Here is a 56,591-nt window from a genome sequence, read left to right as displayed (position 1 = left end):
GCTCGCGCTGGCCGTGGCCCTCGCGCTCCAGCACCACCTGGCCGCCCGGCCCGCGCCCGTCGCCCCGCCCAAGCACCTCACGTCGGCGGAACCGAGCCCGTTCCGGCCCCGTCCCGCGGGAGCCGGGCACACCACCGCGCCGCCGATCGTGGTGGACGTCGCTGGCAAGGTGCGCGACCCCGGAGTGCACAGCCTGCCCGCCGGGTCCCGGGTCGAGGACGCGCTGCGGGCCGCCGGCGGGGTCCGGCCGGGCGCGGACACCGGCGCCCTCAACCGGGCCCGCTTCCTGGTCGACGGCGAACAGCTCCTCGTGGGCGTCGACCCGCCGCCCGGAGCCGCGCCACCGCTACCGGGCCAGGCCGCGGCCGGTGCGGCCCCCGCCGCGGGAGCCGGCGGCCCCACGGTGCCCGTGTCGCTGAACACCGCGACCGTGGAACAGCTCGACACCCTGCCCGGTGTGGGACCCGTACTGGCCCAGCACATCGTCCAGCACCGCACGAGCAACGGCGGCTTCCGCTCGGTGGAGGAACTTCGAGAGGTCAACGGCATCGGGGACCGCCGGTTCGCCGAGCTGCGGGACCTGGTGCGGCCATGACCGGGCAGCTCCCCGACCGAGCCCCGGCCCACGCGGCCGTTCCCGCCCGTGCCCCTGCCCACGCGGCCGCCGGGGTCCGGGGCGCCTCCCACCCGCGGCAGGAGGGCCCGGTGGATCTCCGGCTGGCCGGACCGGCGGTGGCCGCCTGGGGAACGGCCGCGGTGACCCTGCCCGCGCCGTCCTGGGTGAGCGGCGGGGTCGCGGTGACCGGTCTGGCCGCCGCGCTGCTCCTGCTCGGCGGCGCCGGGGGCGGGCCCCGGCCGCCGGCCACCCGGGCCGGGCCGCGGGCCGCGGCCGCCGCGGCGCTGCTCTGTGCCGCCGCGGCGGCAGCCTCCGCGGGACTGCACGGCGCCCAGCTCCGCAGCGGCCCCGTGCCCTCCCTCGCCGCCCGCGAGGCGGTGGTGACGGCCGAGGTGCGGCTCACCTCCGACCCCCGGCTCGCCCGCCCCCGGGTGACCGGCAACCGGCCGATACGGCCCACCGTCCTGGTCGACGCGGAGATCCGCCGCCTCGACGGACCGTCCGGACCGGCCGCGCTGCGCACCCCGGTGCTGCTGCTGGCCGACCCCGGGGACGCCCGCGCCCGCTGGCTCGCCCTGCTGCCCTCCACGCGGCTCTCCGTCACCGGCCGCCTGGCGTCCGCCCGTTCCGGCGGGGACCGGTTCGCGGCGGTGCTCTCGGCGCGCGGCGGCGGCGCCCCACGCGTGGTCGCCGGCCCCACCGGGGCCCAGCTGACCGCGGGGCGGCTGCGGGCCGGGCTGCGGGAGGCCACCGACGGCCTGGAACCTGACGCCAGGGCCCTGCTGCCGGGCCTGGTGGTCGGCGACACCTCACGGATCACACCCGAGCTCGACCATGCCTTCCAGGAAACCGACCTCGCCCACATCCTCGCCGTCAGCGGTTCCAACCTGACCATCCTGCTGGCCCTGCTGCTCGGGCCGCCCGGCCTCGCCCAGCGCGCCGAGCGGCGCGGCCTCGCGCCCCGCCTGGGCCTCACCCTGCGGACCACCGCGGTCCTCGGCGGCGCGCTCACCCTCGGCTTCGTGCTCGTCTGCCGCCCCGACCCCAGCGTTCTGCGGGCCGCCGCCTGCGGCGCGGTGGTCCTGCTCGCCCTCGCCACCGGGCGTCGGCGGGCCATGGTGCCGGCGCTGGCCGCGGCGGTACTGCTGCTGGTGCTGTACGACCCGTGGCTCGCCCGCAGCCTCGGCTTCCTGCTCTCCGTCCTGGCCACCGGCTCGCTGCTGCTGCTCGCCCCCCGCTGGAGCGAGGCACTGCGCCGCCGCCGGGTGCCGCCCAGGCTGGCCGAGGCCCTGGCGGCGGCGGCCGCGGCCCAGGCGGTGTGCGCGCCGGTGGTCGTGGTGTTCTCCGGGCGGGTCAGCCTGGTCGCCGTCCCCTGCAACCTGCTCACCGAGTTCGCCGTAGCCCCCGCCACCGTCCTCGGCTTCGCCACCCTGCTCACCGCGCCGGTCGCGATACCGGTGGCGAAGGCGCTGGCGTGGATCGCGGCGTGGCCCGCCGGATGGGTCGTCGACGTGGCGCGGGCCGGGGCCGGGCTGCCTGGCGCGGGGGTCGACTGGCCCGACGGGTGGGGCGGGGCCGCGCTGCTGGCCGCCGTCACCGTGGCGGCGCTGCCCGTCCTGCGGCGGCTGCCCCGGCGCCCGCTGCTCTGCGCCGGGTGCGGGCTGCTGCTGGCCGTCGCGGTGCTGCGGCCGCCGCAGCTGACCCGCCTGGTCACCGGCTGGCCGCCGCCGCACTGGCGGATGGTGGTCTGCGACGTCGGGCAGGGCGACGCGCTGGTGCTCAACGCCGGACCCGGCACGGCGGTGGTGGTCGACGCCGGGCCCGAGCCCCGGCCGGTGGACCGGTGCCTGGCCGCGCTCGGCGTGCGGCGGATCCCCCTGGTCCTGCTCACCCACTTCCACGCCGACCACGTGGCCGGGCTGCCCGGCGTGCTGCGGGGCCGCTCGGTGGCGGAGATCGCCGCCACCGAGCACGCGGAACCCGTCGACCAGGCGGAGTTCGTCCACCGGACCGCGGCGGCGGCGCGGGTCCCCGTCACCTCCGCGGTCGCGGGACAGGAGAGGCGGGTGGGGGACGGTCTGCGGTGGCGGGTGGTGTGGCCCGAGGCCGGCGGCGGAGGCGTGGCGCCCAACCCCAACGACGCCAGCGTCACCCTGCTGGTGCGGACGGCCGGTCTGCGGCTGCTGCTGCTCGGGGACCTGGAACCCCCGGCCCAGCGGGCGCTCGCCGCCTCACCCCTCCTCGCGGAGCGGGGCGGCGTGGACGTCCTCAAGGTCGCCCACCACGGATCGGCCCACCAGGACCCGGAATTGACGCGCCGTCTGGCTCCGCGGCTGGCGCTCATCAGCTGCGGCCGCGACAACCCGTACGGCCATCCCGCCCCGTCCACCGTGGCGGCGCTGGAGGCGGGCGGAGCGCGGGTGCTGCGCACCGACCGGGACGGGGCGCTGGCCGTCACCGGCCGGAGCGGCGCGCTGCGGGTCGCCGCGTCCGGACCGACGTGACCGGCAGTCCCATGGCCGGCAACGCCATGGCCGGCAACCTCGGGTAACACAAAGTGGCTCTTCTACGCAACCTTCACGCCACGAACATTTTTGCTCAGAAGGCATCGATAGTGATCGAATGTTTCTGTCACGCGGAAATAACGAACAGGGGTGTCACCGATCATGATCGGTCGTTGGTTGAGCAGCCGGAGGACTACGACGGCGGACGCCGGACCGCTGGCGGGGCTGCGGATACCCGCCCGGGCCGGCGTGGTGGCCGGCCGGGTGCTCGACCTGGTGGACGACGTCGTCCCGCACGTGGAGTTCACCCTGACCGACGCGCACGGCCGCAAGGCGGTGCGCGGCGGCACCGACCCGTTCGGCAGCTTCGTCGCCACGGTGCCGCCCGGCGAGTACACGGTCGCGGTGTCCGCCGAGGGGTTCCTGCCCCACCGTTCGTCGGTCCTCGTGGTGGAGGGGGAGCTGGCCTCCCTGGGCGACATCCGGCTGCAGCTGGCGCCGCCGCCGGAACTTCCGGGGCCCGGTGACTGGGAGATCGACCCGAGCCACACCACCATCGGCTTCACCGCCCGCCACATCGGGCTGGCGCGGGTCCACGGCCGGTTCGACAACTTCGCGGGCGCCCTGCGGATAGGCGGGCGCATGGAGGAGTCGGCCATGCACGTGGTGATCGACGCGACCTCCATCAACACCAACGTCCGGATGCGCGACGACCACCTGCGCTCCGCCGACTTCCTGGACGTCGCCAACTACCCCACGCTGGAGTTCTACGGCGACCGCTTCGTGCACCAGGGCGGTGGCCGCTGGAACGTGGTCGGCGCGCTCTCGCTGCACGGGGTCACCCGCACCGTCACCCTGGAGACCGAGTACCTGGGCGTCGGCACCGGCCTGGAGGGGGAGACCCGCGCCGCCTGCCGGGCCACCACCGAGCTGCACCGCGACGACTTCACGGTCAGCTGGCAGGCCATGGTCGCCCGCGGGATCGCGGTGGTCGGCCCCAGCATCCGGATCGACCTGGACGTACAGATCGTCCCCAAGGCTGAGGGCTGAGCTCTGAGGGCCGAGCGCTGAGGGCTGAGGGCGGGGGCGGCACGGGGGGCCGGTGGGGCGTGTCGCAAAATGTCGGCGTGAACGATGTGAGACATGTGCTGGTGCTGCCCGACCGCGAGGCCGCGGAGGAGGCGGCCGAGGTGCTCGGCGAGCGGTTCGGCGTCGACGAGGAACCGCGGATCGTGCGGGACGCGCTCGCCGGCGAGGACGACGCCGAGGACGCCCAGTGGCTGGTCGTGCTGGCCGACGAGGACGAGGAGCTGGACCCCGCCGCCCTGGACGCGTTCGCCGCCGAGTGGGACGGCTGGCGCGAGGAGCCCTGACCGGACCCCGGCCGGGCTGTCGGCGGCGCGTGGGATGCTGGAGCCGATGGCCAGGAAAACAGCTCACGACGATCTCCTCGCGCCGGTCACCCTGGCCGTGGGCCAGGAGGACCTGCTCCTCGACCGCGCCGTGCGGGAGGTCGTCGCGGCGGCCCGCGCCGCCGACGCGGACACCGACGTCCGCGACCTCACGCCGGACCAGCTCCAGCCCGGCACCCTCGCCGAGCTGACCAGTCCCTCGCTCTTCGCCGAGCGGAAGGTCGTGGTCGTCCGCAACGCGCAGGACCTCTCCGCCGACACCGTCAAGGACGTCAAGGCGTACCTCGGCTCGCCCGCGGAGGAGATCACCCTGGTGCTGGTCCACGCGGGCGGTGCCAAGGGCAAGGGGCTGCTGGACGCGGCCCGCAAGGCGGGGGCCCGCGAGGTCGCCTGCCCGAAGATGACCAAGCCGGGCGACCGGCTGGCCTTCGTCCGCGGCGAGTTCCGTGCCGCCGGGCGGTCCGTCACCCCCGAGGCCTGCCAGGCGCTGGTCGACGCCCTCGGCAGCGACCTCAGGGAGCTGGCCTCCGCAGCCTCCCAGCTGGTCGCCGACATCGACGGCACGATCGACGAGGAGGTCGTGGGCCGGTACTACACCGGCCGCGCCGAGGCCTCCAGCTTCACCGTCGCCGACCGGGCCGTCGAGGGCAAGGCCGCCGAGGCGCTCGAGGCGCTGAGGTGGTCGCTGTCCACGGGCGTCGCGCCGGTGCTGATCACCAGCGCGCTGGCCCAGGGGGTGCGGGGCATCGGCAAGCTGCTCTCCGCGCGCGGCGGCCGCCCGGCCGACCTGGCGCGCGAGCTGGGTATGCCGCCGTGGAAGGTGGACGTCGTCAAGCGGCAGGCCCGGACCTGGTCCCAGGACGCGGTGTCCGTGGCGCTGCGGGCCGTCGCCGACGCGGACGCGGCCGTGAAGGGAGCGGGGGACGACCCCGCCTACGCCCTCGAGAAGGCGGTACACGTCATCGCCCGCGCCGCCCGCCCCCAGGCCCCCCGCCCGTAACCGGTAGCCACCGGAGCATCGGCAGCCTCCGAAGCCTCGGCTGCCCCTGGAGCAACTGAACGGCGGCGGGGCCGCAGCGGGGCGTTCCGAACGTCCCCTCTGCGACCCCGCCGCCGTGGTGCGGGCGGGTCAGGCCTCGCGGGCGCCCTCGTACATCTCCTCGATGAGGTGGGCGTACTCCCGCTCGACCACCGGCCGCTTCAGCTTCAGGCTCGGGGTGATCTCGCCGTGCTCCACGTCCAGGTCGCGCGGCAGGAGCCGGAACTTCTTGATCGTCTGCCACCGCTGCAGGCCCGCGTTGAGCCGCTGCACGTAGCCGTCGACCATGGCCACCGTCTCCGCGTGGGCGACGACCTCCGCGTAGGACCTGCCGGCCAGCCCGTTCTCCGCGGCCCAGCCCATCAGGGCGGCCTCCTCCAGGGCGATCAGCGCCGTGCAGTAGTTGCGGTCGGCGCCGTGCACCAGGATGTTGGAGACGTACGGGCAGATCGCCTTGAACTGGCCCTCGACCTCGGCCGGGGCGACGTACTTGCCGCCGGAGGTCTTGATCAGGTCCTTCTTGCGGTCGGTGATCCGCAGGTACCCGTCGGTGGAGAGCTCGCCGATGTCGCCGGTGTGGAACCAGCCGTCCTCCTCCAGGACCTCGGCGGTCTTGTCCGGCAGGTTGTGGTAGCCCTGCATGATGCCGGGGCCGCGCAGCAGGATCTCGCCGTCGTCGGCGATCCGGACCTCGGTGCCGGGCAGCGGCTTGCCGACGGTGCCGGTGCGGTAGGCCTCGCCCGGGTTCACGAACGACGCGGCCGAGGACTCGGTGAGGCCGTAGCCCTCGAGGACGTGCACGCCGGCGCCGGCGAAGAAGTACCCGATCTCCGGGGCCAGGGCCGCCGAGCCGGAGACGCAGGCGCGCAGGTTGCCGCCGAAGGCCTCGCGGATCTTCTTGTAGACCAGCAGGTCGGCGACCTCGTGCTTGAGCGAGAGCACGAACGGCGCGGTGGCGTTGCCGGTGCGGCGGTAGTTCTCCTGGCTGACCTTGGCGTACTCGCGGGCCACCTCGGCCGCCCAGCGGAAGATCTTGTACTTGGCCCCGCCGCCCGCCCGGGCCTTGGCGGCCACACCGTTGTAGACCTTCTCGAAGATGCGCGGGACCGCCGCCATGTACGTCGGCCGCACCACCGGCAGGTTCTCGATGATCCGGTCCACGCGCCCGTCGACCGCGGTGACGTGACCCGTCTCGACCTGGCTGGAGAGCAGCACCTTGCCGAAGACGTGCGCCAGCGGCAGCCACAGGTACTGCACGTCGTCCGTGGTGACCAGGCCGGTCGCGGCGATCGCCTTCGCCATGTAGGCCCAGTTGTCGTGCGGCAGGCGCACGCCCTTGGGGCGGCCGGTGGTGCCGGAGGTGTAGATCAGGGTGGCGAGCTGGTCCTTGGTGATCGCGGAGATCCGCTCCTTGATCGCCTCGGGGGACTTCTCCAGCAGCGCGGCGCCGCGGCGCTCGAGGTCCTCCAGCGTCAGGACCGTGTCGTCGGTCTCCACGCCCTGGGCGTCGACCACCACGATGTGGGTGAGCGAGGGCAGCTCCGCCTTCTTCTCCAGCGCCTTGGCGACCTGCGAGGCGTCCTCGGCGATCAGCACCTTGCTGTCCGAGTCGGAGAGGATGAACGCCGACTCCTCGGCGTTGGTCGACGGGTAGACCGTGGTGGTGGCCGCGCCCGCGCAGAGGATGCCGAGGTCCGCCAGGATCCACTCCACACGGGTGGCCGAGGCCAGCGCCACCCGCTCCTCCGGGGCCACGCCCAGGTCGATCAGGCCGGCCGCGATGCCGAAGACACGGTCCGCGGCCTGCTTCCAGGTGAGCGACCGCCACTCGTCGGGGCCCTGCCCGGCGGGCGACGGCACCGGGTAGCGGTACGCCTCCGCCTCCGGCGTGGCCTCCACGCGCTCCAGGAAGAGGTTCGCCACACTCGGCGGACGGTTATCGATCTGGGTCTGTACGTCGCTCACGACATCCTCCGGGGCCCGCGGCAGTGCGTGCGGCCGGCTCGGCCACTACTGACGGCTGCTGGTGCGGCTGGCTGGTTTGCGGCTGGCTTGGTGGTCGGGCTGGCTGGTATCGCGCCCGCAAGGGCCTCGCGTGTCCCTGCTTTCAACGTATTAACTCGCGAGTAACTGACGAGCAGGCATCAGGGTAAGGGCCGACCCGGCGGTATGTAAGAGGCTACGGGCAGGCATTTGCGCAGTTCTTCCGGCTGGGGGACGCCGAAGGGGCCCGCCGTGATCACACGACGGGCCCCTCCGGTGACGCCGGGCCGGCGCATCGGCCGGTTCCGGCCTACTTCTTGCCCTTGCCCGAGGACGCGCTGTCGTCGCTGGACAGCACCGCGATGAAGGCCTCCTGGGGGACCTCCACGGACCCCACCATCTTCATCCGCTTCTTGCCCTCCTTCTGCTTCTCCAGCAGCTTCCGCTTACGCGAGATGTCACCGCCGTAGCACTTGGCGAGGACGTCCTTGCGGATGGCGCGGATCGTCTCGCGGGCGATCACCCGGGAGCCGACGGCGGCCTGGATCGGCACCTCGAACGCCTGCCGCGGGATCAGCTCGCGCAGCTTGGCGACCAGCCGCACGCCGTACGCGTACGCGGCGTCCTTGTGGGTGATCGCCGAGAAGGCGTCGACCTTGTCGCCGTGCAGCAGGATGTCCACCTTGACCAGGCTGGACGTCTGCTCGCCGGTGGGCTCGTAGTCCAGCGAGGCGTAGCCGCGGGTCTTGGACTTCAGCTGGTCGAAGAAGTCGAAGACGATCTCCGCGAGGGGCAGCGTGTAGCGGATCTCGACGCGGTCCTCGGAGAGGTAGTCCATGCCGAGCAGCGTGCCGCGACGGGTCTGGCACAGCTCCATGATCGCGCCGATGAACTCCGACGGCGCGAGGATCGTGGCCCGCACGACCGGCTCGTACACGTCGTTGATCTTGCCCTCGGGGAACTCGCTCGGGTTGGTGACGACGTGCTCGCCGCCGTCCTCCATGACCACCCGGTAGACCACGTTCGGGGCGGTGGCGATCAGGTCGAGGCCGAACTCCCGCTCCAGGCGCTCCCGGATCACGTCCAGGTGCAGCAGGCCCAGGAAGCCCACGCGGAAGCCGAAGCCCAGGGCCGCGGACGTCTCCGGCTCGTAGACCAGGGCCGCGTCGTTGAGCTGCAGCTTGTCCAGCGCGTCGCGCAGCAGCGGGTAGTCCGAGCCGTCCAGCGGGTACAGGCCCGAGAACACCATCGGCTTCGGGTCCTTGTAGCCGCCCAGCGCCTCGGTGGCGCCCTTGTTCAGGGTCGTGACGGTGTCACCGACCTTGGACTGGCGGACGTCCTTCACGCCGGTGATCAGGTAGCCCACCTCGCCGACGCCGAGGCCGTCGGCCGGCAGCATCTCGGGCGAGTTGGTGCCGATCTCCAGCAGTTCGTGGGTGGCGCCCGTCGACATCATCCGGATGCGCTCGCGCTTGTTGAGCTGGCCGTCGATGACACGGACGTAGGTGACCACGCCGCGGTAGGAGTCGTAGACCGAGTCGAAGATCATCGCGCGGGCCGGGGCGTCCTTGACGCCGACCGGTGCGGGGATCCGCTCCACGACCCGGTCCAGCAGGTCCTCGACGCCCATGCCGGTCTTGGCCGAGACCTTCAGCACGTCCGAGGGGTCGCAGCCGATCAGGTTGGCGAGCTCCTCGGAGAACTTCTCGGGCTGCGCGGCCGGCAGGTCGATCTTGTTCAGCACGGGGATGATCGCGAGGTCGTTCTCCATCGCCAGGTAGAGGTTGGCGAGGGTCTGGGCCTCGATGCCCTGGGCGGCGTCGACGAGCAGGATGGTGCCCTCGCAGGCCGCCAGGGACCGGGACACCTCGTAGGTGAAGTCGACGTGCCCGGGGGTGTCGATCATGTTCAGGATGTGCGTCGTGCCCTGCTGGTCCCCGGTGTTCGGGGCCCACGGCAGACGCACCGCCTGGGACTTGATCGTGATGCCGCGCTCACGCTCGATGTCCATGCGGTCGAGGTACTGGGCGCGCATCTGCCGCTGCTCGACGACGCCGGTGAGCTGGAGCATCCGGTCGGCGAGCGTGGACTTGCCGTGGTCGATGTGCGCGATGATGCAGAAGTTGCGGATCAGAGCCGGGTCGGTACGGCTCGGCTCGGGCACATTGTTAGGGGTCGCGGGCACGCAGGGTCCTGTCTCTTGAGGCGCCTTATGCCTCGGGTCGGATCTGTACGCAGCCTCCATCGTCCCACGGTCCGGCCCCTGTGACGGGTTTGGGCCGCTCCACGGGCGACTGCTAGCCTGGGTCGCTGTGTCTCCATGCCCTGTGCCCGGGCTCGTCCCGGGTCCGGTGCGGGGAGGCTCACCCAAGAAAATCACACGGCCCCCGGGGTCCGCCCCGTGTGCCAAGAACCTGAAAAGGCTCCTTCGTGGCGAACATCAAGTCCCAGATCAAGCGGAACAAGACCAACGAGAAGGCCCGGCTGCGCAACAAGGCCGTCAAGTCCTCTCTGAAGACCGCGATCCGCAAGGCCCGCGAGGCCGCCGCCGCGGGTGACGTCGAGAAGGCGACCGAGTACCAGCGCGCCGCTGCGCGTCAGCTGGACAAGGCCGTCTCCAAGGGCGTCATCCACAAGAACCAGGCCGCCAACAAGAAGTCGGCGCTTGCTTCCAAGGTCGCCGGCCTCCAGGGCTGAATCGCCTCGGTCCGTTTGTGATCTGAACGACTGAACGACCGCCGGCAGGACCCAGAGCGGGCCCTCTCTCATCCGCTCCCGGCCGGCACCCAGGGTCCGTACGCGGCCTGCGTTCGCCACGCGGGTACGGACCCGGCACCCTTTTCAGCGCCCCGGCCCCCGAGCCGCCTTCCCCAGGCGGTCCGGAGGCCGGGGCGTTCGGTCTTCCCGGGACCCGGTCCGGTCCGCCCGGGCCCCCGGCTCGGTCTTCCCGGGACGCCGTGGCGGTGGGGGACAATGGACCCCATGCCTTCCGCTCTTCCCGACGGCGAACCCGTCCCCTCCGACGGCTCGCTGCCGGCCTCCGCCCTCGAGGGCGCCGCCGCGCGCCCCCTCGGGTTCTACCTGCACGTCCCGTACTGCGCGACCCGCTGCGGGTACTGCGACTTCAACACCTACACCGCCACCGAGCTGCGCGGCAGCGGCGGCGTGCTGGCCTCCCGCGACAACTACGCGGACACCCTCGCCGAGGAGGTCCGCCTGGCCCGCAAGGTGCTCGGCGACGACCCCCGCCCGGTGCGCACCGTCTTCGTCGGCGGCGGCACGCCCACGCTGCTGGCCGCCGGCGACCTGGTGCGGATGCTGGACGCGGTCCGCCAGGAGTTCGGCCTCGCCGAGGACGCGGAGGTCACCACCGAGGCCAACCCGGAGTCCGTCGGCCCGGAGTACCTGGCCGAGCTGCGCGCCGGCGGCTACAACCGGATGTCCTTCGGCATGCAGTCCGCCCGGCCCCACGTGCTGCGGATCCTGGACCGCACCCACACCCCCGGCCGCCCCGAGGAGTGCGTCGCCGAGGCCCGCGCGGCCGGCTTCGACCACGTCAACCTCGACCTGATCTACGGCACCCCGGGCGAGACGGACGACGACTGGCGCGCCTCGCTGGAGGCCGCGCTCGGCGCCGGGCCCGACCACGTCTCGGCGTACGCGCTGATCGTCGAGGAGGGCACCGGGCTGGCCCGCCGCATCAAGCGCGGCGAGGTCCCCATGACCGACGACGACGTGCACGCCGACCGGTACCTGATCGCCGAGGAGATGCTGTCGGCGGCCGGGTTCGACTGGTACGAGGTCTCCAACTGGGCGACCTCCGACGCGGCCCGCTGCCTGCACAACGAGCTGTACTGGCGCGGCGCCGACTGGTGGGGCGCCGGACCCGGCGCGCACAGCCACGTCGGGGGCGTGCGGTGGTGGAACGTGAAGCACCCCGGTGCCTACGCGGCGGCGCTCGCCGAGGGGCGCTCGCCGGGGGCGGGGCGCGAACTGCTCTCCGCCGAGGACCGGCGCGTCGAGCGGATCCTGCTGGAGCTGCGGCTGGTGGACGGCGTCCCGCTGGACCTCCTGCGCCCGGCCGGCCGCGCCGCCGCCGACCGCGCCCTCGCGGACGGCCTGCTGCGCGAGGAGTCCTACGCCGCCGGCCGCGCCGCGCTGACCCTCCGGGGTCGCCTCCTGGCCGACGCGGTGGTGCGGGACCTGGTGGACTGAGCGGCCTCGCCACGGACGGGCCGCGTGCCCGGCGGGGTCAGGCCCCGGCCGGGGCCGTGACGAAGTCGATGAGTTCCTCGACGCGGCCCAGGAGCTCCGGTTCGAGGTCCTTCCAGTCGTGGACGCGGGAGAGGATGTGGCGCCAGGCGGCGCCGGTGTTCTCGGGCCAGCCGAGGGCGCGGCAGACACCGGTCTTCCAGTCCTGGCCGCGCGGGACCACGGGCCAGGCGTCGATGCCCAGGGCGGACGGCTTCACCGCCTCCCAGATGTCGATGTACGGGTGGCCGACGACCAGCGCGTGCTCGCTGGTGACCGCCTCCGCGATGCGCCACTCCTTGGAGCCGGGCACCAGGTGGTCCACCAGCACGCCCAGACGCGCGTCGGGGCCCGGGGCGAACTCGGCGACCACGGCGGGCAGGTCGTCCACGCCCTCCAGGTACTCCACGACCACGCCCTCGATCCGCAGGTCGTCGCCCCACACCTTCTCGACCAGTTCGGCGTCGTGCCGGCCCTCGACGTAGATCCGGCCCGCGCGGGCCACGCGGGCCCGGGCGCCGGGGACGGCCACCGAGCCCGAGGCGGTGCGCGAGGGGCGGCGCGGGGCGCCCGCCGCGGCGCGGACCAGGGTCACCGGGCGGCCCTCCAGGAGGAAGGCGGCCGGGGCCAGCGGGAAGACGCGGTGCTTGCCGTGCCGGTCCTCCAGGGTCACCGTGCCGGCCTCGCAGCCGACGACGGCGCCGCAGAACCCGGTGGCCGGGTCCTCCACGACCAGACCGGGTTCGGCCGGCACCTCGGGCACCGGCTTCGGCTTCTTCCACGGCGGCGTGAGGTCGGCGGAGTACTGGCGCATTCGGCCGACGATAGGAGAAATCCCGACCGGTGGGTACACGACACGCCCTCGCGCCGCCTCACCAGGCCGTGCCGTTTCAGCAGGCCGTCGCCTCACCAGGCCGTGCCGCCTCAGCAGGCCGTTGCCTCACCAGGCCGTGCCGAACCTCCGGGACAGTTCCTCGCGCTGCCGCCGCACGAACGCGGCGTCCACCACGGCCCCGTGCCCCGGCACGTACAGCGCGTCCTCGCCGCCCAGCTCCAGCAGCCGGGTGAGCGCCGCCGCCCAGCGTGAGGGCACCGCGTCCGGGCCGGCCTGCGGGGCGCCGGACTCCTCGACCAGGTCGCCGCAGAACACCACCGGCCGCGGTCCGGGCACCAGCACCGCGAGGTCGTAGGCGGTGTGCCCCGGCCCCACGTTGGCCAGCAGCGGCCGGACGCCGCCGCCCAGGTCCAGCACGTGGTCGTCGTGCACCTCGTGCCCCGGCGCGGTCAGCAGCTCCAGCGCGCCGTCCGCCGCCTCCGCGGTCAGCCCGTTGGCCACCGCGTCGGACCGCAGCGCGTCCCGCCCGTCGTCCGAGGTGAGCGGCGCGCCCGCGCCCACCGCCGCGAACACCTCCGCCCCGGCGAAGACGCAGGTGCCCAGCACGTGGTCGAAGTGCGGGTGGGTGAGCGCCACATGGGTCACCCGCCGCCCGGTGCCCCGCCCGGCGCCCTCCGGACCGGGGGCCGGCTGTCCCGCCCGCAGCAGCTCCTCGGCCTCCTGGCGGATCCGGGTGCCTTCCGCCACACTCGAACCGGCGTCCACCAGCAACGCCCCCTCGGCACCCGCCACCAGACCCACCGTGCAGTCCCACACCGGCAGCCGCAGCCGCCCCACTCCGGGGGCCAGCGGCTCCCAGCCGAGGTCTTCCCACCCACCAGGGGCTTCCCAGGTCACGCTCATGGGGCGACGCTATCGGGACCGCACGGCGACCGCCCTTGCCCGCGCCGTACCCCCCGGCCGTACACTGGCTGAGGACGACTGGCACTCGCGAAGGCAGAGTGCCAGTCGACGCAAGGGGCAGAAGCGGTGAGGCGGAGCCGACATCCGGAGGTGTGCGCGGTGCTGAGTGAACGCAGGCTGCAGGTGTTGCGCGCCATCGTCCAGGACTACGTCGGGACCGAGGAGCCGGTGGGCTCCAAGGCCCTCACCGAGCGGCACAACCTCGGTGTGTCCCCCGCGACGGTGCGCAACGACATGTCCGCGCTGGAGGAGGAGGGCTACATCGCCCAGCCCCACACCAGCGCGGGGCGGATCCCCACGGACAAGGGCTACCGGCTCTTCGTCGACCGGCTGGCCGACGTGAAGCCGATGACCCAGCCCGAGCGGCGGGCCATCCAGAACTTCCTGGACGGCGCCGTCGACCTCGACGACGTGGTGGCCCGCACGGTGCGGCTGCTGGCGCAGCTGACCCGCCAGGTCGCGGTTGTCCAGTATCCGTCGCTCACGCGTTCGGCGGTGCGGCATGTCGAGCTGCTGGCGCTCGCGCCGGCCCGGGTGATGCTGGTGCTGATCACCGACACCGGCCGGGTCGAGCAGCGCATGATCGACTGCCCCGCCCCGATCGGCGAGAACACCCTCGCCGACCTCCGCGCCCGGCTCAACAGCCGGACCACGGGACGCCGGTTCACCGACGTCCCGCAGCTGGTGCAGGACCTGCCGGAGGCCTTCGACCCGGAGGACCGCGGCACGGTCTCCTCGGTGCTCTCCACCCTGCTGGAGACGCTCGTCGAGCGGACCGAGGAGCGGCTGATGATCGGCGGCACCGCCAACCTGACCCGTTTCACACATGACTTTCCCCTCACCATCCAGCCCGTCCTGGAGGCCCTCGAGGAGCAGGTCGTGCTCCTCAAACTCCTTGGCGAGGCGAAGGATTCGGCCATGACCGTCCGTATCGGTCATGAGAACGAGTACGAGGGGCTCAACTCCACGTCCGTCGTGTCGGTGGGCTACGGTTCGGGCGGCGAGGCAGTCGCCAAGCTCGGCGTGGTCGGACCGACCCGCATGGATTACCCGGGAACGATGGGAGCAGTACGCGCAGTGGCACGGTACGTCGGACAGATCCTGGCGGAGTCGTAAGTGGCCACGGACTACTACGCCGTACTCGGCGTGCGCCGCGACGCGTCCCAGGACGAGATCAAGAAGGCGTTCCGGAGGCTCGCGCGCGAGCTGCACCCGGACGTCAATCCCGATCCGAAGACGCAGGAGCGGTTCAAGGAGATCAACGCCGCCTACGAGGTGCTCTCGGACCCGCAGAAGAAGCAGGTCTACGACCTCGGCGGCGACCCGCTCTCCCAGGCCGGCGGCGCCGGCGCGGGCGCGGGCGGCTTCGGGGCCGGCGGCTTCGGCAACTTCTCCGACATCATGGACGCCTTCTTCGGCACGGCCTCGCAGCGCGGACCGCGCTCGCGGACCCGCCGCGGCCAGGACGCCATGATCCGGCTGGACGTCGAGCTCACCGAGGCGGCCTTCGGGACCACCAAGGAACTCCAGGTCGACACGGCCGTGGTGTGCAACACCTGCCACGGCGAGGGCGCCGCGCCGGGCACCTCCGCGCAGACCTGTGACATGTGCCGCGGCCGCGGCGAGGTGTCCCAGGTGACGCGGTCGTTCCTCGGCCAGGTCATGACCTCGCGGCCCTGCCCGCAGTGCCAGGGCTTCGGCACGGTCGTGCCCAACCCGTGCCCCGAGTGCGCGGGCGACGGGCGGGTCCGGTCGCGCCGGACGCTGACCGTGAAGATCCCGGCCGGCGTGGACAACGGCACCCGGATCCAGCTCGCCGGCGAGGGCGAGGTCGGCCCGGGCGGCGGCCCGGCGGGCGACCTGTACGTCGAGATCCACGAGCTGCCGCACGAGACGTTCCAGCGGCGCGGGGACGACCTGCACTGCACGGTGACCATCCCGATGACGGCGGCGGCGCTCGGCACCAAGGTGCCGCTGGAGACGCTCGACGGGCACGAGGAGGTCGACATCCGGCCGGGCACCCAGTCCGGGCAGTCGATCCCGCTGCACGGGCGCGGCGTCACCCACCTGCGCGGCGGCGGACGCGGTGACCTCATCGTCCACGTCGAGGTGCTGACGCCGACCAAGCTGGACCCGGAGCAGGAGCGGGTGCTGCGCGAGCTGGCCAAGCTGCGCGGCGAGGAGCGGCCCACCGGGCAGTTCCAGCCCGGCCAGCAGGGACTGTTCTCCCGTCTCAAGGACGCGTTCAACGGGCGCTGAGGCGCCCCACCGGGAGCCGCCGCGGACCTCGTGCCGTGGCGGCTCCCGGTATTTCCAGCCCCCGTCGTACCTTTCCGACCGCCCACCCCGTTCCACCGCACCTGGAGGCGCCGTGACCGCCCCCGTCTTCGTCGTCGACGAGCTCGTCCCCGGCGGGCCCACGTTCCTGCTGGAGGGGCCCGAGGGCCGGCACGCCGTGTCCGTGAAGCGCCTCCAGCCCGGCGAGGCGGTGGTGCTCACCGACGGCCGGGGGCGCTTCACCGAGGGCGTCGTCCAGGCAGCGGAGGGCAAGGACCGGCTGCTCGTCGGCCAGCTCACCGAGGTGCGGGAGGAGCCGGCGCCGAGCCCGCGGATCACCGTCGTGCAGGCGCTGCCCAAGGGCGACCGGGGCGAGCTGGCCGTGGAGACCATGACCGAGACCGGGGTGGACGCGATCGTCCCCTGGGCGGCGGCGCGGTGCATCACGCAGTGGCGCGGTGAGCGGGGGGCCAAGGCGCTGGGCAAGTGGCGGGCCACGGCGCGGGAGGCCGGCAAGCAGTCGCGGCGGACCCGGTTCCCCGAGGTCGCGGAGCTCGCCAACGGCAAGTGGGTCGCGGAGCTGCTCGCCGGGGCGGACTTCGCGGCGGTGCTGCACGAGGACCGGGAGTACCCCGGGGAGCCGCTGGCGACGGCGGCCCTCCCGGCGGAGGGGGAGATCGTGCTGGTCGTCGGCCCCGAGGGCGGGGTCTCGCCGCAGGAGCTGGAGCTGTTCGCGGAGGCGGGGGCGGGGGCCTACCGGCTGGGGCGGAGCGTGCTGCGGACCTCCACGGCGGGGACGGCCGCGGTCGCCCTCCTCCTCGGCCGCACGGGACGCTGGTCCTAGCGGTCCCGCGGTCCTGGCGGTCCCGTGCCGTCCGCGCGGGCGTGCCGTACGCACCGCGGGCAAACGTGCCGCCGGGCGGCACGGGTGCGGGAAACCCCTGTTGGGGAAGGAGCCCGGGTGCTTAGGCTGACGGGGTGACTGAGTCTGCCTCGACGCTCGCTCCCGCATACCTCCGCTTCCCGCACCTGCACGGCGACCTCGTCGCGTTCACCGCCGAGGACGACGTCTGGGTCGCCCCCCTCGACGGGGGCCGTGCCTGGCGGGTCAGTGCCGACAACGAGCCGGTGAACCACCCGCGGATCTCCCCGGACGGCGCCCACGTCGCGTGGACCTCCACCCGCGACGGCGCCCCCGAGGCGTACGTCGCGCCCGTGGACGGCGGCCCCGCGCGACGGCTGACCCACTGGGGCGCGCCCACCACCCGGGTCCGCGGCTGGACCCCGGACGGACGGGTCCTGGTGACCTCCGCGCACGGACAGGCCACCCTGCGCCGTTCGTGGGCACGGGCCGTGCCGCTGGACGGCGGCCCGGCGGAAACCCTGCCGTACGGCCCCGTCGGCGACGTCGCGTTCGGCCCGCGCACCGTGCTGCTCTCCGCGCCGATGGGCCGCGAGGCGGCCTGGTGGAAGCGCTACCGCGGCGGTACCGCCGGCAAGCTGTGGATCGAGTCCGAGGACACGCCGGGCGAGTTCGCCCGCCTCCACGAGGACCTCGACGGCAACATCGAGAACCCCCTGTGGGTGGGGGAGCGCCTGGCGTTCCTCTCCGACCACGAGGGTGTCGGCGCCCTGTACTCCTCCCTCGCCGACGGCTCCGACCTGCGCCGCCACACCCCGGTCGGGGACGACGTGTTCTACGCGCGGCACGCCGCCACCGACGGCAGCCGCGTGGTCTACGTCTCGGCCGGCGAACTGTGGCTGCTGGACGACCTGGACGGTGCCGGGCCGCGCCGTCCGGAGATCCGTCTCGGCGGCCAGCGCCTCGACCTCCAGCCCTACCCCGTCACCCCCTCCCGCTGGCTCGGCGGGTTCGCGCCCGACCACACCGCCCGCGGCAGCGCCGTCACCGTGCGCGGCGCGGTCCACTGGATCACCCACCGCTCCGGCCCGGCGCGCGCGCTGGCCGCCGAGCCGGGCGTGCGCAACCGGCTGGCCCGCGCCTTCCGGGTGGACGGCGAGGAGTGGGCGGTCTGGGTCACCGACGCCGAGGGCGAGGACGCCCTGGAGTTCGCGCCCGCCACCGGGCCCGCCGCCGGAGGCCCGCGCCGGATCGCCGGCGGACGGCTCGGCCGGGTGCTGGGGCTCACCGTGGCGCCCGACGGCGGCCGGTTCGCCGTCGCCTCCCACGACGGACGGGTGCTGCTGGTCGAGCGGGAGAGCGGCGAGGTCCGCGAGGTCGACCGCAGCGAGAACGGCGACTGCTCCGGCCTGGTGTTCTCGCCCGACTCGGCCTGGCTGGCCTGGTCCCACCCGGGCGTCGGCGCGCTGGCCCAGCTCAAGCTGGCCAACACCGCCGACCTGTCGGTGGTCGAGGCGACCCCGCTGCGGTTCAGGGACTTCTCGCCCGCCTTCACCCCCGACGGCAAGCACCTCGCCTTCCTGTCGGCGCGCGCCTTCGACCCGGTCTACGACGAGCACGCCTTCGACATGGCCTTCGTCGGCTCCAACCGCCCCTACCTGATCACCCTCGCCGCGACCACGCCGTCCCCGTTCGGCCCGCAGCGGCACGGACGCCCGGTGGACGCGCCCGACAAGGACGAGACCCCGGAGAGCGAGGGCACGCCCGCCACCCGGATCGACCCGGAGGGCCTCGCCGACCGGATCGTGCCCTTCCCGGTGGAGGCCTCCCGCTACACCGCGCTGCGCACCGCCAAGGACGGCGTGCTCTGGCTCCGCCACCCCGTGCAGGGCGTGCTCGGCGCCTCCCGGGCCACACCGGACGACTCGGGGCCCAAGAGCGAGCTCGAACGCTACGACCTGGCCCAGCTGCGTCTGGAGACCCTCGGCGACGACGTCGACGGTTACGCGGTCAGCGGTGACGGCAGGCGGCTGGCGGTGTGGGGCGGCGGCCGGCTGCGGATCGTGCCCGGCGACCGGCGGGTCTCCGGCGACGACGAACTCACCGTGGACCTCGGCCGGATCCACCAGACGGTCGACCCGGCCGCCGAGTGGCGGCAGATGTTCGACGAGACCGGCCGCCTGATGCGCGACAACTTCTGGCGCCCCGACCTCGGCGGCGTCGACTGGCAGGCCGTCCTGGACCGCTACCGGCCGGTCGTCGAACGGGTCGCCACCCACGACGACCTGGTCGACCTGCTCTGGGAGGTGCAGGGCGAACTCGGCACCTCGCACGCCTACGTCACCCCCACCGGCCAGGGCGGCGACGAACGGCAGGGCCTGCTCGGCGCCGACGTGTCCCGGCACGAGGACGGGCGGTGGCGGGTCGACCGGGTGCTGCCCTCGGAGACCTCCGACCCCAAGGCCCGTTCCCCGCTCGCCGCCCCCGGGGTGGCCGTGCGGCCGGGCGACGCGATCGTGGCCGTCGGCGGGCGGCCCGTCGACCCGGTGCGCGGGCCGTGGCCGCTGCTGGCCGGCACGGCGGGCAAGCCGGTCGAGCTGACCGTCGCCCCCGCGGACGGCGGCGCGCCCCGGCACACCGTGGTGGTGCCCACCGACGACGAGGAGCCGCTGCGCTACCACGACTGGGTGGCCGACCGGCGGGCCCACGTCCACGAGCTCAGCGGCGGCCGCCTCGGCTACCTCCACGTGCCCGACATGATGGGCGCGGGCTGGGCCCAGATCCACCGCGACCTGGTCGTCGAGGTCGCCCGCGAGGGGCTGATCGTCGACGTCCGGGAGAACCGGGGCGGGCACACCTCGCAGCTGGTCGTGGAGAAGCTGGCCCGGCGGATCGTCGGCTGGGACGTGCCGCGGGGGATGCGGCCGATGAGCTACCCGCAGGACGCGCCGCGCGGCCCCGTGGTCGCCGTGGCCAACGAGTTCTCCGGTTCGGACGGCGACATCGTCAACGCGGCGGTCAAGGCCCTCGGCATCGGGCCGGTGGTCGGCACCCGGACCTGGGGCGGGGTCGTCGGCATCGACAGCCGGTACCGGCTGGTCGACGGCACGCTGGTGACGCAGCCCAAGTACGCGTTCTGGTTCGAGGAGCTCGGCTGGGGCGTCGAGAACCACGGCGTCGACCCCGATGTCGAGGTGGTGTGCACGCCGCAGGACCACGTCGCGGGCCGCGACCCGCAGCTCGACGAGGCCGTGCGGATCGCGCTGGAGGCGCTGTCGCGCACCCCCGCCAAGACGCCGCCGTCGCTGTGACCACCGGCTGACACCGGCTGACACCGGCTGACACCGGCCGACACCGGACGAACAGGCGAACGGCTGACACCCGGGCGCGGCCCCCGCCCTCCCGCGGCGGCCGCGCCCGCGGGGGCGGCGGGGCCGGGCGGCTTCCGCACCCGCCCCCGTGGTGTCGGACCCGGACGCTACGATGACCGTGCGTGAACGATCACGAACGAGGAGGGCCCATGGCCGGGGAGCCGCAGGACGACTGCCTGTTCTGCAAGATCGTCGCGGGGACCATCCCCGCCAACGTCGTGCGGGAGACCGATACGACCGTGGCGTTCCGGGACATAAACCCGCAGGCCCCCACGCACGTCCTGGTGATCCCCAAGGCGCACCACGCGGACGCCGCCACCCTCGCCGCCGAGGCCCCCGAGATCGCCGCCGACGTGCTGCGCGAGACCCGTGCCGTGGCCGAGGCGGAGAAGCTGGACAGCTACCGCATGGTCTTCAACACCGGGTCCGGCGCCGGCCAGACCGTGTTCCACGCGCACGCCCACGTGCTCGGCGGCCGCGGCCTGCAGTGGCCCCCCGGCTGACCGGGAGCGGCGAACGTGTCCGTGCGTGAACTGGTGGTGCTGGGCACCGCCAGCCAGGTTCCGACCCGGCACCGGAACCACAACGGCTACCTGCTGCGGTGGGACGGCGAGGGCATCCTGTTCGACCCCGGCGAGGGAACCCAGCGGCAGATGCTGCGCGCCGGGGTCGCCGCGCACGACCTCAACCGGCTCTGCGTCACCCACTTCCACGGCGACCACTCCCTCGGTCTGGCCGGAGTCATCCAGCGGATCAACCTCGACCGGGTCCCGCACCCGGTCACGGCCCACTACCCGCGCTCCGGGCAGCGCTTCTTCGACCGGCTGCGGTACGCCACCGCGTACCGGGAGACGGTCCGGCTCACCGAGGCGCCGGTCGACTCCGACGGCCCGGTCGCCGAGACCGCCGGGTACACGCTGGAGGCCCACCGCCTCTCCCACCCCGTCGAGTCCTACGGCTACCGGCTGGTGGAGCCCGACGGCCGCCGGATGCTGCCCGAGCGGCTCGCCGCGCACGGCATCACCGGCCCCGACGTCGGCCGCCTCCAGCGGGAGGGCGAGCTGAACGGCGTCACCCTGGACGAGGTCAGCGAGGTGCGCCGCGGACAGCGGTTCGCGTTCGTCATGGACACCCGGCTCTGCGACGGCGTCCACCGGCTCGCCGAGGGCTGCGACCTGCTCACCATCGAGTCCACCTTCCTCGACGAGGACGTGGCCCTCGCCGACGAGCACGGGCACCTCACCGCCGGCCAGGCGGCCCGGGCCGCCCGCGACGCCGGCGTGCGCCACCTGGTCCTCACCCACTTCAGCCAGCGCTACCCGGACCCCGAGGAGTTCGAACGGCAGGCGCGTGCGGCCGGTTTCGAGGGCGAACTGACCGTGGCCCGGGACCTCCAGCGGGTGCCGGTACCCAAACGGGTCTGAGGTCGATCCAGGACACTGCGGGACTTTTGCGTATCATCCTTTGATGCCCATCCCCAAAGCCGAACTGCACCTTCACATCGAAGGCACCCTGGAGCCGGAGCTTGCCTTCGAGCTCGCCGAGCGCAACGGCGTCGCCCTGCCGTACCCGAGCGTCGACGCGCTGCGCGCCGCCCAGGCCTTCGAGGACCTGCAGTCCTTCCTCGACCTGTACTACGCCTGCATGGCGGTGCTGCGCACCGAGCGGGACTTCGAGGACCTCGCCGACGCCTACCTGCGCCGGGCCGCCGCCCAGGGCGTGCGGCACGCCGAGATCTTCTTCGACCCGCAGGCCCACCTCGCCCGCGGCGTGGAGATGGGCACCGTGGTCGAGGGCCTGGGGCGCGCCCTGGCCCGGAGCGAGGAGACCCACGGCGTCTCCACCCGGCTGATCATGTGCTTCCTGCGGGACGAGTCCGCCGAGTCCGCCCTGGAGACGCTGGAGCTGGCCCGGCCCCACCTGGACCGCATCACCGGCGTCGGCCTGGACTCCGCCGAGGTGGGGCACCCGCCGGTGAAGTTCCGGGAGGTCTACGAGGCCGCCGCCGCGCTCGGCCTGCGCCGGGTCGCGCACGCCGGTGAGGAAGGGCCCGCCGCGTACATCACCGAGGCGCTGGACGTGCTCGGCGTCGAACGGGTCGACCACGGCCTGCGGTGCATGGAGGACCCGGCGCTGGTGGAACGCCTGGTCCGGGAGCGGATCCCGCTGACGCTGTGCCCGCTCTCCAACGTGCGGCTGCGGGCCGTCGACGTCCTGGAGCAGCACCCGCTGCCGGCGATGCTGGAGGCGGGCCTGATGTGCACCGTCAACTCCGACGACCCCGCCTACTTCGGCGGCTACGTCCAGGACAACTTCGACGCCGTCCGCGACCGGCTGGGGCTGGACGAGGAGCGGCTGCGGGAGCTGGCCCGCAACTCCTTCCTCGCCTCCTTCCTGGAGGACGACGAGGAGCGCCGGGCCCGCTACCTCGCCGAGGTCGAGGCGTACGAGTTCCCCGCCTGAGCCCGGGCGCCTACGACGACGGCCCCGGCACCGTGGACGCGGTGCCGGGGCCGTTCCCGTGACGTGCGCGGGCCCTGGAAGCCCTGGAAGCCCTAGAAGCCCAGCTTGCGCAGCTGCTTCGGGTCGCGCTGCCAGTCCTTGGCGACCTTCACGTGCAGGTCGAGGAAGACCGGGGTGCCCAGCAGCGCCTCGATCTGCTTGCGGGACTTGATCCCGACATCCTTCAGGCGCTGCCCCTTGGGGCCGATGACGATGCCCTTCTGGCTGGAGCGCTCGATGTACAGGTTGGCGTGGATGTCCAGCAGCGGCTTGTCGGCCGGCCGGTCCTCGCGCGGCAGCATCTCCTCGACGACCACGGCGATGGAGTGCGGCAGCTCGTCCCGCACGCCCTCCAGGGCGGCCTCGCGGATCAGCTCCGCGATCATCACCTGCTCCGGCTCGTCGGTGAGGTCGCCCTCCGGGTAGAGCGCGGGGCCCTCCGGCATCAGCGGGATCAGCAGGTCGGCGAGGAGGTCCACCTGCTTGCCGGCGGTCGCGGACACCGGGATGATCTCCGCCCAGGTGATGCCCAGCTCCTTGCCGAGCTGGTCCACCGCGATCAGCTGCTCGGCGAGCTGCTTGGAGTCCACCAGGTCGGTCTTGGTGACGATCGCCACCTTCGGGGCCTTCTTGATCGCCGCGAGTTCCTTGGCGATGAAGCGGTCGCCGGGGCCGATCTTCTGGTCGGCGGGCAGGCAGAAGCCGATCACGTCGACCTCGGCCCAGGTGGTGCGGACCACGTCGTTGAGCCGCTCGCCGAGGAGGGTGCGCGGCTTGTGGAGCCCGGGGGTGTCCACCAGGATCAGCTGCGCGTCCGGGCGGTGCACGATGCCGCGGACCGTGTGCCGGGTGGTCTGGGGGCGGTTGGAGGTGATCGCCACCTTCTGGCCCACCAGCGCGTTCGTGAGGGTGGACTTGCCCGCGTTGGGGCGGCCCACGAAGCAGGCGAAGCCGGCCCGGTGGAGGTCCTCGGACGGCTGCGGTGACTGTGTACGAACGCTCATGCCGCCCATTCTCCCCGATCCCGCGACCCCCCGGTACCGACGGCCGTCCGCACCCGCCTCCGACCACCGTGACCCGTCCCACAGCACCGCCCCACACCCCCCGCGAGGGGCCGGTCCGTCCGCCCCGCGGGGGCCGGTTCCGTGGTGCGGTGCGGGGCCGGGGCCGCTGGGGGCCGGAGGTGGCGGGCGGGCCCCGCGGCCGGGCCAGGATCCGTTGCGCGCAAGGGTGTTGACCCGTCACCGTGGAGTGAGCAGGATCCGCGCATGGCCGCCGACGCGCTTCCCCCGTTCCCGCCCGGCTTCCTCTGGGGCGCCTCCACCTCCGCGCACCAGATCGAGGGCGCCGTCGACGCGCGCGGGCCGTCCGTGTGGGACGTCTTCGAGGCCCGCCCCGGCGTGATCCGCGACGGCTCCACCGCCGCCGTCGCCTGCGACAGCTTCCACCGGCACCGGGAGGACGTCGCGCTCCTCGCCGGCCTCGGCCTGAACGCCTACCGGTTCTCCGTCTCCTGGCCCCGCGTCGACTCCCCGGGCGGGCTCGACCACTACGAGCGCCTGGTCGACGACCTGCTCGCCGCCGGCGTCCGCCCGGTGCCCACCCTGTTCCACTGGGACCTGCCGGCCTCGCTGGACTGGCTGGACCGCGACACCGCCGCCCGGTTCGCGGAGTACGTCGAGCGCGTCGCCGCCCGTCTCGGGGACCGGGTGACCACCTGGATCACCCTCAACGAGCCCGCCGAGCACACCGTCCTCGGCCACGCCCTCGGCGTGCACGCCCCCGGCCGCACGCTGCTGTACGACGCGCTGCCGGTGGCCCACCACCAGCTGCTCGCGCACGGCCTCGCGGTCCGCGCCCTGCGCGCCGCCGGGGCCACCGGCGTCGGGATCGCCGCCTCGCACAGCCCCACCTGGCCGCTGACCGGCGACGAGGCGGACCTGGCCGCCGCCGACCACTACGACGTCCTGATGAACCGCGCGTTCTCCGACCCGCTCCTCCTGGGCCGCTACCCGGAGGGGCTGGACCAGCTGATGCCCGGCGACGTGGACGCGGACCTGGAGGTCATCTCCGAGCGGCTCGACTGGTACGGCGTGAACTACTACGCGCCCTCCCTGGTCGGCGCCCCCACCGGGGAGAAGAGCGCCTACGGCACCTTCGACGTGCCCGCCGGGCTGCCGTTCGCGCTGCACGAGATCGAGGGCCGGCCCAGGACCGCGTTCGGCTGGCCGGTGGTCCCCGAGGGCCTCACCGAGACCCTCACCGGTCTGCGCGACCGCTACGGCGACCGCCTCCCGCCGGTGATGATCACCGAGAACGGCTGCTCCTACCCCGGCCTCGACGACCAGGAGCGGATCGCCTACCTCGACTCCCACCTCCGCGCCCTGCACCGGGCGATCGAGGAGGGCGTGGACGTGCGCGGCTACTTCGTCTGGTCGCTGCTGGACAACTACGAGTGGAACGAGGGCTACCAGCAGCGGTTCGGGCTGGTGCACGTCGACTTCGACTCCCCGGAGCGCACCCGCACCCCCAAGGCCTCCTACGCCTGGCTGCGGGACGCCCTGCGGGACACCTTGCGGGCCCAAGGGTGACGACGGCGTCCGGGGCGGGCCCGCTGCCGGGCCCGCCGGACCCGCCGAACCCGCTGGCGGAACCCTCCGAGCGGGTCCCGGGCGGCTGGACCGCCTCCCTGTCGCTGGCCAACGCGGCGATCTGGATCGGCTGGTACGGCCCGCTCCAGATCCTGCTGGCCTCCCAGGCAGCCGAGTACGCCGCCGGCCACGGCATGTCCAAGGAGACGATGCTGGCCTGGGTGACCGGCGCCGGAGCCATGGTCGCGCTGGTCGCCAACCCGGTCTTCGGCGCCCTCTCCGACCGCACGGCCTCCCGCTTCGGCAGGCGTCGCCCGTGGACGCTGGCGGGCGCCCTGCTGGGGGCGCTGTCGCTGCTGCTCCTCGGCCAGGCGCGCGGCCCGTGGACGATGATCACCGGCTGGTGCCTGGTCCAGCTCACCCTGAACGCCGCCTTCGCCGCCGTCACCGCGGCGGTCCCCGACCGGGTGCCCCGGCTGCAGCGCGGCACGGTCGGCGGCTGGCTGGGCGCCGCCCAGATCCTCGGCGTGGTGGCCGGCACCGGGCTGGCCACCCTGACCGGCGGGATCGCCGCCGGGTACGCGGCCTGCGCCGCCTGCGCGGCGCTCGGCGTGCTGCCGTACCTGCGCCACCCGGAGGCGCCGCTGCCGGCCACGGCGCGCCCCGCGTGGTCGGCGCGCGGCTTCCTGGCCGGTTTCCGCCTCGACCCGCGACGCCACCCGGACCTGGCGTGGGCCTGGCTTACCCGGTTCCTGGTCAACCTCGCCAACGCCGTCGGGCTGCTGTACCTGCTCTACTTCCTGCGCGACGCGGTCGGCCACCGCGACCCGGAGCAGGGCGTGTTCGTGCTCACCGCGATCAACGCGGTGGCCCTGCTGGCGACGGTGGTGGCGGGCGGCGCCTGGTCGGACCGGACCGGCCGCCGCAAGCCGTTCGTGCTGTGGTCGGGCGTGCTGATGGCGGTGGCCACGGCGCTGCTGGCCGGCTGGCAGACCTGGCCGGGCGCGATCGCCGCCGCGGTGCTCCTGGGCATCGGCTTCGGGGTCTTCACCTCGGTGGACTTCGCGCTGATGACGGACGTCCTGCCCGAGGCGGCGGCGCGCGGGAAGGACCTCGGCGTGATCAACATCGCCAACTCCCTCCCCCAGGTGCTGGCTCCCGCCCTGGCCGCGCCCGTGGTCGCCCTCGGCGGCTACACCTCCCTCTTCCTCACCGCGACCGTGGCCGCCCTGGCGGGCGCGGTCCTCGTCCACCGGATCCGCGGCGTCGCCTGAACGAGGGGACGACGCCCGGGGCCGCGGAGCAGGGCGAGGCGGCGGGCCCCGGCCCGCCCGGGTGACCCGGACCGTGTGCCCCGGGCGCGCCGGATGGGGCAGACTGGCCGAATCCGCACCACCGGCAAGAAGGCCCCGCCCGTGAAAGCGTCCACGCAGCCCCAGCCCCAGCCCCAGCCCCACGACGCCCCCGCCCCGCAGGACACCGGCCCCCAGGTCGACCCGCTGGCGGCCCTGCGCGGCCCGGACGAGCCGCCCTGCGACGTGTTCCTGACCGGCACGGTCTTCCTGGACATCATCTTCACCGGCCTGGACTCCGCCCCCGTCCGCGGCACCGAGTCCTGGGCGCGGGGCATGGGCTCCAGCCCCGGCGGCGTCGCCAACATGGCCACCGCCCTGGCCCGCCTGGGCCTGCGCACCTCGCTCGCCGCCTCCTTCGGCGACGACCACTACGGCGAGTACTGCTGGGACGCGCTCGAGCAGGGCGAGCGGATCGACCTCTCCCCGTCCCGCACCGTGCCCGGCTGGCACTCCCCGGTGACCGTCTCCATGGCCTACGAGGGCGAGCGCACGATGGTCTCCCACGGCCACGAGCCCCCGGAGGAGGCCCAGCCCGCGCCCGCCCTCCCGCCGCGCTCCCGGGCGGCCGTCGCCTCGCTGGCCCCCGGCCGCCGCGAGCCCTGGGTGGCGCACGCCGCCGAGGCGGGCGCCCTGATCTTCGGCGACGTCGGCTGGGACGACACCGGAGCCTGGGACCTGGCCGACCTCCCGGACCTCGCGCACTGCGAGGCGTTCCTGCCCAACGCCGACGAGGCGATGCGCTACACCCGCACCGACTGCCCGCGCCGCGCCGCCCACGCGCTCACCGAGCACGTCCCCCTCGCGGTGGTCACCCTCGGCGGGGACGGCGCCTACGCGGTGGACGGCCGGACCGGCGAGTCGGCGGAGGTCCCCGCCATCGCGGTGGAGGCGCTGGACCCGACCGGGGCGGGCGACGTGTTCGTCGCCGGGTTCGTCACCGGGACGCTGGCGGGCTGGCCGCTGGCCGACCGGCTGGCGTTCGCCGGACTGACGGCGGCGCTGTCCGTGCAGGACTTCGGCGGCTCGCTGTCGGCGCCCGGCTGGGCCGAGGTCTCCGCCTGGTGGCGGACCGTGCAGTCCCTGGAGGGGCAGGACCCGCAGGGCCTCGGCCGGTACGCCTTCCTCGACGGGCTGATCCCCGCCCCGCTGCGCCGGGACACGGCGCCCTGGCCGCGCCGACGCGCCGTCCCCACCATCGGGTTCCGTCGCTCCGGGTGACCCCAAAACCCCTGGGGTGTTGACCGTGACCCGTCGTACCCTGGGATACGGAAGGCCCACCTGTGGCGGGCGAACTCCAGCGAGGAGGATGTGCAGGCCTGCGGGCCGGCCCATGACGCAGACACCCCAAGCACCCGGTCCCGGCGAGGGACCCGCACGCGCGCAGATCACCGTCCCCGCGAAGCACCCCATGGTGACGGTGCTGGGGTCCGGCGACTCCCTCCTGCGCGTGATCGAGACGGCCTTCCCCGGGGCCGACATCCATGTCCGGGGGAACGAGATCAGCGCGGTGGGCGACCCGAGGGACGTGGGGCTCATCCAGCGCCTTTTCGCAGAGATGATGCTGGTGCTCCGCACCGGGCAACCGATGACGGAGGACGCCGTGGAACGTTCGATCGCCATGCTCAAGGCCGGTGGCGCCGGCGAGGCCGAGGAGACGCCGGCACAGGTGCTCACCCAGAACATCCTGTCGTCGCGCGGCCGCACCATCCGCCCCAAGACGCTCAACCAGAAGCGCTACGTCGACGCCATCGACAAGCACACCGTCGTCTTCGGCATCGGACCGGCCGGTACGGGCAAGACGTACCTGGCGATGGCGAAGGCAGTGCAGGCCCTGCAGTCCAAGCAGGTCAACCGGATCATCCTCACCCGGCCGGCGGTCGAGGCGGGCGAGCGTCTCGGCTTCCTGCCCGGAACGCTGTACGAGAAGATCGACCCGTACCTGCGCCCGCTGTACGACGCGCTGCACGACATGCTCGACCCCGACTCGATCCCCCGCCTGATGGCGGCCGGGACCATCGAGGTCGCGCCGCTCGCCTACATGCGCGGCCGGACGCTCAACGACGCCTTCATCATCCTGGACGAGGCGCAGAACACCTCGCCCGAGCAGATGAAGATGTTCCTGACCCGGCTCGGCTTCGAGTCCAAGATCGTGATCACCGGTGACGTGACCCAGGTCGACCTCCCGGACGGCACCAAGTCGGGTCTGCGCCAGGTGCAGCACATCCTGGAAGACGTCGAGGACGTGCACTTCGCCCGGCTGTCGTCCCAGGACGTCGTCCGGCACAAGCTCGTCGGACGTATCGTCGATGCCTACGAGAAGTACGACAGCACGCACGGCACGGAGAACGGCGCCCACAAGGGCGGCCGCGGATCCACCGGGCACAAGGGGAAGTAGAGCCGACCAGCACCATGGCGATCGACGTCAACAACGAATCGGGCACCGAGGTCGACGAAGAGGCGATCCTCGACATCGCCCGCTACGCACTCGCACGCATGCGGATCCATCCCCTCGCCGAGCTGTCGGTGATCGTGGTGGACGCCGACGCCATGGAGCAGCTCCACATCCAGTGGATGGACCTGCCGGGTCCCACCGACGTGATGTCCTTCCCGATGGACGAGCTGCGGCCGCCGTCCAAGGACGACGAGGAGCCCCCGCAGGGGCTGCTCGGCGACATCGTGCTCTGCCCGGAGGTCGCCGAGAAGCAGGGCAAGGAGGCGCCGACCGGGCACTCCATGGACGAGGAACTGCAGCTCCTCACCGTCCACGGCGTCCTCCACCTGCTGGGCTACGACCACGAGGAGCCCGACGAGAAGGCCGAGATGTTCGGCCTCCAGGCCGCCATCGTGGACGGCTGGCGTGCGGAGAAGGGCCTCACCGGCCCGTCCCCGGCCCCGACCGTCTCATGAGCGTCCAACTGGTCGTGGGCGTCGTCGCCCTGGTGATCGTCGGCTGGCTCGCCGCCTGCGCGGAGGCGGGCCTCGCCCGGGTCTCCAGCTTCCGCGCCGAGGAGGCCATACGCACCGGCCGCCGGGGCAGCGCCAAGCTGGCCCAGGTGGCGGCCGACCCCACCCGCTACCTCAACGTGGCGCTGCTGGTCCGCGTCGCCTGCGAGATGGCGGCCGCCGCCCTCGTCACCTACGCCTGCCTCGACCACTTCGCCAAGACCTGGCAGGCGCTGCTCACCGCCCTCGCGGTGATGGTGCTGGTCTCCTACGTGGCCGTCGGCGTCTCGCCGCGCACCATCGGCCGCCAGCACCCGCTGAACACCTCCACGGTCGCCGCCTACGTGCTGCTGCCGCTGGCCAGGATCATGGGCCCCGTCCCGTCGCTGCTGATCCTCCTCGGCAACGCGCTGACCCCCGGCAAGGGCTTCCGCCGCGGCCCGTTCGCCTCCGAGGCCGAACTGCGCGCCATGGTGGACCTGGCGGAGAAGGAGTCGCTGATCGAGGACGAGGAGCGCCGGATGGTGCACTCGGTCTTCGAACTCGGCGACACCCTGGTCCGCGAGGTGATGGTGCCGCGCACCGACCTGGTGGTCATCGAACGGTTCAAGACGATCCGTCAGGCCCTCACCCTCGCCCTGCGGTCGGGCTTCTCCCGGATCCCCGTCACCGGGGAGAGCGAGGACGACGTCATCGGCGTCGTCTACCTCAAGGACCTGGCCCGCCGCACCCACATCAGCCGCGAGGCGGAGGGCGAGCTGGTCACCACGGTGATGCGGCCGGCCGCGTTCGTGCCGGACACCAAGAACGCCGGGGACCTGCTGCGCGAGATGCAGCGCGACCGCAACCACGTCGCCGTCGTCATCGACGAGTACGGCGGCACGGCCGGCGTCGTCACCATCGAGGACATCCTGGAGGAGATCGTCGGCGAGATCACCGACGAGTACGACCGGGAACTGCCCCCGGTGGAGGAGCTGGAGAACGGCTGCCACCGGGTCACCGCCCGCCTCGACATCAGCGACCTCGGCGCCCTCTACGGCGTCGAGGAGTACGACGACGAGGACGTGGAGACGGTCGGCGGCCTGCTCGCCAAGGCGCTGGGACGGGTACCGATCGCCGGGGCCTCCTCCGTGGTCGAGCTGCCCGACGGCCGCCGCCTCAGGCTGACCGCGGAGTCCGCGGCCGGCCGCCGCAACAAGATCGTCACGGTGCTGGTGGAGCCGGTGGAGCCGGAGCCGACCGAGGACGGGGAGCAGCAGGACCGATGACCCCTCAGGAGCTGCGCGCGCTGTGCCTGTCGTTCGGCGGGGCGGTGGAGGACTTCCCGTTCGGCCCGGACACCTCGGTGTTCAAGGTGGGCGGCAAGCTGTTCGCCCTGACGGCACTGGACGCGCGGCCCCTGAAGGTCAACCTCAAGTGCGACCCCGACGACGCGCTCCGCCTGCGGCGCGAGCACGCGGGCTGGATCCTCCCGGGGTGGCACATGAACAAGCGGCACTGGAACACGGTCACCGCCGACGGCGCGCTCCCCGACGCGCTGGTCCGCGAACTGGTCGAGAACTCCTACGACCTGGTGGTGGCCGGCCTGCCCCGGGCGGAGCGGCTGCGGCTCGACCGGCCGTAAAGCCGTTGTCCCCGGGGCCGCGCGCACGGCAGGATCGCGGGGCATGACGATCCGTTTCCCCGCGCCCCTGCGTCCCGGCGACCGCGTCGGGGTCACCGCCCCCTCCAGCGGCGTGCAGAAGCCGCTCCTGCCCCGCCTAGAGCACGCGCTCCAGGTCGTGCGGGACCGCGGTCACGAGGTGGTCGTGGGGGAGTGCATGGGAACCCCCTCGCACGTCAGCGCCCCGGTCGCCGAGCGGGCGGCCGAGCTGACCGCCATGCTCACCGACCCGGACATCCGGGCCGTCGTGCCGCCGTGGGGCGGGGAGACCGTCGTCGACCTGCTGCCCCACCTGGACTGGGACGCGATCCGGGCGGCCGAGCCGACCTGGGTGGTCGGCTACTCCGACACCACCACCTGGATGACGCCGCTCACCCTGCTCACCGGCTGGGCGACGGTGCACGGCAACTGCCTGATGGAGACGCCGTACGAGACGCCCGCGGGACTGCTGTCCTGGCTGGACGTGGTGGCCGCCCCGCAGGGGCCGGACCGCCCGCTCACCCAGGTGCCGCCGGGCCGGTACCGGGTCGCGGAGGGGTGGGACGACTGGGAGGCCGACCCGGGCCTCGGCGACCAGGGCCTGAACACCGAGGGCCGCTGGACCCGCCTGGACGCCGCCGGTGACGTCACCCTCGAGGGGCGCCTGATCGGCGGCTGCGTCGAGACCCTCGCCCCGGTCTCGGGCACGCCCTACCTGGACCTGAACGCCTTCGCCCGCGAACACGCCCCCGAGGGGCTGCTGGTGTACGTCGAGGCGTGCGAGGACAACGCCTACTCCATCGCCCGCCAGCTGCACGGCATGCGGCTGTCCGGCGTGTTCGACGCGGCCAACGCCGTCCTGGTCGGCCGCACCGCCGCCCCGGACACCCCGACCATGACCCAGCACGAGGCGGTGCTGGACGCGCTGGGCGGGCTCGGGGTGCCGATCGTCGCCGACGTCGAGTGCGGGCACGTGCGGCCCTGGCTGCCGCTGGTCAACGGGGCGGCGGCACGGGTGACGTACGCCGGGGGGCGGGGCGAGGTCGTCCAGACGCTGGCCTGACGGCCGGGGCGGCGCCGCGGCTTCGTATGCTCGGTGCATGACCGACAGCAGCGCGCACGACCTCGACCCCGAGGACCGCAAGATCGTGACCCTGGCCCGCTCCGCGCGGGCCCGCAACGGCGTGCCGGAGGGGGCCGCCGTGCGGGACGAGACCGGCAGGACCTACGTGGCCGGCACCGTCGCCCTGGACTCGCTGCGGCTGAGCGCGCTGCGGACCGCGGTGGCCATGGCCGTCGCCTCCGGCGCGAAGTCGCTCGAGGCGGCGGCCGTGGTGACCGACGCCGGTCTTCCGGCCGAGGACCTCGCCGCCGTCCGCGACCTCGGCGGCGCGGGCACGCCCGTCCTCGTCGCGGGCCTCGACGGCACCGTCCGCGAGACCCACACGGCCTGACCGCCCCTGACTGCCCTCGCGGCCCGGTCGGCCCTCGCGGCCTGACCGCTCCTGGGTGCCCGCGCGGCCCGGCCGGCCCTCGCGGCCTGACCGGGCCTTGCCCGCGCGGCCTGACCGGGCCCGGCGGCCCGCATGGCCTGACCGGCCCTCGCGGCCTGACCGGGCCTTGCGCCGGCTCGGCCGGCCCGCGCGGCCCGGCCGGTTACGCCCGCGTTCCCTCGGTGAGGACGCGGGTGGCCAGGTCGCGGCCGGCGGGGGAGAGGTCGTGCTCCCCGGCCTCCAGGACACGGCCGTCGACCGTGATCTCGTAGCGGAAGCCGTCGCGGACGGGGGAGTCCCCGGGGGGCCGCCCCCCGCCCGCGGCGAGCGCCGCCCCGGCGAGCGTGTGCCACCGCTCCGCCTCCTCGGGCGGCAGGTCCGCCGTCTCGACGACCGCCCGACGGACCAACCCGGCGAACCCACCCGACCGCGTCACCTCGATACGCATGGCACCTGTCTAGCGCATCCGCCGGCCCGGCACGCGGTTCTCACGCCTCCCGGCGCAGAACCCCGACCTCCTGCCACGCCTTCTCCACCGCCTGCGCCTCGGCGCCCTCGCCGAACCGCGTGGCCGCCGCCTTCAGCGTGAGGCGGGCGAAGTCGGCGAACTCGGCGTCCGCCTTGAGGGCGCCGCCGGTCAGCACGTCGTACCAGACCAGCCCCGCCTTCTCCCAGGCGTGACCGCCCAGCGCCGTGGCGGCCAGGTAGAACGCCCGGTTGGGGATGCCGGAGTTGATGTGGACGCCGCCGTTGTCCTGGCGGGTGTCGACGTAGTCGTCCATGGACCCCGGCTGCGGGTCCTTGCCGAGGACGTCGTCGTCGTACGCGGTGCCCGGCTCCTTCATGGAGCGCAGCGCCTTGCCGGTGACCCGCGGCGCGAGCAGCCCCGCGCCGACCAGCCAGTCCGCCTCCGCGGCCGTCTCGCCCTTCGTGTACTGCTTGATCAGCGAGCCGAACACGTCGGAGACCGACTCGTTGAGCGCCCCGGACTGGCCGTAGTACTCGAGGTTGGCGGTGTACTGCGTGACGCCGTGGGTGAGTTCGTGGCCGATGACGTCGACCGGGATGGTGAAGTCCAGGAAGACCTCGCCGTCGCCGTCGCCGAAGACCATCTGCTCGCCGTTCCAGAAGGCGTTGTCGTACTTCTCGCCGTAGTGGACCGTGGCGTCCAGCGGGAGTCCGCGGCCGTCGATGGAGTCGCGGCCGTACACCTTCAGGAAGAGGTCGAAGGTGGCGCCGAGCCCCGCGTAGGCGCGGTTCACGCTGGCGTCCCGGCCCGGCTCCTGGCCCTCCGCGCGGACCTTGGTGCCGGGAAGGGTCTCGCGGTTCTCCGCGTCGTAGATCGTGCGGTGCGGCTTGCCGGCCTCCGCGGCCTCCGGACGGGCCACCGCCCGGGCGCCGGCGACCGCGGTCAGCCGGCGGCGGGTGCGCTCCAGGGAGTCGCGCTCCCGGGTGCGGCGGGCGGGCCCGGAGAGGAGTTCGTCACCGCTTCGGGAGAGCGTGTCGAGGATGTGTGGGGGGATGATCGTACAGAAGACCCGATTTGTGCTCATACCTCACCATGATTGCGGTGAGTTATGGCAATGTCACTAGAGGTGACGACAAGTGACCCAAGAAAGCCGCCGGTGACCGAGGATGTCGCTTCTTTTGTGGTATCGGGCACCTTTTGGCCATGTGATCCCACGGGTCCCGCATACTGATACGCGAGCGCGCATCGTGGCGCGGCTCGGCTAGGCTGCGGCACATCATGCGGTACGGGCTGCTCCTCCTTAGCTGCCGCGGCGAGGGTCTGTAAGTCGCAAGGCCGACCCCCTCCCCGCGGTGTCCGGCGTTGCTGCCGTCAGTCGGCCGTCCTCCAGGACTCTCCGTCCATCCGGACACCCAAGGAGCCGAATCCGCCATGGTGAACCGCCAGAAGCCCTCCTCGATGCCGATCCACAAGTACGGCCGGTACGAGCAGGTCGACATCCCCGACCGCACCTGGCCGGGCCGACGCGTCACCGCCGCCCCCCGCTGGCTCTCCACGGACCTGCGCGACGGCAACCAGGCCCTGATCGACCCGATGTCGCCGGCCCGCAAGCGCGCCATGTTCGACCTGCTGGTACGCATGGGCTACAAGGAGATCGAGGTCGGTTTCCCCGCCTCCGGCCAGACCGACTTCGACTTCGTCCGCTCGATCGTCGAGGACGAGGACGCCATCCCCAAGGACGTCACCATCTCGGTGCTGACCCAGGCCCGCGAGGACCTGATCGAGCGCACCGTGGAGTCCCTGAAGGGCGCCCGCCGGGCCACCGTCCACCTGTACAACGCCACCGCCCCGGTCTTCCGCCGCGTGGTCTTCCGCGGGTCCAGGGACCAGATCAAGCAGATCGCCGTCGACGGCACCCAGCTGGTGATGGAGTACGCCGAGAAGCTGCTGGGCCCGGAGACCGCGTTCGGCTACCAGTACAGCCCGGAGATCTTCACCGACACCGAGCTGGACTTCGCGCTCGAGGTCTGCGAGTCGGTCATGGACGTCTGGCAGCCCGGGCCGGACCGCGAGATCATTCTCAACCTGCCCGCCACCGTGGAGCGTTCGACGCCGTCCACGCACGCGGACCGGTTCGAGTGGATGCACCGCAACCTGTCCCGCCGCGAGTTCGTCTGCCTGTCCGCGCACCCGCACAACGACCGCGGCACCGCCGTCGCCGCCGCCGAGCTGGCCGTGATGGCCGGCGCGGACCGCGTCGAGGGCTGCCTGTTCGGCCAGGGCGAGCGCACCGGCAACGTCGACCTGGTCACCCTGGGCATGAACCTCTTCTCCCAGGGCGTCGACCCGCAGATCGACTTCTCGGACATCGACGAGATCCGCCGGACCTGGGAGTACTGCAACCAGATGGAGGTCCACCCGCGCCACCCGTACGTGGGCGACCTGGTCTACACGTCCTTCTCCGGCTCCCACCAGGACGCCATCAAGAAGGGCTTCGACGCCATGGAGGCCGACGCCGCGGCCAAGGGCGTCACGGTGGACGACCTGGAGTGGGCGGTCCCGTACCTGCCCATCGACCCCAAGGACGTCGGCCGCTCCTACGAGGCGGTCATCCGGGTCAACTCCCAGTCGGGCAAGGGCGGCGTGGCGTACGTCCTGAAGAACGACCACAAGCTGGACCTGCCGCGCCGGATGCAGATCGAGTTCTCGAAGATCATCCAGGCGAAGACCGACGCCGAGGGCGGCGAGGTCACGCCGAAGAACATCTGGGAGATCTTCCAGGACGAGTACCTGCCCAACCCCGAGAACGCCTGGGGCCGCATCCAGGTCGAGACCGGCCAGTCCACCACCGACCAGGACGGCGTCGACACCCTCGCCGTGCGCTGCACGGTCGACGGCGAGCCGACCGTGCTGACCGGTACCGGCAACGGTCCCATCTCGGCCTTCTTCGACGCGCTGCAGAACATCGGGATCGACGTACGCCTGCTGGACTACCAGGAGCACACGATGAGCGAGGGCGCCTCCGCGCAGGCCGCCTCGTACATCGAGTGCGCCGTCGGCGACAAGGTGCTGTGGGGCATGGGCATCGACCCCAACACCACGCGCGCCTCGCTGAAGGCGGTCGTCTCGGCCGTCAACCGCGCGTCGCGCTGACCTCCCCGGCGGGCGTGTCCCGTCCGCGTCCGGTCCGAGCGCTCCGCCCGGGGCCCGTCCACCGCCTGCCGACACCGGCCGGCGGCGGGCGGGCCCCGGTCCTTTCCGGCCACTTGCCCGGATGATCACGGAAAGGTCTCGTCCGGGGGCTGACGGGGCATCGGTGGTGTGGCTAACATCACGCCGAGCGAGCGACGACGGTGCCGCGGCTTACCCGTACGGAGGTGCGACGTGCTGCCAGGGAGCGGACGAGACAGCAGGCGGCGCCCCGTGCGCGCACCCCGGATGGTGGGCCTGCGCACCACCTGGACGGACGCCGGCGAGGGCGAGTTCTTCTGCCCCGGGTGCGGGGGCGACCGCAACTACCAGCGGATGCGCGGCCGGTCCAGGCTGACCGTGCTGGGCGTCCCGCTGCTCGACCGGGGCGAGACCGGCCCGGTCGTCGAATGCGCCTCCTGCGGCACGAGGTTCGGCGCGGAGGTCCTGGACCACCCCACCACCGCCCGTTTCTCCGCGCTGCTGCGGGACGCCGTGCACAGCGTGGCCCTGGCCGTGCTGGTGGCCGGCGGCACGGCATCGCGGACGGCCCTGGAGACGGCCGCCGAGGGCGCCCGGGCCGCCGGGTCCGACGACTGCACCGCCGACCAGCTCGCCCTGCTGGCCCGGGTGATCGAGGAGGAGGCCTCCTCCCTCCGGCCGGGCCTCTCCTGCGAGGCCGGGATCGCCCTGGAACTGCACGAGGCGCTCGCCCCGCTCGCCCCGCACCTCGCCCCCGCCGGGCGCGAATCGATTCTCCTCCAGGCCGCGCGGGTGGCCCTCGCGGACGGCCCCTACCACCCGGCCGAACGGGAGGTGCTCACCACGGTGGGCGCGGCGCTCACCCTCCCTGCCGAGGACGTCTCCCGCCTGCTGGAGTCCGCCCGCACGCCCTCCTGAGCCCCGCCGAGGCCTCCCGCCTACGGCAGGGTCCGCATGTGGTACTTGTCCTGGTCGGAGTCGTAGACCAGCTTGCCCGCGGCGTCGTAGCCCTTGACGTGCGGCGCGAGGGTCACCTGCCGGTCGAGCTCGCCGGACGCCACGAACCAGCCGTCGTCCAGCACGGCCTCCTCGGTCTCGCCGCCGTACTCGACGGTCACCTTGGCGACCGAGGGTTCCACCGTGCCGATGGCGCCCCACCGGAAGGGCAGCTTCCAGCTGCCCTTGTCGATCACCGACTGGCTGTAGAGCTTCTGCGAGTTGATGTCCAGGGCGACCGGTCCGGCGTCCGGAGGGCTGTCCGCGGCGCCCCTGCTGACCCCCAGGCTCGCGAACCGGGAATCCTTGACGCCGCAGATCACGCGGACCTGCTCCGCGGCCTTCGCCGGGTCGTTCACCGCGACCACGAAGTAGCCGTCGCCCGGGGAGTTGCTGTCCCCGGTGGCCCGCATGGCGAGCAGGATCCTGAACTCCCCGGTGGGCGGCAGCGCCTCGCGGGTGAACCCCCGGGCTCCCTCCTCCCCGGGCTCTCCGGTCCGCGACTCCTCCCTGGCCTGCTGGTCCTCCTGGCGCTGCCGGTCGGTCAGGCAGGTGTCGAGGCCCTCGGCGGCCTGCTCGAAGGTGATCCCGTCGAGCAACTGCCCCTCGGTGGCCGGACGGGCGGGAACCTTCGGCCGTGCCGATGCCGCGCCCTCGGCCACGGTGGTGGGGGCGGCCGGAGCCGCCCGGTCCGCCGAGGCGGCGGGCGCGGTCAGCCAGTACGCCCCGATCGGCGCCACCGTGAGGACGGCGAGGGCGGCCCCCAGTGCCGTCGTGCGGCGCCGCCGTGCGGCCCGGCCGCGGCGCAGGATCGTCTCGTAGGGCGCCGGGGCGGGTGTCACCCCCTCGGCGTTCTCGGCCAGCAGCGTGCGCAGCGTCTCGTCCCGCGGCGTGGTCGAGCCGCCGCGGACCTCGTGCTCGTTCATCGTCCCCCTCCGTGTCCGACGCCCAGCGGCGCCGTGGTCGTCCGGGCCGTGGCCCGGTCCAGCGCCTCGCCCAGCCCCGGGGTGGCGCGCAGCTTGGCCAGGCCCTTGGCGGCCTGGCTCTTGACCGTGCCCACCGAGCAGCCGAGCGTCCCGGCCGTCTCGCTCTCGGACAGGTCCTCCCAGTAACGGAGCACGATCACCGCCCGCTGCCGGGCCGGCAGCGCGGCCAGCGCCGCGAGCAACGCCCGGCGGGTGTCGGCCCGTTCGCCCTCGTCCTCCCGGGCCGCCCGCTCCGGCACCGACGCGGTCAGCGCCTCGGGCACCCGTCGCCTGCGGAACCGGTCGCTGTTGCAGCTGACCAGGATCCGCCGGACGTACGCCTCCGGGCTGTCGGCGCGCAGCACCCGGCGCCAGGAGCGGTACGCCTTGGCCAGCGCCGTCTGCGTCAGGTCCTCGGCCAGGTGCCGGTCACCGGTCAGCAGGAACGCCGTGCGCACCAGGTGGGGCCACCGGGCCTGGACGAACTCCTGGAACCGGTCCTCCAGTTCGGTCTGCATCAAAGACCTCCTCGCCCCTCCTGACCGCGGTGTGGTGCGATCAGGTTGCCCGGGCCGGCGGACGTGCTTCGATGGGCGCATGAGTGACGGGTGGGAGAGCTGGCCCGAGGACGGGCCCGGGGTGGTGCGGCTGCCGTCCGGGCGGCTGGTGCGGGGGCGCGGGCTGCGCGACGGGCTGCCGGCGGGTCCGGAGCCCGAGTTCGGGCTGTACCTGCAGGCCCGCCGCGCGCCGGAAGTGCCGTGGGAGGCGCGGCTGTTGCGGTGGCCGGACTTCCGGCTGCCGGCCGACCGGGAGGAGGCCCGGGCGGTGCTGGCCGAGGTCCGGGACCTGGCAGCCGGCCGGCGGGTGGAGATCGCCTGCGGCGGCGGACGCGGGCGCACCGGCACGGCGCTGGCCTGCCTGGCCGTCCTCGACGGGGTCGAGCCCGCCGGGGCGGTGGCCTGGGTCCGCCGCCACTACCACCCCCGCGCGGTGGAGACGCCGTGGCAGCGGCTGTACGTGCGGGACTTCGGGCCGCGGGCGTGAGCCGCGCCGCCGCCCGCGCGGGGGAGCCGCCGCGGTGGCGGTTCGGCGTGACGGTTCAGCGCGGGGGCGTGAGGTCCAGGCGCATCACCAGGCGGTCCTCGCCGGGGCCGAAGTAGTCCGGGCGCAGGCCGCCGTCGGGTTCCTCGCAGGTGAAGCGGAGGGACCGGTAGAGGAGGACGGCCGCGCTGTTGGCGGGTTCCACGGTGAGGCGGACCACGCCGATCCCGTCGTCCCGCAGCATCAGCAGGATCTCGTGCATCAGGTCGCGGCCCAGTCCCCGCCCGCGGCGGTCCTGGGTGACGCACAGGCCGAGGATCCAGCAGTCCTCGCCCAGCGCGTCGGTCCCGGCCAGCACGTAGCCGTGCAGGTGCCCGGAGCCGTCGTCCAGGACCAGGAAGTACCGCTGGTAGAGATCGAAGAGCTGGCGGAGGAGAAAGGGAGGGTAGGCGAACCGGCCGAAGATCTCGTGGTCGAGACGGCGGAGTTCGGGAAGATCCTTTTCCTCCGCGCGGCGGAGGACCAACTCCGGCGGGGCGGAGGGAAGGGCCTCCGTATATGCGGTCATGCGGGCGCACCACCTTCGATCGGGTGAAATCGATGCGCGCGAGGCCGGCTCTCGCCGGTGGGGGTGTGAGAAGCCTGCCCGCCAAGTCCCGTTCCATGCAGGCGCGTTGAGGACGGGTGAGGAGGTGCGGGTGCGGCGAAGTTTGCTATCTTGACCCGGCGTTGATGGTTCGGGCGGGGTCCGGCGTTGGTATTTTCTAGAAATGGCCCTCAATTCTGAAGCACCATGGGACCAGTTCTGCCCAGATGATTATGTGAAGCGGAACTATGCCACCCCACTTGCCGTCGACCAGCAGATCGTCCGCCTGGTCGGCAAACATTTCACCGATCATTTCGGCGACGGCCGCCACGGGCCGGTGAAGGGGGTCGACGTGGGCGCGGGCGCCAATCTCTACCCGGCGCTGTGCATGCTGCCCTGGTGCTCGGAGATCACCCTCCTGGAGAAGGGGCCCAAGAACCTCGACTACCTGCGCCGGCAGACCCTCGCCCCCGGGTTCGACACCGCCTGGGACGCCTTCTGGGAGGAACTCGCCGGCAACCCCGAGTACAAGGCGGTCCACGGCGAGCGCCGCGAGCGGTTCCGCGAGGTGGCCCGGCCGCGCTCCGGCGACCTGCTCGAACTGGGCGGCACGGCCGAACGCTGGGGCGTGGGCGCGATGTTCTTCGTCGCCGAGTCCATGTCCCACTCCCGCGAGGAGTTCCTGGCCGCGGTCGACCGCTTCCTGGGCGTGCTGGAGCCGGGGGCGCCGTTCGCCGCCGCCTTCATGCTCCAGTCCGAGGGCTACGAGGTCGGCGCCTACGAGTACCCGGCCTACAAGGTCGACCAGCCCGAGGTCGCCAAGGCCCTGGACCCGCTGGCGCAGAAGGTCACGTACCACGAGCTGGACTTCAACCTGCGCGACGGTCACGAGGGCATGCTGCTCGCCCTCGGCTTCCGCGGGACCGACTGAACGAGCCGGGCGGGAGGCCGCCCGGTTGATCTGTGACGAGGGGTAACGGGGAATGCAGATCAAACCGCGTCAGCACCTGCTGGACGTGTGGCGGGCCATCGCCCGCCACTCGTTCCAGGACGGCGGCAAGTTCGCCTGGGGAGAGCTCGGCGGAGTCAGCTCCGTCGCGGACGCCGAGCGGCTGCTGTGCCTGCTCTATCCGGCGACGGAGATTCCCTCCTTCCGCCTGGACCAGCCCGACACCACGGAACGGGACGTCCTGCGCGCGCTGGAGCACGTCGGCACCCGCCTGGAGATCCCGGCCAACATCGTCACCGTGCTCAGCGAGTTCATGCAGAAGCACACCGGGCCGGACGGCGAGCCCACCTTCGCCGGCGGGCACTACTTCCGCCCCCGCAGGCCCGAGGACCAGGTCACCCCGGAGCAGCGGCAGTGGGGCGTCGTGGACTCCTACTCCATGTCCATCACGCTCTGCCTCGCCGCCCTCGGCTTCCTCAAGGTCTATGAGGACACCACCGCCCGCAGCGACGTCCGCCAGGCCGTGGAGGACCTCAGAGAGGCCACCCGCGCCCGGCTGACCGCCGCCATGGTCAGCCTGCTGCGCTCCTTCAGCGTCAACGTCTTCGAGCCCGAGTCCGACCAGGGCAAGCGGCTCATCCAGCTCATCGGACAGGGCCGCCAGTCCGACCGCGCCGTGATCCAGCAGTTCTCCCGCCGCTTCAAGCCGCTGCGGGCGACCATCGGGGAGAGCCTCGTCCTCGGCATCGACGTCGAGGAGATGCTGCGCGACGACAACCAGCTCTTCGAGTGCGGCTGGGCCTGGAGCGTCGTCCGGGACGCCCCGGAGATCACCGACCTGTCCGAGCCGCCGGTGAGCCAGCCGTCCGGCGTGGCCGACAACCTGCCCTACGTGTACTTCACCGTCGTCGCCCTCGACGGTATCCAGGACCTCTTCTCGGACCGCACCCTCACCCTCGGCCTGCTCGACGCCGACCAGCAGAAACTGGCCGAGGCGCTGCGCCTGCGGTGGGAGATCAGCCAGCAGTACTGGTCCGGCATCGCCCGCTTCGGCGAGACCCGCTGGCCGCTGGAGGACCTGCCCTGGCGGACCACCGGCCTCCAGCTCGAGTCCGAGTACTACTCGCTCACCGTCGCGGCCATCCTCGTGCACGACCTGGTGCGCCGCCGCGCCACCGACGACGACCTCACCCGCACCGTCGCCATCATGGAGCGGCTCGCCGAACGCGGCCGCGTCACCAGCCGGCTCACCTTCGACGACCCCTACGTCCACCTGCACAGCCCCGGCGCGACGCTCCCGCTCTCCGGGGCGGGCAAGAACGGACTGCCGCCGCTGCTGTGGCGGATGACCGACTTCTCCGCCCACCTGCTCAAGCGGACCGTGCAGCTCGCCGAGCTCTCCCGCAACATCGCCAGCCAGGACCGGCTGCTGCGGCTCGCCGAGCAGATCTTCGAGCACCTGTGGGCCCGCCGCATCGAGGACGGCGACGGCACCGGCCTCTGGGACGACATCACGGGCGCCTACCCGGAGCTCCAGGGGATCCCCACGCGGCTCTCCTGGTCGGTGACCGAGCGTGTCACGGAGTGCCTGGTCGCCGCCCGGGGGCTGTATCACCAGGACCCCATCCGCAGCGCCGACCTCGCCGAGCTCGCCCGCCACCTCCTCAGCGAGGCCACCCACCTCTTCGGCAAGGAGCAGCTGGAGGCCGCCCCGTCCGACGAGGGGGGCCGCGGCCGGGCCATGCGCTCCATCGAGACCCGCCTGGACCGGGCCCGCGAGCTCGTCGAGCAGCGGCCCGCCACCGCCTTCGCGCTCGCCCTGCCGGTGCTCCAGGAACTCGACACGCTGGCCCAGGCCAGGGGCGCCGCCGCCCAGGAGGTGTGAGCCGTGCTCGTCTTCGCCGCCTCCGACAAGGGAGGCACCGGCCGCTCGGTGACCAGCGCCAACCTGGCCTACCAGCGCGCCCTGCTCGGCGACCACGTGGCGTACGTGGACTTCGACTTCGGCTCGCCCACCGCCGCCGCCGTCTTCGACGTGCCCGGCGCCATCCGCGGCATCCAGGAGAACGGCCTGCACTCCTACCTGGAGGGCGAGACCAACGAGCCCGCCAGGATCGACGTGTGGCGGCAGACCGAGCACCCCGTGCTGCGCAACCGGCCCAACCAGGCCGGGAGGCTGGTGCTCTACCCCGGCAACATCAGCGGCGGCGAGTTCGCCACCGACGAGGACACCCTGGAACGCTGCGTCGACCTGCTGCTGCGGCTCAACACCGAGTTCGACCTGATCGTCGTCGACCTCAGCGCCGGCCGCAGCTACGCCATGGACATGGTCCTCGCGGCCACCGCGCACCCCCGGATGCGCCACGTGCCGTTCCGCTGGCTGGTGTTCCACCGCTGGACCCGGCAGCACGTGATCGCCGCCGCCGGCCTGGTCCACAAGGACCACGGCATCCTCGACTGCGGTGACGGACACGGGCACGACAAGGAGGCGCTGCGCGGCCACATCCGCTTCGTGCGGGCGGCCGTGCCCGATCCCGAGTCCGCGCTGTGGTCCCAGGTGTCCCCCGCGCAGGCCGCCTGGATGCAGGCCTGCGACGAGGCGCTGCGGCGCCTCGCCTCCGAGCACCGCATCGGCGACAGCGTCGTCCTCGGCATCGTGCCGCTCGAGCCGATCCTGCAGTGGCGCGAGCAGCTGATCACCGAGGAGGACGTGCTCGCCAAGCAGATCGCCAACAAGGAGACCCTCGAGGCGCTCGAGGAGATCGCCCGCCGCCTCACCGACGACGCCTACTGGGGGCGGCCATGACGGAGTCCGTGTTCCGCGAGACCACCGCCGAGCCGCGTACCGAGGCGGTGCCGCTCTCCCACCTCTCGCTCGAACTCGGCCATCTCTACATGGAGGACTTCGAGGCCGGCCCCGAACGCCTGCGCGGCCACTTCGCGCGGGTCGCGCACTGGGCCGCCGCGGTCGGCGGGGCCGTCGCCGCCGAGACCGGCAAACGGCCCCGGATCTCCACCTGCTTCCTGATCGACGACTACTTCACCCGCTTCGCCACCCCCCGCGAGGTCGTGCCGATGCTGCTCGCGGAGGCGGAGCGGGCCGGGCTGACCGTCGACTACCTGGCCCGCGAGTCCGGCTGTGCGGAGGCCGACGGCGCGCAGGTGGCCGAGGCGGTCGCCGGGCGGCTGGTGGAGTCCCCGCCGCCGGGCACCTACGGCGCGCGCCCGCCCGCCGGCCAGACCGGCTGGCTGGCCAACGGCGAGCGCAGTCCGGTCGTGCGGGCGCCGCAGGCCATGAAGAAGGCGATCCCCTGGCAGGCGCCGAGGGAGACCGCCGCCCGGCAGCACTCCGTGTTCCTCGACGTCGAGCTGTGGAGCGAGCGTCCCGGCGGCGGCAAGCTGTGGTCCTGCCCGTTCCTCGCCGCCGTCTGGCAGCTCGCCCGGCTGGGGCTGCTGCGCCACGAGGGGGAGGCGGTGCTCACACCCCGGCCGCACGAGGGCCCGTTCCCGACGGACTGGGACGAGATGCCGCCGCTGCTGCGGCTCCAGCCCCGCGCCGCGTCCTTCGCCGCCTACCGCACCTGCTCGGTGCTGCCCAACCGCTTCCTGCCCGTGGAACACGCGGTCCGGGTGATCCTCGACCAGACCGAGGTCGACCCCGGCGCCCTCCGGCAGGTCGCCACCCGGTCCGCGGGCGAGGGCGTCGCCGTGCCCGCGTCGGTCGCCGACCGGATCTCCTACGTCTTCTACGCCGGACAGTGACGGGGGGCCGGGGGGTGGGCAGGGTCATGGAGGGGGGTGCCGGGATGACGCCGGAACGGGACACGACGCCGACACCGGGGCGGGCTCCGGCCGCCGGTGGGGCCTCGGCCGCCGGTCGGGCTTCGGCGGAGGGGCTGCCTTCGGCGTCGGGGCAGGTTCCTGTGGAGGGGCGGGCTTCGGCGTCGGGGCAGGTTCCGGTGGAGGGGCGGGCCCCTGCGGAGAAACAGGTTCCGGCGTCAGGGCGGCCCCCGGCGGAGGGGCGGCCCCCGGCGTCGGGGCGGGCGCCGGCTGCCGGGCGGGTAGCGGCGTCGCACGACGACGCGCAGCGGCCCGTGCTGTGGTGCGGGGAGGTGCGGACCGGGCTGCTGCCCGCGCACCAGGCGCTCGACATCCGTGCCGCCGCCCAGCTCCTGCGGCTGCGCGCCGACGAACGGGTCCTGGTCTCCGAGCGCCCCAACCTCTACGCCCGCTCCCCGGACGCCCTCACCGGCGTGGACTGCCCGCTGCCCAGCACCACGGGCGCCAGGGTCCGCGCCGTCGGCACCGTCGCCGTCCGCGGCGTCCTCACCGAGGGCCGGGTGCTGCAGACCTCCGCCCGCCTGGGCGTCGCCCCGCGCGGCCCCGACCACCGCCGGCCCTGGGGCCACTACCTCGTGCGGCCGGGCGTCCTCGAACCGTTCGGGAAGCTGCCCCGCGAGGCCGTCGCCGCCGGTCTGCTCGCCGGGGCGCGGCGCGGCGAACTCGACGTCGGCCTGATCGCCGACGGCCTGCTCACCCGGCTGCTGCGGCACCCGCTGCTCGACCAGCGGCCGCCCTTCAAGTCCCGCCCCACCCGGCTGCGCTGGACCGCGCTGCCCGCCGAGCACGGCCGCGGGCCGTCGATCGAGCGGCTCACCCTCGCCGAGGACGAGCTGCGCACCCTCACGCTGCGCGTCCCGCCCGACGCCGACCCGGCCGAGGTGGCCGCCCTCTGCGAGGACCTCGCCCTGCACGACTGGCTGCTCACCACCGTCGTCCGCCTCCTCGACGGCAGCCGGCTGGGATCCGCGGACGGCACCGCCGTGGTGCGGGCGCTGCGGCCGGCCGTCGACCACCTGCTGCACCTGTGGATGCCCCGGGCCCGTCTCGACCCCTCGCTCGCCGCCCTGTGGGACGCGCTGGAGGAGCGGCCCGGGTTCACCCGGCAGTGGCAGTCCCTGGTCCACCGGATCCGCGACCAGCTCGCCCTCCACGCCATCCCCGCACTGCACCAGGAGGCGGTGATGGCCCCCTGAGCAGACGACGCCCGTACCGCTGACGCGCCCGCACAGCCGATCCCACGGACATCCCAACGGGGGGAGAAGCGAGATGAGCACCACGCAGTCACCACAGCCCGACGAGACCACGCGCCCGGCGCGCCCGGCCGGGCGTGAGGACCGGACACCGCTGCTGCGGCGGGCCGGCGTCGGCCTGGCGCTGACGGCGCTGGTCTTCGCCGTCACCACCGCCGTCGACCTCGACGACGGGCCGCTGCTGCGGCTCGCCCTCGCCGTCCTCTGCGGCGCCACCGCCCTGGTCGTCCCGCACCTGGCCGAGCTGTCCCGGCAGGCCGGGCGGCAGGCCCGGGCGACCCGCGACACCCGGGCCGCGCTGGACGACACCGCCGCCGCGGTCCGCGCGAGCCTCGAACGGCAGGCCGCGGAACCCCGCGGGGCGGACGCCGGCCGACCCGCCGCCGGCACGCCCGCCGCGCCCGCCGCGCCCACGGGGCCGGTGGAGGCCGTCGCCTACCGGGTCGACCGGGTCATCGCCGATTCCGTGCCCGAGCAGTCCCGGCGTTCCCTCGCCGAGGTGCTCACCACCGGGCCGGACATCCTGCTGACCTTCGCCCGCGCCGAACTGGAGCGGGTGGTGCGCCACATGGCCGACCTCAACAACCTCACCACCGAGTGCGCGGGCGAGAACCACGACTGGATGCTGTCCCTGACGCAGTCCACCGAGCGGTCTATCTTCGCCACCAGCACCTCGGTGGACCGCGAGTTCTGGAACAGCGAGCCCGCCTCCCGCTACCTCCAGGCCCAGCGGGAGGCCATCGAGCGGGGCGTGGTCGTGCAGCGGCTGTTCCTGCTGGAGTCCGCGGAGATGCTCGACGACAAGCTGCTGCGGCTCTGCGAGGAACAGGAACTGCTCGGCATCGAACTGCGCGCCGCGGTCCTGCAGGAACTCCCGCCGCACCTGCAGCGGGGCACCACCACCGACTTCATCCTCTACGACGAGGGCGTCTCGTTCGAGATCGAGCAGGACCTGCGGGACGTCAACGTCAAGACCCGGCTGATCGCCCGCCCCGACCACGTCGGGCAGCGGCTGCGGCGGTTCCGCGAGCTGTGGGAGGCCGGGATGAACCTGCGGGACCTGGAGACGCGGGTCGACGACGAGGAGGACGGCGCCTGGATGGTCGACGTCTAGGCGGTGCCCGGGCGGGGACGTGAAGGCCCCGTCGGGTGCGGGGGCGGGTGCGGGAGAATGGGGCCATGAGTCTCTTCCGGGACGACGGCGTCGTCCTGCGCACCCAGAAGCTCGGCGAGGCGGACCGCATCATCACGCTGCTCACCCGCGGGCACGGCCGGGTGCGCGCGGTCGCCCGCGGGGTGCGCCGCACCAAGTCGAAGTTCGGAGCGCGGCTGGAGCCGTTCTCCCACGTCGACGTGCAGTTCTTCGCCCGGGGCAGCGAGCTGGTCGGCCGCGGGCTGCCGCTGTGCACGCAGAGCGAGACCATCGCCGCGTACGGCGGGCCGATCGTCGCCGACTACGACCGGTACACCGCCGGCACGGCCATGCTGGAGACCGCGGAGCGGTTCACCGAGCAGGAGGGCGAGCAGGCGGTGCAGCAGTACCTGCTGCTGGTCGGCGCGCTGCGGACGCTGGCGCGCGGCGAGCACGCCCCGAACCTGATCCTCGACGCCTTCCTGCTGCGCTCGCTCGCCGTCAACGGCTACGCCCCCAGCTTCGGTGACTGCGCGCGGTGCGGGATGCCCGGGCCGAACCGGTTCTTCTCGGTCGCGGGCGGTGGCTCGGTCTGCGTGGACTGCCGGATGCCGGGCAGCGTGGTGCCGTCCACGCCCACCCTGGTGCTGCTGGGCGCGCTGCTCCAGGGAGACTGGGAGACCGCGGACGCCGCCGAGCCGCGGCACGTCCGCGAGGGCAGCGGGCTGGTCGCCGCTTACCTGCACTGGCACCTGGAGCGGGGTCTGCGGTCGCTCCGGTTCGTGGAAAAGTAGGCACCCGCAAGACTGCAGGGGCACGAGGACGAGGAGCTGGACACATGGCCGTAGGCGGATTCCTGGGGCGGCAGCGCCGCGAGTACAAGGCGCCGGAGCCGCACCCGTCGGGTGCGCGTGCGCCGAAGCTGCCGTCCGAGCTGGTGCCGGGCCACGTGGCGATCGTCATGGACGGCAACGGGCGCTGGGCGAAGGAGCGGGGTCTGCCGCGCACCGAGGGCCACAAGGTCGGCGCGGAGCGGGTGCTCGACGTGCTCCAGGGCGCCATCGAGATGGGCGTCGGCGCGGTCTCGCTGTACGCCTTCTCCACGGAGAACTGGAAGCGGTCGCCCGACGAGGTGCGGTTCCTGATGAACTTCAACCGCGACTTCATCCGCAAGACGCGGGACGAGCTGGACGCGCTGGGGATCCGGGTCCGCTGGGTCGGCCGCATGCCGAAGCTGTGGCGGTCGGTGGCCAAGGAGCTGCAGATCGCGCAGGAGCAGACCAAGGGCAACGACAAGCTGACCCTGTACTTCTGCATGAACTACGGCGGGCGGGCGGAGATCGCCGACGCGGCGCAGGCGATCGCGGAGGACGTGCGGGCGGGGCGGCTCGACCCGTCCAAGGTCAACGAGAAGACCTTCGCGAAGTACCTGTACTACGCGGACATGCCGGACGTGGACCTCTTCCTCCGCCCCAGCGGGGAGCAGCGGACGTCCAACTACCTGCTGTGGCAGTCCGCCTACGCGGAGATGGTCTTCCAGGACGTGCTGTGGCCGGACTTCGACCGGCGGGACCTCTGGCGCGCCTGCCTGGAGTACGCGCAGCGCGACCGCCGCTTCGGCGGGGCCGTCCCGAACGAGCAGCTGCTCGCGATGGAGTCCGCGATGAAGGGCGCCCCGTCCGGGTCATGAGGTTCTCGGTCCAGGAAGGCCCCCCGCTCGAGGGCGTGCTCGTGTACACGGAGTCCGAGTACGGGTTCTCCTTCCGTGCGCGGGACGGGGAAGCGCTGGGCGCGAGACTCGGCTCGCAGGGGGTGACGAGTGTGGTGATCGGCACGCTTCAGCTCGAGGTCGACATCGAGTCCGGGGAAGTGCTGTTCGCCTGGGGGTATCTCCCGAACGTACGGAGCGTGGTGGCCGAAACGGAACCTCCGCGGGCCGTGGCGGGCCGTGTCCTGGTCTCGCCGGAGGAGCGCTTCGACCACGGGATCTCCGTCAGGGTGCCCGGAGACGACTGGCGGGTCACCCACGACCCGTCCTCCGGGACGGTCGCCGTTCGTCTGAACGGCGACTCGGGCGCCACCTTCGTGCGGATCGCCGACGGAACCGTCCTCGGCCTCGACGGAGGCCACCTGGTGTCGGTCTGGCTCACTCCGCTCTTCGTCGAGTGAGCCGGCTCCCGTCGGGTGGCCCGGAAGGGCGAAAGTTCCACGGGTGTCTCGGCCTGGTGGCGACGGCGGTCCTCGCGGTGCTGACGGCCATGCTGCTGGGCCGGTACTGGAACGCCTGCGACGTGGGGGTGAACAACGCCGCGAACGGCGGCTTCCTGATGTTCCTGTTCATACCCGGCCTGTGGGTACTGCTGCTGCTCGGCTGGTTCGCGGTGGGTGCGCTGCTCGGGAACCGTCCACCGCTCCACGTGGCCGTCCTCGCGGTGACGCTGCTCGCGATCATCTGGTGCGCGATCTCCGTGTTCTGGGACGGCCCTGGCCCGCACTGCCCCAGTGGTGTGCCCCCGTGGTGGCCCGGCTTCGTCCCGGTTCCGGGCTTCTGATCGGAGGACGGAGGACGTGCAGTGACGCGAGCAGCAGGACCGCCCCGTCAGGCCGAGGCCGCGCACCCCGCGCAGGTGCCGAAGATCTCGACGGTGTGGTCGACGTCGACGAAGCCGTGTTCCGCGGCGATCGCGTCGGCCCACCGCTCGACGGCCGGTCCCTCGACCTCCACCGCCTTGCCGCAGCCGCGGCAGACCAGGTGGTGGTGGTGCTCCTCGCTGGAGCAGCGGCGGTAGACGGACTCGCCCTCGGAGGTGCGCAGGACGTCGACCTCCCCCGCGTCCGCGAGGGACTGCAGCGTCCGGTAGACGGTGGTCAGGCCCACGGAGTCCCCGCGGTGCCGCAGCATGTCGTGGAGCTCCTGGGCGCTGCGGAATCCGTTGACCTCGTCGAGGGCCTGCGCCACGGCGGCGCGCTGGCGGGTGGAACGGCCCCGTACGGGCGATCCGGTGGTTGACGTCACCGTTGCCTCCTCACATTCGTGGGTCGCCGGGCCATTGTGCCAGCCCGGCACCCCCGCGGTCAGGGACCGGTCCGCCGGGACCCGGCGGACCCGTCCGTGACCGTCAGGTCGTACTCGCCCTCGTCCTGGGGCCCCGGCACCCGCGCGGCCCGGGCCCGTTTCCGGTCGGCCGCCGCCCGGCGCCTGGCCAGCGGCGTCGCCAGCGCGGTCAGCAGCACGAACGCGCCGATGGTCAGCAGCACGATCGTCGCGCCCGGCGGCACGTCGTTGTAGTACGAGAGCGTCGTCCCTCCCAGTGTCGCAGCGACGCCCAGGGCGACGGCGACGGCGAAGGTCGCCGCGAAGCTCCGGGCGAGCTGCTGCGCCGCCGCGACCGGCACGACCATCAGCGCCGACACCAGCAGCAGGCCGACGACCCGCATGGCGACGGTCACGGTGACCGCCGCGGTGACCGCGACCAGCAGGTTCAGTGCCCGCACCGGCAGCCCGGTGACCCGCGCGAACTCCTCGTCCTGGCTGACCGCGAACAGCTGGCGGCGCAGCCCCACCGTCACCAGCAGCACGAAGGCGGCCAGCAGGCAGATCGCGGTGACGTCGGAGGCGCTCACCGTGGAGAGCGAGCCGAACAGGTAGGTGGTCAGGTTGGCGTTGGAGCCGCCGGGCGCGAGGGCGGTCAGCAGCACGCCGCCCGCCATGCCGCCGTAGAACAGCATGGCCAGCGCGATGTCGCCGCGGGCGCGGCCGTACCAGCGGATCAGCTCCATCAGGACGGAGCCGGCCACGGCCACCGCGGTGGCGACCCAGACGGGGGAGGAGTTCAGCAGGAAGCCGAGGCCGACGCCGGTCATCGCGACGTGGCCGATGCCGTCGCCCATCAGGGCCTGGCGGCGCTGCACCAGGTAGATGCCGACGGCCGGCGCGGTCAGGCCGACCAGGACGGCGGCGAGCAGGGCCCGCTGCATGAAGGCGTAGTTCAGGAGGTCCATCAGCTCAGCAGTCCCGTACGGAGATGGTCGGCGTCCGTGTCGTCGTGCGGGTGGACGTGGTCGTGGCCGGGCAGCGCGTGCTGGCCGAGCGCCTTCGGCGGCGGGCCGTCGTGCAGCACGCAGCCGTCGCGCAGGACGACCGCGCGGTCGATCAGCGGCTCCAGCGGGCCCAGCTCGTGCAGGACCAGCAGGACGGTGACGCCGCGGGAGACCTGCTCGCGCAGGGTGTCGGCGAGGACCTCCTGGCTGGCCAGGTCCACGCCGGCCATCGGCTCGTCCATGATCAGCAGCTCCGGCTCGGAGGCCAGGGCGCGGGCGATCAGCACCCGCTGGTGCTGGCCGCCGGAGAGGGCGTCCACCGGGTCCTTGGCGCGGTCGGCGAGGCCGACCAGCTCCAGGGCGTGCCGGACCGCGTCGTGGTCCGCCTTGCGGAGCAGGCCGAAGCGGGCCCGGGAGAGCCGCCCGGAGGCGACGACCTCGGTGACGGTGGCGGGCACGCCGCCCGCGGCGGTGGTGCGCTGCGGGACGTAGCCCACGCGGGACCACTGCCGGAAGCGGCGCCGGGGGACGCCGAACAGGTCGATGTCGCCGGAGACCACCGGCACCTGGCCGATGATCGCGCGGACCGTGGTCGACTTGCCGGAGCCGTTGGCGCCGAGCAGCGCCACGACCTCGCCGCGCCGCACGGTCAGGTCGATGCCGCGCAGCACGGGCTTGGCGCCCAGCTCGGCACGGACCGTGCGGAGGGAGATGACGGGTTCGTCCACGATGCCCTCCCGGGCGGGGGATTGCTGAGGGGTCACTGGGCTCCGAGGGCCTTCCGCAGCGCCTCGAGGTTGGACTCCATGACCTGGAAGTAGTCGTCGCCGCGGGACTTCTCGGTGATGCCCTCGAGCGGGTCGAGCACGTCGGTCCGCAGACCGGTGTCCTGGGCGAGGGTCTTCGCCGTGCGGTCGCTGACCAGCGTCTCGTAGAAGACGGTGGTGACGCCGTCCTCCTCCGCGATGTGCTGGAGCTCCTTGACGCGGGCGCCGCTGGGCTCGGACTCGGGGTCGAGGCCGGTGATGGACTCCTCGATCAGGCCGTACGCCTCGGCGAGGTACCCGAAGGCGGAGTGGTTGGTGAGGAAGACGTCGGTCTTCCGGTCCTTCAGGCCGGTCTCGAACTTCTTGTCCAGCGCGTCGAGGCGGTTCACCAGGTCCTCGGTGTTGGCCCGGTAGTCGGCCGCGTGGTCGGGGTCGGCCTTCTGGAAGGCCTTGGAGACGCCCTGGGCGACCTCGGCGTACTTGGCCGGGTCCAGCCAGACGTGCGGGTCCTGGGCGCCGGCGGCGTGGGAGTGGCCGTGGTCGTGGCCCTCGTGCTCGTCGGCGTGCTCGTCCGCGTGTTCCTCGGCGTGCTCGTCCGCGTGTTCCTCGGCGTGCTCGTCCGCGTGCTCGTCGGCGTGCTCCTTCGAGCCGTCGACCTCGGCGCCGTGCTCGCGCAGCTCGGTGAGGGCGGCGGCGTCGACCTTCGCGGGGCCCTCGGTCTGGGCGACGGCCTCGTCGACGGCGGGCTGCAGGCCCTTCAGGTAGAGGACCGCGTCCGCCTCGGTGAGCGCGGCGGTCTGCCGGGCGGTGATCTCCAGGTCGTGCGGCTCCTGGCCGGGCTCGACCAGCGTGGAGACGTTGACGTTCTTCCCGCCGATCTCCTCGGCGAGGAAGGCCATGGGATAGAACGACGCGACGACGTCGAACTTCTCGGTGTTCTTGCCTATGGCCGTGGCGTCGCCGGAGCAGGCGGTCAGGGCGGTCGCGCCCAGGACCGCGGCGGTGGCGGCGGCGGTCGAGGATATGAGTCGTCGGACGTTCATGACTCTCATTTTCAACTAATATGGAAACCGTTGTCAACAACGGTGGTCAAAGCCACACGAAGGGGCCGGATGGGGTGAGTCGCTCGCCCGTGCGCGTCCCCGGGGCGGAACCGATTTGATCGGGGGGCAGTCCCCGCCGGTAACCTGAGGCATTCGCTGTGAAGCAAAGCTCCGAGGGGCCGGTGCGGCAGCCGCCGGCCGGGTCCTTCGCCGCCCGTCGTCGTAATGAAGAGAGCACCGTGGCCGCCGACAAGATCGACACCATCGTCAGCCTGAGCAAGCGCCGTGGCTTCGTATTCCCCTGCAGTGAGATCTACGGCGGCCAGCGCGCCGCCTGGGACTACGGGCACCTGGGTGTCGAGCTCAAGGAGAACATCAAGCGCCAGTGGTGGCGCTACATGGTGACCTCCCGCGAGGACGTCGTCGGTATCGACTCCTCCGTGATCCTCGCCCCCGAGGTCTGGGTCGCCTCCGGCCACGTCGCCACCTTCTCGGACCCCCTCACCGAGTGCACCTCCTGCCACAAGCGGTTCCGCGCGGACCACCTGGAGGAGGCCTTCGAGGAGAAGAAGGGCCGCGCCCCCGAGAACGGCCTGGCCGACATCAACTGCCCCAACTGCGGCGTGAAGGGCCAGTTCACCGAGCCCAAGCAGTTCTCCGGCATGCTCTCCACCCACCTCGGCCCGACCCAGGACAGCGGCTCCGTCGCCTACCTGCGTCCCGAGACCGCCCAGGGCATCTTCACCAACTACGCCCAGGTGCAGACCTCCGCGCGCCGCAAGCCGCCGTTCGGCATCGCCCAGATGGGCAAGTCCTTCCGCAACGAGATCACGCCCGGCAACTTCATCTTCCGGACCCGCGAGTTCGAGCAGATGGAGATGGAGTTCTTCGTCAAGCCGGGCGAGGACGAGAAGTGGCAGGAGTACTGGATGGAGCAGCGCTGGAACTGGTACACCGGCCTGGGTCTCCGTGAGGAGAACATGCGCTGGTACGAGCACCCGCAGGAGAAGCTCTCCCACTACTCCAAGCGCACCGCCGACATCGAGTACCGCTTCCAGTTCGGCGGCAGCGAGTGGGGCGAGCTCGAGGGCGTCGCCAACCGCACCGACTACGACCTCACCGCGCACTCGAAGGCGTCCGGCCAGGCCCTGGAGTACTACGACCAGGAGGCCAACGAGCGCTACACGCCGTACGTCATCGAGCCCGCGGCCGGTGTCGGCCGCACGCTGCTGGCCTTCCTCCTCGACGCCTACGTCGAGGACGAGGCGCCCAACGCCAAGGGCAAGATGGAGAAGCGCACGGTGCTGCGCCTCGACCACCGCATCGCCCCGGTGAAGGCCGCCGTGCTGCCGCTCTCCCGCAACGCCGAGCTCTCGCCGAAGGCGAAGGGCCTCGCCCAGGCGCTGCGCCAGCACTGGAACATCGAGTTCGACGACGCGGGCGCCATCGGCCGCCGCTACCGCCGCCAGGACGAGATCGGCACGCCGTTCTGCGTCACCGTCGACTTCGACACCCTCGACGACAACGCGGTGACCGTGCGCGAGCGCGACACCATGAAGCAGGAGCGGGTCTCCCTCGACCAGATCGAGGGCTACCTCGCCGCGCGCCTGATCGGCTGCTGAGCACCGCCTCCGCCTCCGAACGCACGCACCGGGCCCCGGCCCGCCCCTTCGCGGGGCGGGACCGGGGCCCGTCCGTGTCCCGCGGAGCCGTGCGCCGGGGCGCGGTGCCCGGCGGGGCCGGCTGCCGCTCCGGTCCGGGGAGCGTCCGCTCGTGCCGCGGCCGAGGCCCCCGGCCTCCGTGGCGGGAGGGCCGTCAGTCCGCGTGCCGGTCCAGGTAGTGCGCGCGTCCCTCGTCGTCGAGGCCGACGGAGCCGTCGGGACCGTCGGGGATGACGCAGAACTCGTTGCCCTCGGGGTCCGCCATCACGAGGAACCCGCCGTCGTCGTACTCATGCAGCCGACGCCCGCCGAGCCCTTCGATGCGCCGCTGCTCGGCGGCGGGATCCGAGGCCGCGATGTCGACGTGAACCCGGTTCTTGCCCGGCTGCCGGGGCGCGGCCGCCCGCTGGAAGCCGACGACGAGATCGTCCTGGCGGCCCAGCCAGACGTAGGGGCCCGTCCGCCCCGCCACCGGCCGGCCGAGCACCTCCGCCCAGAACCCGGCGAGCCGCTCCGGGTCGGCGGCGTCCACGATCACGGCCTTGATCTGCATGGATGAGTTCGTCACCCGGGGCTTCTTCCCGCAACGGCGCTCCGCACGACTGCCGGCCCGCGAACTCCACGCACTCGGCCTCGTCCCCTCCCGCGCCGTCACGCCGGTGCGGGGCCACGGAAAGTCCGGCGGTGCGGTCCTGTGCGACGCGAGTTTCGGACAGCGGGCGGCACAACGGGCGGCACGCTCGATTTCGTTGACTTTCGGAGCTGCGACGCCCTCGGTGACCCGGGCAAAAGCGGCGCATGCCCGGCTAGGCGCCACGGCGGTATCGCCTTTCGTCGGAATTTCGCCGCACCTTCCGCTCACCTGAAGAGAACCCCCGTCACCTGACCGCTCACAGCCGGGGAAAGGGCGGTCCCGAGTTGCCGAATTCCACGATTGACACTCCGTCACCCCGAATTTACGGTCCTTTCAGTCGCCGAACGCCGACGTGAACCTGAACGCCGGTGGCCGGCCGCCCGGTCCCGGCGGCCGGCCGGAAGCCGCACCGGCACCGCGACGCCCGGACCGCGCCCGACCCCGGAGCAGTCCCCCCACGTGGCCCCCACCCACCGGGCCCTCCGCCGACCGGCCCGCACCCACAGGACCTCCGGCCCCGGACCTCCCCCTTCCCCCCACGTCCGACAAGGAGCACGCGCACATGGCCGTGAACCGACGCACATTCCTGGGCCTGGGCGCCGCGGCCGGAGCCGTGGCCGCCGCCCACCTGCACGGCGCCACCGCGGCCTCGGCCGCCACCTCCGCCCCGGCGGCGGCCGCCGCCGCGCCGACCCAGCGCTTCGCCATCGGCGTGCGGGAGTACTCCTGGGCACGCGGAAGCCGCCGGCTGACCACCCGGATCTTCTACCCCGCCACCGGCACGCCCGGCGGTGCTCCGGTCGTCAACGCTCCCGTCGCCGACGGCGTCTTCCCGGTCTGCGAGTTCAGCCACGGCCTCGGCGGCAACCCGGAGAGCTACGCGCCGCTGATCCGTCCGCTGGCCGAGGCCGGATTCGTCGTCCCCGCGCCCGTCTTCCCCACCACCTCGAGCGGCACCGCGGGCAACGTCCAGGACGTCTACAACGGCAACCAGTCCCTGGACGTCTCGCAGGTCATCACCAACACCCTCGCCCTCCACACCACCGCCGGCGACCCGCTCGCCGGTCACCTCGACACCGGCGCCGGCGTCGGCGTCGCCGGCCACTCACTGGGCGGCATGACCACCCACGGGCTGCTGACCGCCTGGCCCGACAGCCGGATCGCCGCCGCCGTCCCCTTCGCCTGCGTCGACATGGGCAACCCCAGCAGCACCGTCGCCGCGAAGGTCCTCTTCGTCCACGGCGACCAGGACACCCTCACCCAGTACTCCTCCGCCCGCCAGGCGTACGCGGAACTGCCCGCGCCCAAGGCGTTCCTCACCCACCGCGGCGCGGCGCACGACGAGTACATCTGGAGCGGCTACAACCACACCCAGACCGTCGCCACCTACGTGGACTGGATGCG

53 protein-coding genes (2 of these 53 only partly in view) are annotated in these 56,591 nt (G+C 73.2%); 38 read left to right on the top strand and 15 right to left on the bottom strand.

Features of this window, described 5'->3' with window-relative positions; genetic code table 11:
- From ACWD3O_RS20555 to holA, 5 genes are all read left to right on the top strand, one after another.
- Positions 1-595 carry the 3' portion of a helix-hairpin-helix domain-containing protein gene (locus ACWD3O_RS20555; protein ID WP_451416859.1) on the top strand. 389 nt of this gene lie to the left of the window's left edge, so the window shows 595 of its 984 coding nt (coding positions 390-984); its start codon lies off the left edge, out of view; the stop codon is at positions 593-595.
- Positions 592-3,120: a ComEC/Rec2 family competence protein gene (locus tag ACWD3O_RS20550; protein WP_451416858.1), complete on the top strand. Its 2,529-nt coding sequence runs from the start codon at positions 592-594 to the stop codon at positions 3,118-3,120. The genes ACWD3O_RS20555 and ACWD3O_RS20550 overlap by 4 nt, the downstream gene beginning before the upstream one ends.
- Positions 3,121-3,282: 162 nt before the next feature.
- A complete protein-coding gene (locus tag ACWD3O_RS20545; protein WP_451409793.1) occupies positions 3,283-4,170 on the top strand; it encodes a YceI family protein in 888 nt (295 codons plus the stop codon).
- 77 nt (positions 4,171-4,247) lie between these two features.
- A complete protein-coding gene (locus ACWD3O_RS20540; RefSeq protein WP_451409794.1) occupies positions 4,248-4,493 on the top strand; it encodes a hypothetical protein in 246 nt (81 codons plus the stop codon).
- A 46-nt stretch (positions 4,494-4,539) separates the two neighbouring features.
- Positions 4,540-5,532: a DNA polymerase III subunit delta gene (gene holA, locus ACWD3O_RS20535; RefSeq protein WP_356136337.1), complete on the top strand. Its 993-nt coding sequence runs from the start codon at positions 4,540-4,542 to the stop codon at positions 5,530-5,532.
- Between the two features lie 129 nt (positions 5,533-5,661).
- Here holA and ACWD3O_RS20530 read toward each other — a convergent pair whose 3' ends face one another.
- Complete coding sequence (locus ACWD3O_RS20530; RefSeq protein ID WP_451416857.1) at positions 5,662-7,536, bottom strand: AMP-dependent synthetase/ligase; 1,875 nt, start codon at positions 7,534-7,536, stop codon at positions 5,662-5,664.
- A 328-nt stretch (positions 7,537-7,864) separates the two neighbouring features.
- Positions 7,865-9,739, bottom strand: a complete 1,875-nt coding sequence (gene lepA / locus ACWD3O_RS20525) for a translation elongation factor 4 (RefSeq protein ID WP_451409796.1) — start codon at positions 9,737-9,739, stop codon at positions 7,865-7,867.
- Between the two features lie 245 nt (positions 9,740-9,984).
- On the opposite strand from lepA, the gene rpsT reads away from it, so the two are divergent.
- On the top strand, positions 9,985-10,251 hold the full coding sequence (gene rpsT, locus ACWD3O_RS20520) for a 30S ribosomal protein S20 (RefSeq protein ID WP_108955366.1): 267 nt from the start codon (positions 9,985-9,987) through the stop codon (positions 10,249-10,251).
- A 285-nt stretch (positions 10,252-10,536) separates the two neighbouring features.
- Positions 10,537-11,769, top strand: a complete 1,233-nt coding sequence (hemW, locus tag ACWD3O_RS20515; protein WP_451416856.1) for a radical SAM family heme chaperone HemW — start codon at positions 10,537-10,539, stop codon at positions 11,767-11,769.
- A gap of 37 nt (positions 11,770-11,806) precedes the next feature.
- Here hemW and ACWD3O_RS20510 read toward each other — a convergent pair whose 3' ends face one another.
- On the bottom strand, positions 11,807-12,619 hold the full coding sequence (locus tag ACWD3O_RS20510) for a DUF3097 domain-containing protein (protein ID WP_451416855.1): 813 nt from the start codon (positions 12,617-12,619) through the stop codon (positions 11,807-11,809).
- A gap of 126 nt (positions 12,620-12,745) precedes the next feature.
- Positions 12,746-13,543: an MBL fold metallo-hydrolase gene (locus ACWD3O_RS20505; protein ID WP_451416854.1), complete on the bottom strand. Its 798-nt coding sequence runs from the start codon at positions 13,541-13,543 to the stop codon at positions 12,746-12,748.
- A 159-nt stretch (positions 13,544-13,702) separates the two neighbouring features.
- On the opposite strand from ACWD3O_RS20505, the gene hrcA reads away from it, so the two are divergent.
- The 7 genes from hrcA to ACWD3O_RS20470 all read left to right on the top strand — a co-directional run bounded on the left by hrcA (position 13,703) and on the right by ACWD3O_RS20470 (position 22,576).
- Complete coding sequence (gene hrcA / locus ACWD3O_RS20500) at positions 13,703-14,719, top strand: heat-inducible transcriptional repressor HrcA (RefSeq protein ID WP_356131535.1); 1,017 nt, start codon at positions 13,703-13,705, stop codon at positions 14,717-14,719.
- On the top strand, positions 14,720-15,862 hold the full coding sequence (gene dnaJ, locus ACWD3O_RS20495; RefSeq protein ID WP_451409800.1) for a molecular chaperone DnaJ: 1,143 nt from the start codon (positions 14,720-14,722) through the stop codon (positions 15,860-15,862). It abuts the gene before it with no gap.
- A 112-nt stretch (positions 15,863-15,974) separates the two neighbouring features.
- Positions 15,975-16,724: a 16S rRNA (uracil(1498)-N(3))-methyltransferase gene (locus ACWD3O_RS20490; protein ID WP_451416853.1), complete on the top strand. Its 750-nt coding sequence runs from the start codon at positions 15,975-15,977 to the stop codon at positions 16,722-16,724.
- 1,646 nt (positions 16,725-18,370) lie between these two features.
- On the top strand, positions 18,371-20,053 hold the full coding sequence (locus ACWD3O_RS20485) for a S41 family peptidase (RefSeq protein WP_451416900.1): 1,683 nt from the start codon (positions 18,371-18,373) through the stop codon (positions 20,051-20,053).
- Between the two features lie 209 nt (positions 20,054-20,262).
- Positions 20,263-20,616, top strand: coding sequence for a histidine triad nucleotide-binding protein (locus ACWD3O_RS20480; protein ID WP_451409803.1), 354 nt, complete (start codon positions 20,263-20,265; stop codon positions 20,614-20,616).
- Between the two features lie 15 nt (positions 20,617-20,631).
- Positions 20,632-21,537, top strand: a complete 906-nt coding sequence (locus ACWD3O_RS20475; protein ID WP_451409804.1) for a ribonuclease Z — start codon at positions 20,632-20,634, stop codon at positions 21,535-21,537.
- Positions 21,538-21,580: 43 nt separating this feature from the next.
- Positions 21,581-22,576 (top strand): adenosine deaminase, encoded by a 996-nt coding sequence (locus tag ACWD3O_RS20470; RefSeq protein ID WP_451416852.1) that lies wholly within the window; start codon positions 21,581-21,583, stop codon positions 22,574-22,576.
- A gap of 92 nt (positions 22,577-22,668) precedes the next feature.
- On the opposite strand, the gene era is transcribed toward ACWD3O_RS20470, so the two are convergent.
- Positions 22,669-23,619: a GTPase Era gene (gene era, locus ACWD3O_RS20465; protein WP_356131514.1), complete on the bottom strand. Its 951-nt coding sequence runs from the start codon at positions 23,617-23,619 to the stop codon at positions 22,669-22,671.
- Between the two features lie 264 nt (positions 23,620-23,883).
- On the opposite strand from era, the gene ACWD3O_RS20460 reads away from it, so the two are divergent.
- From ACWD3O_RS20460 to ACWD3O_RS20420, 9 genes are all read left to right on the top strand, one after another.
- Positions 23,884-25,206 carry a glycoside hydrolase family 1 protein gene (locus ACWD3O_RS20460; RefSeq protein ID WP_451416851.1) on the top strand — a complete coding sequence of 441 codons (1,323 nt, stop codon included), beginning with the start codon at positions 23,884-23,886 and terminating at the stop codon, positions 25,204-25,206.
- Entirely contained in the window at positions 25,203-26,480 is a 1,278-nt protein-coding gene (locus ACWD3O_RS20455) for an MFS transporter (protein WP_451416850.1), read from the top strand. The genes ACWD3O_RS20460 and ACWD3O_RS20455 overlap by 4 nt, the downstream gene beginning before the upstream one ends.
- 141 nt (positions 26,481-26,621) lie before the next feature.
- Positions 26,622-27,779, top strand: coding sequence for a carbohydrate kinase family protein (locus ACWD3O_RS20450; RefSeq protein ID WP_451416849.1), 1,158 nt, complete (start codon positions 26,622-26,624; stop codon positions 27,777-27,779).
- A gap of 112 nt (positions 27,780-27,891) precedes the next feature.
- A complete protein-coding gene (locus tag ACWD3O_RS20445; protein WP_451409809.1) occupies positions 27,892-28,956 on the top strand; it encodes a PhoH family protein in 1,065 nt (354 codons plus the stop codon).
- A 14-nt stretch (positions 28,957-28,970) separates the two neighbouring features.
- Positions 28,971-29,468, top strand: coding sequence for an rRNA maturation RNase YbeY (gene ybeY / locus ACWD3O_RS20440; RefSeq protein ID WP_108955382.1), 498 nt, complete (start codon positions 28,971-28,973; stop codon positions 29,466-29,468).
- The gene (locus tag ACWD3O_RS20435) at positions 29,465-30,772 is read left to right on the top strand and encodes a hemolysin family protein (RefSeq protein ID WP_451409810.1); all 1,308 of its coding nucleotides are present in this window, start codon (positions 29,465-29,467) and stop codon (positions 30,770-30,772) included. The genes ybeY and ACWD3O_RS20435 overlap by 4 nt, the downstream gene beginning before the upstream one ends.
- A complete protein-coding gene (locus ACWD3O_RS20430) occupies positions 30,769-31,128 on the top strand; it encodes an MmcQ/YjbR family DNA-binding protein (protein WP_451416848.1) in 360 nt (119 codons plus the stop codon). Before ACWD3O_RS20435 ends, ACWD3O_RS20430 begins: the two co-directional genes overlap by 4 nt.
- A 43-nt stretch (positions 31,129-31,171) precedes the next feature.
- A complete protein-coding gene (locus tag ACWD3O_RS20425) occupies positions 31,172-32,209 on the top strand; it encodes a S66 family peptidase (RefSeq protein WP_451416847.1) in 1,038 nt (345 codons plus the stop codon).
- Positions 32,210-32,246: 37 nt separating this feature from the next.
- The gene (locus tag ACWD3O_RS20420) at positions 32,247-32,600 is read left to right on the top strand and encodes a cytidine deaminase (RefSeq protein WP_451416846.1); all 354 of its coding nucleotides are present in this window, start codon (positions 32,247-32,249) and stop codon (positions 32,598-32,600) included.
- 202 nt (positions 32,601-32,802) lie between these two features.
- Here ACWD3O_RS20420 and ACWD3O_RS20415 read toward each other — a convergent pair whose 3' ends face one another.
- A complete protein-coding gene (locus ACWD3O_RS20415; protein WP_451409814.1) occupies positions 32,803-33,087 on the bottom strand; it encodes a protealysin inhibitor emfourin in 285 nt (94 codons plus the stop codon).
- Positions 33,088-33,127: 40 nt separating this feature from the next.
- The gene (locus ACWD3O_RS20410; RefSeq protein ID WP_451409815.1) at positions 33,128-34,192 is read right to left on the bottom strand and encodes a M4 family metallopeptidase; all 1,065 of its coding nucleotides are present in this window, start codon (positions 34,190-34,192) and stop codon (positions 33,128-33,130) included.
- 347 nt (positions 34,193-34,539) lie between these two features.
- Between ACWD3O_RS20410 and leuA the strand changes: the two genes are divergently transcribed.
- Both leuA and ACWD3O_RS20400 read left to right on the top strand, forming a co-directional pair.
- Positions 34,540-36,261, top strand: coding sequence for a 2-isopropylmalate synthase (leuA, locus tag ACWD3O_RS20405; protein WP_451416845.1), 1,722 nt, complete (start codon positions 34,540-34,542; stop codon positions 36,259-36,261).
- Positions 36,262-36,492: 231 nt separating this feature from the next.
- A complete protein-coding gene (locus ACWD3O_RS20400) occupies positions 36,493-37,197 on the top strand; it encodes a TerB family tellurite resistance protein (RefSeq protein ID WP_451409817.1) in 705 nt (234 codons plus the stop codon).
- A 20-nt stretch (positions 37,198-37,217) separates the two neighbouring features.
- Here the strand turns inward: ACWD3O_RS20400 and ACWD3O_RS20395 are convergent, their stop codons facing one another.
- Together ACWD3O_RS20395 and ACWD3O_RS20390 are read right to left on the bottom strand one after the other, a co-directional pair.
- Entirely contained in the window at positions 37,218-38,201 is a 984-nt protein-coding gene (locus ACWD3O_RS20395) for a hypothetical protein (protein WP_451416844.1), read from the bottom strand.
- Positions 38,198-38,758 carry a SigE family RNA polymerase sigma factor gene (locus tag ACWD3O_RS20390; RefSeq protein ID WP_451409819.1) on the bottom strand — a complete coding sequence of 187 codons (561 nt, stop codon included), beginning with the start codon at positions 38,756-38,758 and terminating at the stop codon, positions 38,198-38,200. The genes ACWD3O_RS20395 and ACWD3O_RS20390 overlap by 4 nt, the downstream gene beginning before the upstream one ends.
- A 79-nt stretch (positions 38,759-38,837) precedes the next feature.
- Between ACWD3O_RS20390 and ACWD3O_RS20385 the strand changes: the two genes are divergently transcribed.
- Entirely contained in the window at positions 38,838-39,284 is a 447-nt protein-coding gene (locus ACWD3O_RS20385) for a protein-tyrosine phosphatase family protein (RefSeq protein WP_451416843.1), read from the top strand.
- A 55-nt stretch (positions 39,285-39,339) separates the two neighbouring features.
- Here the strand turns inward: ACWD3O_RS20385 and ACWD3O_RS20380 are convergent, their stop codons facing one another.
- Positions 39,340-39,849, bottom strand: a complete 510-nt coding sequence (locus ACWD3O_RS20380) for a GNAT family N-acetyltransferase (RefSeq protein WP_451416842.1) — start codon at positions 39,847-39,849, stop codon at positions 39,340-39,342.
- 202 nt (positions 39,850-40,051) lie between these two features.
- Here ACWD3O_RS20380 and ACWD3O_RS20375 point away from each other — a divergent pair, with 202 nt between their 5' ends.
- From ACWD3O_RS20375 to ACWD3O_RS20330, 10 genes are all read left to right on the top strand, one after another.
- Positions 40,052-40,798: an SCO2525 family SAM-dependent methyltransferase gene (locus ACWD3O_RS20375; RefSeq protein WP_451416841.1), complete on the top strand. Its 747-nt coding sequence runs from the start codon at positions 40,052-40,054 to the stop codon at positions 40,796-40,798.
- Between the two features lie 52 nt (positions 40,799-40,850).
- Entirely contained in the window at positions 40,851-42,701 is a 1,851-nt protein-coding gene (locus ACWD3O_RS20370; RefSeq protein WP_451409823.1) for an SCO2524 family protein, read from the top strand.
- Positions 42,702-42,704: 3 nt separating this feature from the next.
- The gene (locus ACWD3O_RS20365; protein ID WP_451409824.1) at positions 42,705-43,622 is read left to right on the top strand and encodes an SCO2523 family variant P-loop protein; all 918 of its coding nucleotides are present in this window, start codon (positions 42,705-42,707) and stop codon (positions 43,620-43,622) included.
- Complete coding sequence (locus tag ACWD3O_RS20360; RefSeq protein ID WP_451409825.1) at positions 43,619-44,578, top strand: SCO2522 family protein; 960 nt, start codon at positions 43,619-43,621, stop codon at positions 44,576-44,578. The genes ACWD3O_RS20365 and ACWD3O_RS20360 overlap by 4 nt, the downstream gene beginning before the upstream one ends.
- Before the next feature lie 350 nt (positions 44,579-44,928).
- On the top strand, positions 44,929-45,852 hold the full coding sequence (locus ACWD3O_RS20355) for an SCO2521 family protein (protein ID WP_451416840.1): 924 nt from the start codon (positions 44,929-44,931) through the stop codon (positions 45,850-45,852).
- 73 nt (positions 45,853-45,925) lie between these two features.
- Positions 45,926-47,023, top strand: a complete 1,098-nt coding sequence (locus tag ACWD3O_RS20350) for a hypothetical protein (protein WP_451416839.1) — start codon at positions 45,926-45,928, stop codon at positions 47,021-47,023.
- 65 nt (positions 47,024-47,088) lie between these two features.
- Complete coding sequence (gene recO, locus ACWD3O_RS20345) at positions 47,089-47,835, top strand: DNA repair protein RecO (RefSeq protein ID WP_451409829.1); 747 nt, start codon at positions 47,089-47,091, stop codon at positions 47,833-47,835.
- A gap of 44 nt (positions 47,836-47,879) precedes the next feature.
- A complete protein-coding gene (locus ACWD3O_RS20340; protein ID WP_451416838.1) occupies positions 47,880-48,731 on the top strand; it encodes an isoprenyl transferase in 852 nt (283 codons plus the stop codon).
- The gene (locus ACWD3O_RS20335) at positions 48,728-49,210 is read left to right on the top strand and encodes a hypothetical protein (RefSeq protein WP_451416837.1); all 483 of its coding nucleotides are present in this window, start codon (positions 48,728-48,730) and stop codon (positions 49,208-49,210) included. Before ACWD3O_RS20340 ends, ACWD3O_RS20335 begins: the two co-directional genes overlap by 4 nt.
- A gap of 56 nt (positions 49,211-49,266) precedes the next feature.
- Positions 49,267-49,593, top strand: coding sequence for a hypothetical protein (locus tag ACWD3O_RS20330; protein ID WP_451416836.1), 327 nt, complete (start codon positions 49,267-49,269; stop codon positions 49,591-49,593).
- Between the two features lie 47 nt (positions 49,594-49,640).
- Here ACWD3O_RS20330 and ACWD3O_RS20325 read toward each other — a convergent pair whose 3' ends face one another.
- The 4 genes from ACWD3O_RS20325 to ACWD3O_RS20310 are packed head-to-tail and all read right to left on the bottom strand — an operon-like array spanning position 49,641 to position 52,892.
- A complete protein-coding gene (locus tag ACWD3O_RS20325; protein ID WP_451416835.1) occupies positions 49,641-50,057 on the bottom strand; it encodes a Fur family transcriptional regulator in 417 nt (138 codons plus the stop codon).
- Positions 50,058-50,116: 59 nt separating this feature from the next.
- Positions 50,117-51,043 (bottom strand): metal ABC transporter permease, encoded by a 927-nt coding sequence (locus tag ACWD3O_RS20320; protein WP_451416834.1) that lies wholly within the window; start codon positions 51,041-51,043, stop codon positions 50,117-50,119.
- Positions 51,043-51,813 (bottom strand): metal ABC transporter ATP-binding protein, encoded by a 771-nt coding sequence (locus ACWD3O_RS20315; protein ID WP_451410029.1) that lies wholly within the window; start codon positions 51,811-51,813, stop codon positions 51,043-51,045. The genes ACWD3O_RS20320 and ACWD3O_RS20315 overlap by 1 nt, the downstream gene beginning before the upstream one ends.
- A gap of 29 nt (positions 51,814-51,842) precedes the next feature.
- Complete coding sequence (locus ACWD3O_RS20310) at positions 51,843-52,892, bottom strand: metal ABC transporter substrate-binding protein (RefSeq protein WP_451416833.1); 1,050 nt, start codon at positions 52,890-52,892, stop codon at positions 51,843-51,845.
- A 239-nt stretch (positions 52,893-53,131) separates the two neighbouring features.
- Between ACWD3O_RS20310 and ACWD3O_RS20305 the strand changes: the two genes are divergently transcribed.
- Entirely contained in the window at positions 53,132-54,514 is a 1,383-nt protein-coding gene (locus ACWD3O_RS20305) for a glycine--tRNA ligase (RefSeq protein WP_451409835.1), read from the top strand.
- Between the two features lie 193 nt (positions 54,515-54,707).
- On the opposite strand, the gene ACWD3O_RS20300 is transcribed toward ACWD3O_RS20305, so the two are convergent.
- Positions 54,708-55,121 (bottom strand): VOC family protein, encoded by a 414-nt coding sequence (locus ACWD3O_RS20300; RefSeq protein ID WP_451416832.1) that lies wholly within the window; start codon positions 55,119-55,121, stop codon positions 54,708-54,710.
- Between the two features lie 628 nt (positions 55,122-55,749).
- Between ACWD3O_RS20300 and ACWD3O_RS20295 the strand changes: the two genes are divergently transcribed.
- Positions 55,750-56,591, top strand: the 5' portion of a protein-coding gene (locus ACWD3O_RS20295; RefSeq protein WP_451416831.1) for an RICIN domain-containing protein. 505 nt of this gene lie beyond the right edge of the window; the window shows 842 of its 1,347 coding nt (coding positions 1-842); it begins with the start codon at positions 55,750-55,752; its stop codon lies off the right edge, out of view.

The sequence above is a fragment of the Streptomyces sp. NPDC002640 genome (assembly GCF_053592575.1).
This window is presented reverse-complemented; position numbering and strand designations above follow the sequence as displayed.

Excerpts from the sequence above, each read along its gene's own strand:
- ACWD3O_RS20385 (WP_451416843.1), top strand. The coding sequence starts at position 38,838 with ATGAGTGACGGGTGGGAGAGCTGGCCCGAGGACGGGCCCGGGGTGGTG.
- ACWD3O_RS20350 (WP_451416839.1), top strand. The coding sequence starts at position 45,926 with ATGAGCACCACGCAGTCACCACAGCCCGACGAGACCACGCGCCCGGCG.
- holA (WP_356136337.1), top strand. The coding sequence starts at position 4,540 with ATGGCCAGGAAAACAGCTCACGACGATCTCCTCGCGCCGGTCACCCTG.
- ACWD3O_RS20510 (WP_451416855.1), bottom strand. The coding sequence starts at position 12,619 with ATGCGCCAGTACTCCGCCGACCTCACGCCGCCGTGGAAGAAGCCGAAG.
- ACWD3O_RS20425 (WP_451416847.1), top strand. The coding sequence starts at position 31,172 with ATGACGATCCGTTTCCCCGCGCCCCTGCGTCCCGGCGACCGCGTCGGG.
- hemW (WP_451416856.1), top strand. The coding sequence starts at position 10,537 with ATGCCTTCCGCTCTTCCCGACGGCGAACCCGTCCCCTCCGACGGCTCG.
- ACWD3O_RS20320 (WP_451416834.1), bottom strand. The coding sequence starts at position 51,043 with ATGGACCTCCTGAACTACGCCTTCATGCAGCGGGCCCTGCTCGCCGCC.
- ACWD3O_RS20390 (WP_451409819.1), bottom strand. The coding sequence starts at position 38,758 with ATGCAGACCGAACTGGAGGACCGGTTCCAGGAGTTCGTCCAGGCCCGG.
- ACWD3O_RS20340 (WP_451416838.1), top strand. The coding sequence starts at position 47,880 with ATGGCCGTAGGCGGATTCCTGGGGCGGCAGCGCCGCGAGTACAAGGCG.
- leuA (WP_451416845.1), top strand. The coding sequence starts at position 34,540 with ATGGTGAACCGCCAGAAGCCCTCCTCGATGCCGATCCACAAGTACGGC.
- ACWD3O_RS20545 (WP_451409793.1), top strand. The coding sequence starts at position 3,283 with ATGATCGGTCGTTGGTTGAGCAGCCGGAGGACTACGACGGCGGACGCC.
- ACWD3O_RS20335 (WP_451416837.1), top strand. The coding sequence starts at position 48,728 with ATGAGGTTCTCGGTCCAGGAAGGCCCCCCGCTCGAGGGCGTGCTCGTG.
- ACWD3O_RS20420 (WP_451416846.1), top strand. The coding sequence starts at position 32,247 with ATGACCGACAGCAGCGCGCACGACCTCGACCCCGAGGACCGCAAGATC.
- ACWD3O_RS20460 (WP_451416851.1), top strand. The coding sequence starts at position 23,884 with ATGGCCGCCGACGCGCTTCCCCCGTTCCCGCCCGGCTTCCTCTGGGGC.
- era (WP_356131514.1), bottom strand. The coding sequence starts at position 23,619 with ATGAGCGTTCGTACACAGTCACCGCAGCCGTCCGAGGACCTCCACCGG.
- ACWD3O_RS20485 (WP_451416900.1), top strand. The coding sequence starts at position 18,371 with ATGGCCTTCGTCGGCTCCAACCGCCCCTACCTGATCACCCTCGCCGCG.
- ACWD3O_RS20445 (WP_451409809.1), top strand. The coding sequence starts at position 27,892 with ATGACGCAGACACCCCAAGCACCCGGTCCCGGCGAGGGACCCGCACGC.
- ACWD3O_RS20480 (WP_451409803.1), top strand. The coding sequence starts at position 20,263 with ATGGCCGGGGAGCCGCAGGACGACTGCCTGTTCTGCAAGATCGTCGCG.
- ACWD3O_RS20505 (WP_451416854.1), bottom strand. The coding sequence starts at position 13,543 with ATGAGCGTGACCTGGGAAGCCCCTGGTGGGTGGGAAGACCTCGGCTGG.
- ACWD3O_RS20435 (WP_451409810.1), top strand. The coding sequence starts at position 29,465 with ATGAGCGTCCAACTGGTCGTGGGCGTCGTCGCCCTGGTGATCGTCGGC.
- ACWD3O_RS20410 (WP_451409815.1), bottom strand. The coding sequence starts at position 34,192 with ATGAGCACAAATCGGGTCTTCTGTACGATCATCCCCCCACACATCCTC.
- recO (WP_451409829.1), top strand. The coding sequence starts at position 47,089 with ATGAGTCTCTTCCGGGACGACGGCGTCGTCCTGCGCACCCAGAAGCTC.
- ACWD3O_RS20375 (WP_451416841.1), top strand. The coding sequence starts at position 40,052 with ATGGCCCTCAATTCTGAAGCACCATGGGACCAGTTCTGCCCAGATGAT.
- ACWD3O_RS20360 (WP_451409825.1), top strand. The coding sequence starts at position 43,619 with ATGACGGAGTCCGTGTTCCGCGAGACCACCGCCGAGCCGCGTACCGAG.
- ACWD3O_RS20550 (WP_451416858.1), top strand. The coding sequence starts at position 592 with ATGACCGGGCAGCTCCCCGACCGAGCCCCGGCCCACGCGGCCGTTCCC.
- ACWD3O_RS20470 (WP_451416852.1), top strand. The coding sequence starts at position 21,581 with ATGCCCATCCCCAAAGCCGAACTGCACCTTCACATCGAAGGCACCCTG.
- ACWD3O_RS20370 (WP_451409823.1), top strand. The coding sequence starts at position 40,851 with ATGCAGATCAAACCGCGTCAGCACCTGCTGGACGTGTGGCGGGCCATC.
- ACWD3O_RS20415 (WP_451409814.1), bottom strand. The coding sequence starts at position 33,087 with ATGCGTATCGAGGTGACGCGGTCGGGTGGGTTCGCCGGGTTGGTCCGT.
- ACWD3O_RS20395 (WP_451416844.1), bottom strand. The coding sequence starts at position 38,201 with ATGAACGAGCACGAGGTCCGCGGCGGCTCGACCACGCCGCGGGACGAG.
- ACWD3O_RS20310 (WP_451416833.1), bottom strand. The coding sequence starts at position 52,892 with ATGAACGTCCGACGACTCATATCCTCGACCGCCGCCGCCACCGCCGCG.
- ACWD3O_RS20430 (WP_451416848.1), top strand. The coding sequence starts at position 30,769 with ATGACCCCTCAGGAGCTGCGCGCGCTGTGCCTGTCGTTCGGCGGGGCG.
- ybeY (WP_108955382.1), top strand. The coding sequence starts at position 28,971 with ATGGCGATCGACGTCAACAACGAATCGGGCACCGAGGTCGACGAAGAG.
- ACWD3O_RS20380 (WP_451416842.1), bottom strand. The coding sequence starts at position 39,849 with ATGACCGCATATACGGAGGCCCTTCCCTCCGCCCCGCCGGAGTTGGTC.